Origin of the sequence: Promicromonospora sp. NPDC052451 (genome assembly GCF_044547525.1) — a bacterium.
GTDB lineage: Bacteria > Actinomycetota > Actinomycetes > Actinomycetales > Cellulomonadaceae > Promicromonospora.
On sequence record NZ_JBIUAP010000002.1, the window covers coordinates 317435 to 373378 of the forward strand.

The 55944-nt window shown below is 74.1% G+C and carries 52 protein-coding genes and 1 tRNA gene (1 of these 53 running past the window's edge); 18 read left to right on the top strand and 35 right to left on the bottom strand.

Going from position 1 to position 55944, the window contains the following annotated elements; all coding sequences use genetic code 11:
• Positions 1-348 precede the first annotated feature (348 nt).
• Positions 349-1320, top strand: coding sequence for a formate dehydrogenase accessory sulfurtransferase FdhD (fdhD, locus tag ACIG47_RS04300; RefSeq protein ID WP_397429748.1), 972 nt, complete (start codon positions 349-351; stop codon positions 1318-1320).
• A gap of 45 nt (positions 1321-1365) precedes the next feature.
• On the opposite strand, the gene ACIG47_RS04305 is transcribed toward fdhD, so the two are convergent.
• From ACIG47_RS04305 to ACIG47_RS04320, 4 genes are all read right to left on the bottom strand, one after another.
• Entirely contained in the window at positions 1366-1893 is a 528-nt protein-coding gene (locus ACIG47_RS04305; protein WP_397429749.1) for a hypothetical protein, read from the bottom strand.
• A 120-nt stretch (positions 1894-2013) separates the two neighbouring features.
• Positions 2014-2865: a helix-turn-helix domain-containing protein gene (locus tag ACIG47_RS04310; protein ID WP_397429750.1), complete on the bottom strand. Its 852-nt coding sequence runs from the start codon at positions 2863-2865 to the stop codon at positions 2014-2016.
• Between the two features lie 12 nt (positions 2866-2877).
• Entirely contained in the window at positions 2878-3264 is a 387-nt protein-coding gene (locus ACIG47_RS04315; protein ID WP_397429751.1) for a nuclear transport factor 2 family protein, read from the bottom strand.
• A 69-nt stretch (positions 3265-3333) separates the two neighbouring features.
• The gene (locus ACIG47_RS04320) at positions 3334-4170 is read right to left on the bottom strand and encodes an alpha/beta hydrolase (protein ID WP_397429752.1); all 837 of its coding nucleotides are present in this window, start codon (positions 4168-4170) and stop codon (positions 3334-3336) included.
• A 30-nt stretch (positions 4171-4200) separates the two neighbouring features.
• On the opposite strand from ACIG47_RS04320, the gene ACIG47_RS04325 reads away from it, so the two are divergent.
• Positions 4201-4689: a MarR family winged helix-turn-helix transcriptional regulator gene (locus ACIG47_RS04325; protein WP_397429753.1), complete on the top strand. Its 489-nt coding sequence runs from the start codon at positions 4201-4203 to the stop codon at positions 4687-4689.
• A 24-nt stretch (positions 4690-4713) separates the two neighbouring features.
• On the opposite strand, the gene ACIG47_RS04330 is transcribed toward ACIG47_RS04325, so the two are convergent.
• The 3 genes from ACIG47_RS04330 to ACIG47_RS04340 form a co-directional block, all read right to left on the bottom strand.
• Positions 4714-4848, bottom strand: coding sequence for a hypothetical protein (locus ACIG47_RS04330; protein ID WP_397429755.1), 135 nt, complete (start codon positions 4846-4848; stop codon positions 4714-4716).
• 2 nt (positions 4849-4850) lie between these two features.
• Positions 4851-6242 carry an OFA family MFS transporter gene (locus tag ACIG47_RS04335; RefSeq protein ID WP_397429993.1) on the bottom strand — a complete coding sequence of 464 codons (1392 nt, stop codon included), beginning with the start codon at positions 6240-6242 and terminating at the stop codon, positions 4851-4853.
• Between the two features lie 120 nt (positions 6243-6362).
• Positions 6363-7631: a serpin family protein gene (locus tag ACIG47_RS04340; RefSeq protein ID WP_397429756.1), complete on the bottom strand. Its 1269-nt coding sequence runs from the start codon at positions 7629-7631 to the stop codon at positions 6363-6365.
• A 352-nt stretch (positions 7632-7983) separates the two neighbouring features.
• Here ACIG47_RS04340 and ACIG47_RS04345 point away from each other — a divergent pair, with 352 nt between their 5' ends.
• Positions 7984-10380: a Tex family protein gene (locus ACIG47_RS04345; protein ID WP_397429757.1), complete on the top strand. Its 2397-nt coding sequence runs from the start codon at positions 7984-7986 to the stop codon at positions 10378-10380.
• Between the two features lie 195 nt (positions 10381-10575).
• Complete coding sequence (locus ACIG47_RS04350) at positions 10576-12111, top strand: dihydrolipoyl dehydrogenase family protein (RefSeq protein ID WP_397429758.1); 1536 nt, start codon at positions 10576-10578, stop codon at positions 12109-12111.
• A gap of 69 nt (positions 12112-12180) precedes the next feature.
• Here the strand turns inward: ACIG47_RS04350 and ACIG47_RS04355 are convergent, their stop codons facing one another.
• The 3 genes from ACIG47_RS04355 to ACIG47_RS04365 form a co-directional block, all read right to left on the bottom strand.
• Complete coding sequence (locus ACIG47_RS04355; RefSeq protein ID WP_397429759.1) at positions 12181-13215, bottom strand: glycine betaine ABC transporter substrate-binding protein; 1035 nt, start codon at positions 13213-13215, stop codon at positions 12181-12183.
• Between the two features lie 129 nt (positions 13216-13344).
• Entirely contained in the window at positions 13345-14028 is a 684-nt protein-coding gene (locus ACIG47_RS04360; protein ID WP_397429760.1) for an ABC transporter permease, read from the bottom strand.
• Positions 14025-14684, bottom strand: a complete 660-nt coding sequence (locus ACIG47_RS04365) for an ABC transporter permease (RefSeq protein WP_397429761.1) — start codon at positions 14682-14684, stop codon at positions 14025-14027. Before ACIG47_RS04365 ends, ACIG47_RS04360 begins: the two co-directional genes overlap by 4 nt.
• A gap of 42 nt (positions 14685-14726) precedes the next feature.
• Here ACIG47_RS04365 and ACIG47_RS04370 point away from each other — a divergent pair, with 42 nt between their 5' ends.
• Both ACIG47_RS04370 and ACIG47_RS04375 read left to right on the top strand, forming a co-directional pair.
• Entirely contained in the window at positions 14727-15764 is a 1038-nt protein-coding gene (locus tag ACIG47_RS04370) for an ABC transporter ATP-binding protein (RefSeq protein WP_397429762.1), read from the top strand.
• Positions 15765-15804: 40 nt separating this feature from the next.
• Complete coding sequence (locus ACIG47_RS04375) at positions 15805-16701, top strand: RimK family alpha-L-glutamate ligase (RefSeq protein ID WP_397429763.1); 897 nt, start codon at positions 15805-15807, stop codon at positions 16699-16701.
• Between the two features lie 262 nt (positions 16702-16963).
• Here ACIG47_RS04375 and ACIG47_RS04380 read toward each other — a convergent pair.
• From ACIG47_RS04380 to ACIG47_RS04395, 4 genes are all read right to left on the bottom strand, one after another.
• Positions 16964-17039 (bottom strand) — tRNA-His (locus ACIG47_RS04380).
• Between the two features lie 73 nt (positions 17040-17112).
• Positions 17113-17748: an oligoribonuclease gene (gene orn, locus ACIG47_RS04385; RefSeq protein WP_397409397.1), complete on the bottom strand. Its 636-nt coding sequence runs from the start codon at positions 17746-17748 to the stop codon at positions 17113-17115.
• A 575-nt stretch (positions 17749-18323) separates the two neighbouring features.
• On the bottom strand, positions 18324-18473 hold the full coding sequence (locus tag ACIG47_RS04390; RefSeq protein WP_397409399.1) for a hypothetical protein: 150 nt from the start codon (positions 18471-18473) through the stop codon (positions 18324-18326).
• Between the two features lie 288 nt (positions 18474-18761).
• Positions 18762-18941 (bottom strand): hypothetical protein, encoded by a 180-nt coding sequence (locus ACIG47_RS04395; RefSeq protein ID WP_397409401.1) that lies wholly within the window; start codon positions 18939-18941, stop codon positions 18762-18764.
• Between the two features lie 216 nt (positions 18942-19157).
• Here ACIG47_RS04395 and ACIG47_RS04400 point away from each other — a divergent pair, with 216 nt between their 5' ends.
• Both ACIG47_RS04400 and ACIG47_RS04405 read left to right on the top strand, forming a co-directional pair.
• On the top strand, positions 19158-19787 hold the full coding sequence (locus ACIG47_RS04400) for an ArsR/SmtB family transcription factor (protein WP_397429764.1): 630 nt from the start codon (positions 19158-19160) through the stop codon (positions 19785-19787).
• Positions 19784-21073: an MFS transporter gene (locus ACIG47_RS04405; protein ID WP_397429765.1), complete on the top strand. Its 1290-nt coding sequence runs from the start codon at positions 19784-19786 to the stop codon at positions 21071-21073. The genes ACIG47_RS04400 and ACIG47_RS04405 overlap by 4 nt, the downstream gene beginning before the upstream one ends.
• 49 nt (positions 21074-21122) lie before the next feature.
• Here the strand turns inward: ACIG47_RS04405 and ACIG47_RS04410 are convergent, their stop codons facing one another.
• The 11 genes from ACIG47_RS04410 to ACIG47_RS04460 all read right to left on the bottom strand — a co-directional run bounded on the left by ACIG47_RS04410 (position 21123) and on the right by ACIG47_RS04460 (position 34565).
• Positions 21123-22190 carry an FHA domain-containing protein gene (locus tag ACIG47_RS04410; RefSeq protein ID WP_397429766.1) on the bottom strand — a complete coding sequence of 356 codons (1068 nt, stop codon included), beginning with the start codon at positions 22188-22190 and terminating at the stop codon, positions 21123-21125.
• Positions 22187-23488 carry a VWA domain-containing protein gene (locus ACIG47_RS04415; protein WP_397429767.1) on the bottom strand — a complete coding sequence of 434 codons (1302 nt, stop codon included), beginning with the start codon at positions 23486-23488 and terminating at the stop codon, positions 22187-22189. Before ACIG47_RS04415 ends, ACIG47_RS04410 begins: the two co-directional genes overlap by 4 nt.
• A 26-nt stretch (positions 23489-23514) precedes the next feature.
• Positions 23515-24633: a protein phosphatase 2C domain-containing protein gene (locus ACIG47_RS04420; RefSeq protein WP_397409411.1), complete on the bottom strand. Its 1119-nt coding sequence runs from the start codon at positions 24631-24633 to the stop codon at positions 23515-23517.
• Between the two features lie 79 nt (positions 24634-24712).
• Entirely contained in the window at positions 24713-26995 is a 2283-nt protein-coding gene (locus ACIG47_RS04425) for a tetratricopeptide repeat protein (protein WP_397429768.1), read from the bottom strand.
• Positions 26992-28095 (bottom strand): hypothetical protein, encoded by a 1104-nt coding sequence (locus ACIG47_RS04430; RefSeq protein ID WP_397429769.1) that lies wholly within the window; start codon positions 28093-28095, stop codon positions 26992-26994. The genes ACIG47_RS04425 and ACIG47_RS04430 overlap by 4 nt, the downstream gene beginning before the upstream one ends.
• Entirely contained in the window at positions 28092-29126 is a 1035-nt protein-coding gene (locus ACIG47_RS04435) for a glutamate ABC transporter substrate-binding protein (RefSeq protein WP_397429770.1), read from the bottom strand. The genes ACIG47_RS04430 and ACIG47_RS04435 overlap by 4 nt, the downstream gene beginning before the upstream one ends.
• Positions 29123-30427 (bottom strand): hypothetical protein, encoded by a 1305-nt coding sequence (locus tag ACIG47_RS04440; protein WP_397429771.1) that lies wholly within the window; start codon positions 30425-30427, stop codon positions 29123-29125. Before ACIG47_RS04440 ends, ACIG47_RS04435 begins: the two co-directional genes overlap by 4 nt.
• On the bottom strand, positions 30424-31899 hold the full coding sequence (locus ACIG47_RS04445) for an AAA family ATPase (protein WP_397429772.1): 1476 nt from the start codon (positions 31897-31899) through the stop codon (positions 30424-30426). Before ACIG47_RS04445 ends, ACIG47_RS04440 begins: the two co-directional genes overlap by 4 nt.
• Positions 31896-32468 (bottom strand): hypothetical protein, encoded by a 573-nt coding sequence (locus tag ACIG47_RS04450; RefSeq protein ID WP_397429773.1) that lies wholly within the window; start codon positions 32466-32468, stop codon positions 31896-31898. Before ACIG47_RS04450 ends, ACIG47_RS04445 begins: the two co-directional genes overlap by 4 nt.
• A gap of 20 nt (positions 32469-32488) precedes the next feature.
• Entirely contained in the window at positions 32489-33706 is a 1218-nt protein-coding gene (locus tag ACIG47_RS04455; protein ID WP_397429774.1) for a toxic anion resistance protein, read from the bottom strand.
• Between the two features lie 319 nt (positions 33707-34025).
• Positions 34026-34565, bottom strand: a complete 540-nt coding sequence (locus tag ACIG47_RS04460) for a YbhB/YbcL family Raf kinase inhibitor-like protein (protein WP_397429775.1) — start codon at positions 34563-34565, stop codon at positions 34026-34028.
• A 62-nt stretch (positions 34566-34627) separates the two neighbouring features.
• Between ACIG47_RS04460 and ACIG47_RS04465 the strand changes: the two genes are divergently transcribed.
• The 5 genes from ACIG47_RS04465 to ACIG47_RS04485 all read left to right on the top strand — a co-directional run bounded on the left by ACIG47_RS04465 (position 34628) and on the right by ACIG47_RS04485 (position 40759).
• Positions 34628-35329 carry a GntR family transcriptional regulator gene (locus tag ACIG47_RS04465; RefSeq protein WP_397429776.1) on the top strand — a complete coding sequence of 234 codons (702 nt, stop codon included), beginning with the start codon at positions 34628-34630 and terminating at the stop codon, positions 35327-35329.
• Positions 35330-35422: 93 nt separating this feature from the next.
• Positions 35423-37087, top strand: coding sequence for an ABC transporter substrate-binding protein (locus ACIG47_RS04470; RefSeq protein ID WP_397429777.1), 1665 nt, complete (start codon positions 35423-35425; stop codon positions 37085-37087).
• Entirely contained in the window at positions 37084-38067 is a 984-nt protein-coding gene (locus ACIG47_RS04475) for an ABC transporter permease (RefSeq protein ID WP_397429778.1), read from the top strand. The genes ACIG47_RS04470 and ACIG47_RS04475 overlap by 4 nt, the downstream gene beginning before the upstream one ends.
• Positions 38064-38891: an ABC transporter permease gene (locus tag ACIG47_RS04480; protein ID WP_397409430.1), complete on the top strand. Its 828-nt coding sequence runs from the start codon at positions 38064-38066 to the stop codon at positions 38889-38891. The genes ACIG47_RS04475 and ACIG47_RS04480 overlap by 4 nt, the downstream gene beginning before the upstream one ends.
• A complete protein-coding gene (locus ACIG47_RS04485; protein ID WP_397429779.1) occupies positions 38888-40759 on the top strand; it encodes a dipeptide ABC transporter ATP-binding protein in 1872 nt (623 codons plus the stop codon). The genes ACIG47_RS04480 and ACIG47_RS04485 overlap by 4 nt, the downstream gene beginning before the upstream one ends.
• Positions 40760-40777: 18 nt before the next feature.
• Here ACIG47_RS04485 and ACIG47_RS04490 read toward each other — a convergent pair whose 3' ends face one another.
• Positions 40778-41161: a TIGR03618 family F420-dependent PPOX class oxidoreductase gene (locus tag ACIG47_RS04490; protein WP_397429780.1), complete on the bottom strand. Its 384-nt coding sequence runs from the start codon at positions 41159-41161 to the stop codon at positions 40778-40780.
• A gap of 94 nt (positions 41162-41255) precedes the next feature.
• A complete protein-coding gene (locus ACIG47_RS04495; RefSeq protein ID WP_397429781.1) occupies positions 41256-42089 on the bottom strand; it encodes a helix-turn-helix domain-containing protein in 834 nt (277 codons plus the stop codon).
• Positions 42090-42218: 129 nt separating this feature from the next.
• Between ACIG47_RS04495 and ACIG47_RS04500 the strand changes: the two genes are divergently transcribed.
• Positions 42219-42557 (top strand): YciI family protein, encoded by a 339-nt coding sequence (locus ACIG47_RS04500; RefSeq protein ID WP_397409434.1) that lies wholly within the window; start codon positions 42219-42221, stop codon positions 42555-42557.
• An 18-nt stretch (positions 42558-42575) separates the two neighbouring features.
• Here the strand turns inward: ACIG47_RS04500 and ACIG47_RS04505 are convergent, their stop codons facing one another.
• From ACIG47_RS04505 to hisD, 7 genes are all read right to left on the bottom strand, one after another.
• Complete coding sequence (locus ACIG47_RS04505) at positions 42576-44159, bottom strand: ATP-dependent DNA ligase (protein WP_397429782.1); 1584 nt, start codon at positions 44157-44159, stop codon at positions 42576-42578.
• Between the two features lie 85 nt (positions 44160-44244).
• Positions 44245-45342 (bottom strand): winged helix DNA-binding domain-containing protein, encoded by a 1098-nt coding sequence (locus ACIG47_RS04510; RefSeq protein ID WP_397429783.1) that lies wholly within the window; start codon positions 45340-45342, stop codon positions 44245-44247.
• A gap of 41 nt (positions 45343-45383) precedes the next feature.
• On the bottom strand, positions 45384-46286 hold the full coding sequence (locus tag ACIG47_RS04515; protein ID WP_397429784.1) for an alpha/beta fold hydrolase: 903 nt from the start codon (positions 46284-46286) through the stop codon (positions 45384-45386).
• A complete protein-coding gene (locus ACIG47_RS04520; RefSeq protein WP_397429785.1) occupies positions 46286-46966 on the bottom strand; it encodes a TetR/AcrR family transcriptional regulator in 681 nt (226 codons plus the stop codon). The genes ACIG47_RS04515 and ACIG47_RS04520 overlap by 1 nt, the downstream gene beginning before the upstream one ends.
• Before the next feature lie 66 nt (positions 46967-47032).
• Positions 47033-47887: a nitrilase-related carbon-nitrogen hydrolase gene (locus ACIG47_RS04525; RefSeq protein WP_397429786.1), complete on the bottom strand. Its 855-nt coding sequence runs from the start codon at positions 47885-47887 to the stop codon at positions 47033-47035.
• A complete protein-coding gene (locus ACIG47_RS04530; RefSeq protein WP_397429787.1) occupies positions 47884-49128 on the bottom strand; it encodes an ester cyclase in 1245 nt (414 codons plus the stop codon). The genes ACIG47_RS04525 and ACIG47_RS04530 overlap by 4 nt, the downstream gene beginning before the upstream one ends.
• On the bottom strand, positions 49125-50462 hold the full coding sequence (gene hisD, locus ACIG47_RS04535) for a histidinol dehydrogenase (protein WP_397429788.1): 1338 nt from the start codon (positions 50460-50462) through the stop codon (positions 49125-49127). Before hisD ends, ACIG47_RS04530 begins: the two co-directional genes overlap by 4 nt.
• A 73-nt stretch (positions 50463-50535) precedes the next feature.
• Here hisD and ACIG47_RS04540 point away from each other — a divergent pair, with 73 nt between their 5' ends.
• Complete coding sequence (locus ACIG47_RS04540) at positions 50536-51447, top strand: LysR family transcriptional regulator (RefSeq protein WP_397429789.1); 912 nt, start codon at positions 50536-50538, stop codon at positions 51445-51447.
• A gap of 30 nt (positions 51448-51477) precedes the next feature.
• Here the strand turns inward: ACIG47_RS04540 and ACIG47_RS04545 are convergent, their stop codons facing one another.
• Positions 51478-52518: an ester cyclase gene (locus ACIG47_RS04545; protein WP_397429790.1), complete on the bottom strand. Its 1041-nt coding sequence runs from the start codon at positions 52516-52518 to the stop codon at positions 51478-51480.
• 205 nt (positions 52519-52723) lie between these two features.
• Here ACIG47_RS04545 and ACIG47_RS04550 point away from each other — a divergent pair, with 205 nt between their 5' ends.
• The 3 genes from ACIG47_RS04550 to ACIG47_RS04560 form a co-directional block, all read left to right on the top strand.
• Positions 52724-54061 carry an ABC transporter substrate-binding protein gene (locus ACIG47_RS04550; RefSeq protein ID WP_397429791.1) on the top strand — a complete coding sequence of 446 codons (1338 nt, stop codon included), beginning with the start codon at positions 52724-52726 and terminating at the stop codon, positions 54059-54061.
• A gap of 97 nt (positions 54062-54158) precedes the next feature.
• A complete protein-coding gene (locus ACIG47_RS04555) occupies positions 54159-55022 on the top strand; it encodes a carbohydrate ABC transporter permease (RefSeq protein WP_397429792.1) in 864 nt (287 codons plus the stop codon).
• Positions 55019-55944 carry the 5' portion of a carbohydrate ABC transporter permease gene (locus ACIG47_RS04560; RefSeq protein ID WP_397429793.1) on the top strand. The gene runs 37 nt beyond the window's last position, so 926 of the gene's 963 nt are visible here — the first part of the coding sequence; the start codon lies at positions 55019-55021; the stop codon falls past the right edge of the window. The genes ACIG47_RS04555 and ACIG47_RS04560 overlap by 4 nt, the downstream gene beginning before the upstream one ends.

Genomic DNA, 55944 nt, shown 5'->3' on the forward strand with positions numbered 1-55944 from the left:
CCGCCCCCCCGCGGGGGGGGGGGCGGGCGGGGGGGGGGCGGGCCCGGGCGGGGGGGGGGGGGGCCCCGGCGCCCCCCGCGCCCCCCCCCCCCCCCCCCCCGACCGATCTCGTGGGGTTGTGGGGTGCGGGGGACCGATCTCGTGGGGTTGTGGGGTGCGGGGGACCGATCTCGTCGGGCCGTGGGGCGCAGGGGACCGATCTCGTGAGGTGCGCAGCGCAGGGGGGACCGAGCCCCGGCGGGCTGCGCGGCGCAGGGGCCGATTTTGCGGGCTGCACCGTGCAGGGGACCGAACCCGGCGGGGCGCGGTGGTGGACATATCGGGACCGGTGGATGCGAGACTGGCCGCATGGGAGTCGTCACCGACCGGCGGCGCGTGGTGCGCGTCCGCGAGGGTGTCCGTGCGGAGCGCCCGGACACGCTCGCCGTCGAGGAACCGCTGATGGTGCGGCTGGTCGCCGCGGTGGCGCGGTCGCGCGCCCCGGTCGTGCCGGCCGGGGCGGCCGGACGCCGGGCCGGGGCGGCCGGGGCGGTCGGACGCCCGGCCGGGGCGGCCGGTGCCGTGCTGCCGGTGGTGCCCGTAGGGCCGCGGCCGGTGGTGCCCGTGGGCGGGATGGCACCGGGGAGCGGGGCGGACGCCGAGACCCTGACCGTGACCATGCGGACCCCCGGTCACGACTTCGACCTGGTGGCCGGGTGGCTGGTCTCCGAGGGCGCGGTGGCCGCGCGGGAGGACATCGCGGCCATGCGGCTGTGCCCCGACGAGGACAACACGGTGGAGGTGGCGCTCGCGCGCGGCGTCGAGCCCCCGCGGCCCCGGGCCTTCGCGACGACGAGCGCGTGCGGGGTCTGCGGGTCGGACACGGTGGTGGAAGTGCTCGCGGGCCTGCGCTGGCCGGTCGCGGACGACTCCGTCACGGTGCGTCCCGAGGTGATCGCGGACCTGCCCGGCCTGCTGCGCGAGCGCCAGCGCGCCTTCGACCGGACCGGCGGGCTGCACGCCGCGGGTCTGTTCACCGCGGACGGCGAGCCGCTGTACGTGCGGGAGGACGTGGGGCGGCACAACGCCGTCGACAAGGTGGTCGGCGCGGCGCTGCGCGACGGCGCCCTGCCCGCTGCCGGGACGGTGCTCCAGGTCAGCGGGCGGGCGTCGTTCGAGCTGGTGCAGAAGGCCGCGCGGGCCGGCATCCCGGTGCTGTCGGCGATCTCGGCGCCGTCCACGCTGGCGGTGGACCTGGCCGAGGAGGCCGGTGTGACGCTGCTGGGGTTCGTGCGCGGCGACTCGATGAACGCCTACACACGGGCGGACCGGCTGCGGTGACCGGAGCCATGGCGCGGGCTCCGATCACCGGCTGACACGTCTGCCTCAGCAGTTCCGGATGAAGTACACCGGGTCCCAGCTCTCGGGGTGCCGGCGCTCGAACGCCGTCGACGGGTCGAGGACCTGCGTCGAGCCGTTCGAGCCGTAGAAGCGGGCGACGGTGCCTGTGGTCTGGTTGTTGTCCCACCCACCGTCGCCGACCCAGTTGTAGAGCGTGTAGGTGCGGCAGTTGTACAGGTGGAAGATCTTCCACTTGTTCTGGCTGGTGTCCCAGGCCCAGGCGCACATCGTGCCGTACTCGCAGCCGTACTGCTGGCCGGGGTTGGCGTAGGAGACCGTCACCGACGGGCTGATGGTCGGGACCGCCAGGGCTCCGCGGTCACCACGGGCCGAGGTCTCGGTGGGAGCGGGAGGCAGGACCAGGGTGCGGTCCTGCGCAGGGACGTTCGTGACGCGGGTGCCGTTCGTCGTGGCGTCGCCTGCGGCCTGGGCCGCCTGGGCGCCGCCGAGGGCGCACAACAGCGCCATCAGCAGCCCCGACAGCGCGGCGACTGCACGCTTCTGAGGTGTCATCGGTTCGTTCCGTCCTGCCCCGCGACGAGCGCCCGACCCCGTGCCGGACGCTGCGCGGAACACCACGAACCCTGGTACGGGTGTCTCGCGCGCGCGACGACGTTCGACGCTCGGCGAAAGTCACCCCACGGTGCCCGAAACTGCCCTCTGTGATGTATCAGACCGGATGTCCTCGGCCTCGTCCGCCGCGGACGCGGTGTACACGACGACGCGCAGGTCGCCCGGGCCGAGGGTCAGCACGTCCAGGTCGAGATCGAGGTGGCCGTGGACCGGGCTCGGCACCCGGAGCCGGTCCGCGTGACCGCCCGGGCTGGGTGGAGCGTCCCAGAGCCGGACGAACTCAGGGCTTCGGTCGCGCAGGTCGGCGATCATCGACGACAGCTCGGCGTCGGCCGGGTAGCGGCGTGCCGCGTCACGCAGCTCGGCCACGACCGTGGCACGGAAGCCGGCCAGCTTCTCGGGCACCCGGAACACCGACGGGCCGGTCTCCGTGAAGGCGCGCCAGACCACGTTCCGGTCGCGCCCAGGGGTGTCCGGCACCGTGCAGACGTCCGAGTGCCAGAGCTCGTTCGCGGCCAGCACCGTCCAGGTCGCGTCGCAGACGCAGACCGCCACCTCGGTCAGCCGGTCCAGCATCCGGCGCGCCGTCTCCGTGATCTCGCGCGGCACCCGGCCGTCCGCCTCGGGGGTGGCGGCGAACCCCGCCAGCGCACGCAGCCGGGTGTGCTCCGCCGGCGTGAGCCGCAGTGCCCGGGCGAGCGCGTCGACCACACCCGGCGAGGGCCGACGCCGGCCCTGCTCCAGCCGCTTCACGTGCTCCTCGGAGACACCGACGAGGCCCGCGAGCTCGTCGCGGCGCAGGCCGGGCACGCGCCGGACGGCGGGCAACGACGCCGACATCCCGACCTCGTCCGGGGTGACCCGGCGTCGCAGGCCCCGGAGGGCGGTTCCGAAGTCGTCGTCCGTGCGCACGGCCCGATTCTGTCAGTCGCGGGCGAGCCGTGGTCCCCCCGCGACCGGGGCGTCGGCCGCGTCGACCGGCTCCATGTAGAAGCGCGACCGGCGGATCAGGCCGTCACGCACCGTGACGACGATGACGCCGCGCAGGTCCTGCCCGGCAGCCCGGGTGTAGTGCCACTCGCCCCACACCTCGTCGCCCACCTCGACCGCGTTCGTCATCGCGATCACGATGTCCGGCGAGGTCGTGAAGATCATCTGCCAGTTCCGGCGCACCTGCTCCGGCCCCTGGAAGTCCCGGCCCGGGTGGGCCGGCCACTCGCTCACGAAGTCCGGGCCGAAACAGGCGGTCACCGCGTCGAGGTCGCGGCTGTTCAGGGCGCCGATCAGGCGCTGCACCACGGGGTTGCTCATGCCGGACACGCTAGCCACGTGGTCGCGGCCCTACCTGGTCCAAGATGTACCACGCGCGGCCCGCGCCGCTCAGGCCCGGCCCGAGTGGCGGGCCAGGAACGCCGCCGCGACGTCCATGGCGCGCTCCGCCGTCGGGTCGGTGGCGTGGTGGTGCTGGAACACGTGCGCGCTGTCCGGGTACACCTCCAACGTCACCTCGACGTCCGCGGCCGCGGCCCGGGCGGCGAGCTGTGTGCTGTCGTCGAGCAGCACCTCGGCGGAGCCCACCTGGAGCAGGAGCGGCGGCAGACCGCGCAGGTCGGCGAGCACCGGGCTGGCCAGGGGGTTGCGGGCGGCGTCGGCGTCGGGCAGGTAGGTGGCCGCGTACCCGCGGATGTCGGCGGCGTCGAAGACCGGGTCGACGCTCTCCTTGCCGGTCAGGCTGGCGCCGGACAGCGTCAGGTCGAACCACCCGGAGAAGGTGGCGACCGCGGCAGGCAGCGGGAGCCCGGCGTCGCGAGCGGCCAGCACCGTGGCCAGGGCGAGGCCGCCGCCCGCCGAGTCGCCCGCCAGGACGACACGCGCCGGGTCGGCGCCGGCCAGCAGGGCCCGGTAGGCCGCCAGGCCGTCGTCGACGGCGGCGGGGAACGGGTGCTCGGGGGCGAGGCGGTAGTCGACCGACACGGCGCGCAGCCCCGCCCGGGAGGCGAGCGCGGCGGCCAGCGGGACCCCCGTGCGCGCGTCGCCGACGACGTAGCCGCCGCCGTGCAGGTTGAGCAGTACGCCGGCGTCGTCGCCGGGCGTCAGGACGTCCAGCGCCGGGACGGTGCCGAGCGTGGTCTCGGTGACCCGGGTGCCGTCCGGCAGCGGCATCCGGCCGAACGACGTGTAGAAGGTGCGGAGCTCGGCGAGCGACGTCTGGTCCATGGTGTCCCCTCGTGCCTCAGAATAGATTCCATGGAAGCCAAACAAGATTCCACGGAATCTATTCCGCGAGGCGCCGGGCTCGACGGCACGCAGCTGCTCGACGACCTCGTGCGGGTCGAGGTCCGGCTCTACACCCTGCTCGACGCGCGGCTGCGGGCCGCCCACGGCCACGGGCTCGGCCGGCTGGACCTGCTCCGCGCCGTCGACTCGGTGCCGCACTGCCGGGTCTCCGACGTGGTGCGGCGGCTCGGGATCACCGTGGGCGCGGCGAGCAAGGGCGTCGACCGGCAGGTCCGGGACGGCCTGGTGCGCCGGCACGCCAACCCCGCGGACGGCCGCTCCTCGTTCCTCGAGCTCACCCCCGCCGGGCGGCAGGTGCTCGACGAGGCGCTGCCCACGCTCGACCGCGAGGCCGCGCAGGTGCTGCGGGGCACCGGCGTGCCCGACGGCGACCTCGCACACCTCGCGCACCTCCTCGCGGCGGTGCGCGGCGGCCTGGAGGCCGAGAGCGTGCGGTGAGCGGGACGGCGTCGGGCGCCGGGGTCAGGACGTGAAGAGGGGGACGACGCCCTTGATCGTCTCGAACAGGCCGTACGCCAGCGGCACGGTCACCACCAGCCACGTGACGACCAGCCGCGGCACCTGGTTCCCGACCTTCTGCGGAGGCTGCTCCGGCATGATCACACCTTCCCCTCGGCGAGCGCGCCGGCCGGGCCGGCGGGCTCGTGGAACCGCGCCGCGACGGGCTGCACCAGCGCGTTGGCCACGAACCCGACGGCCAGCACGCCCACCATGGTGAACAGTGCGGGCCGGTAGTCGGCGGCGACCAGCTCGCCCGGCGTGCCCTGCGCGTCGAGGAAACCGTTGATGATGAGCGGCCCGGCGATGCCCGCCGCGGACCACGCGGTCAGTAGCCGGCCGTGGATGGCACCCACCTGGAACGTGCCGAACAGATCGCGCAGGTAGGCGGGCGCGGTGGCGAAGCCGCCGCCGTAGAACGAGATGATGACCGCTGCCACCAGCACGAAGATCACCGTGGAGAGGTTGCCCACGGTGGCCAGCAGCACGTAGAGGATCATGCCGACGCCCAGGTACATGACGTAGGTCGGCTTGCGGCCGATGAAGTCCGACGTCGACGACCAGACGAACCGGCCGGCCATGTTGAACAGCGACAGGAACGCCACGAAGCCCGCCGCCGTCGCCGGGGCGACCGTGGAGGTGGCGCCGTCGCGGAAGAAGTCCTGGATCATCGGCGCGGCCTGCTCCAGGATGCCGATGCCCGCCGTCACGTTGCAGAACAGCACCGTCCACAGGAACCAGAACTGCGGGGTCCTGATCGCGTTCGCCGCCGAGACGTTCGCCGTCGACACCATGGGCCTGGCCGCCACGGCGCTCGCGTCGAAACCCGCGGGCGTCCAGCCCGGCGCGGGGACCCGGACCGTGAACACGCCGAGCATCATCACTAGGAAGTACGCGATGCCCAGCGTCACGAACAGCGAGGTGACGGCGCCACCGGAGGCCACGGACGTCGGGTCGGAGGGGTCGTAGCCGCTGTCGTAGACCGCCATGAGCTGCCGGGACAACGGAGAGGCCACCAGCGCGCCGCCGCCGAACCCCATGATCGCCATGCCCGTGGCCAGGCCCGGCCGGTCGGGGAACCACTTGATCAGCGTCGACACGGGCGAGATGTAGCCGATGCCCAGCCCGATGCCGCCGATCACGCCGTACCCGAGGTAGACCAGCCAGAGCTGCGACGTGGCGATGCCGAGCGCGCCGACGAGGAACCCCGAGGCCCAGAAGCACGCCGACGTGAACATCGCCGCCCGCGGCCCGACCCGTTCCACCCAGGTACCCATCACCGCCGCCGAGAGCCCGAGCATGACGATGGCGATCGAGAAGATGACGCCGACCGCCGTCAGGCTCGTGTCGAAGTGGGCGACCAGCGCGTTCTTGTACACGCTGGTGGCATAGGCCTGGCCGATGCACAGGTGGATGGCGAGCGCCGCCGGCGGGATGAGCCACCGGCTGTAACCGGGCCTGGCCACCGTGTGCTCGCGGTCGAGGAACGACAGCGCCACGGAGCACCTCCTCGTGCTGGGGTACCGCGGGAATGCGGTTTCACCCGTTGGGTGGTGCGCACGCTACTGGCGGCGGGTGCCCGGGTCAATGGTCCGGGCCGTGGCCGGTCGGGGTCAGTGCTGCGGGCTGCGCACGGCCGCCAGGAACAGGGGCAGGCCGGTCTCCGTGTGGGCGATCCGGAGCAGGTAGGGCCGGTCGACCAGCATCCGCACGGCCTCCTCGGGCATCGCGCCGCTCGTCTCGACGCCCAGCTCGGTGACCGCGGCGGCGACCGTGCCCTCCTCGTCCAGGCGCAGGTACGCCTGCTGCATGGCCTGGCTCAGCCGCAGCGGCTCCGCGGTGGTGATCCCGGACAGGTCCGGCTCGCCGAACAGCCCGCCGAGGCCCGCCTCCTCCAGCGCGGGCGCCAGGTCCAGGACCGGCGGGCGGAGCTCCAGCGTGGGCATCGTGAGCTCGACGGACCGTGGCGACCCGCCGTCGAGCGCCCGGGTGAGGGCGTCCAGGGCGTCGGGCGTGATCTGTGCGGGGTCGGCCCCGGCGGGCGGCAGCAGCACGTCCGCGTGGAACGCCTCGGTGTAGGGCAGCCGCACGGCCGCCCAGCCGTCGCGTTCCGCGTAGGCCCAGGCCTCGGTGCCGTGCAGCATGCTGGTCGGTCGCGTCCCCGCCGGCCCCGTGAAGTCCACGTCGCGGGTCAGGTCCTCCTGGAACGGCGTCTCCCAGCGGGCCGCGAGCAGGACGGCGTTCTGCAGCACGAGCCGCAGCGCCGCGTCGGGCTCGATCGCCGACCTCTTGATCAGGCCACCGGTGTGCTCCCGCACCCACGCGTCCAGCACCGCCTTGCCGGCACCGCTGCCCAGGTCCGTGCGCTGGACACCCGCGTCGAAGGACGTCGCCAGCGCGTCCAGGTAGTCCTGCTCCACGGCCAGCCCGTCGTCGAGCACCGCCTGGTTCGCCAGGTGCAGCAGCGGCCGGTCGGGCAGCTCGTCGTCCTGCACGACGGCAGGGTCGCCGTCGTACCGGGTGAGCGCGCCCGCCAGGGCGTTGTAGGCGGCGGTGCGGTCCTCGCCTGCCGCACCCAGCGCCGCGTCGAGCGATGCCGTGGTCCGGCCGCGCGCGCCCTCGGCCAGCAGCGCCAGCGCGTACGACAGCGACGCCGGGGAGACCAGCGCGTTCTCCTCTGGCTCCTGGGTCGCGCGCAGGGCGAGCAGGCCCAGGTGCTCGGTGGCGGTCACGGCGTCGGCGCTCGCGGGCGCGTCGGCCAGGGCGACGACGGTGCGCGCGGCGTCGGAGCGCACGAGTCCCTCGTCGGCGGCGGGGCCGCACGCGGTCAGGGCGAGGACGGCGGCCAGGCCCGCCGCCGCGGCGCGGGCTGGGCGGTGCACGGCGGGACGGTGCGGGGCCGGGCGGTGCGGGGCTGGGCGGTGCGGGGCTGGGCGGTGCGCGGCGGGCTGACGCGTGGCGAGGTGGTGCGTAGATGGGCGGACAGGGCTGCTGGTCCTGGGGCGACGCTGCACTGCTTCCTCCTGGGGCCGGGGACCGGGCACGCGCACGGCCTCGCCCCGGTTATGTCCCGGCCGGCCCGGCGCTTGCGCCGCTCACGGGTCGGACGCACAGGTCAGCCAGGTGATCCGTGGGTCGGACACGGGCGGACGGATGCGACAGATGTCAGTGGTCCCGGGCACAATCTGTGCGGACCACCCGGCGTGTGCGACGCGACAAGTGAGGTAGGAAACGTTGGCAAGTATCAACCGGCGGATCGCCGAGGAGCTGGGCGTGCGGGAAGGGCAGGTGTCCGCCGCGGTCGACCTGCTCGACGGCGGCGCGACGGTGCCGTTCATCGCCCGCTACCGCAAGGAGGTCACGGGCACGCTCGACGACGCGCAGCTGCGCACGCTGGAGGAGCGGCTGCGGTACCTGCGCGAGCTGGAGGAGCGGCGGGCGGCGATCCTGGCCTCGGTCGAGGAGCAGGGCAAGCTCACGGACGAGCTGCGGGCGCAGATCATGTCGGCGGAGACCAAGTCGCGGCTGGAGGACATCTACCTCCCGTACAAGCCGAAGCGGCGTACCAAGGCGCAGATCGCGCGCGAGGCCGGCCTGGAGCCGCTCGCCGACGCCCTGCTCGGTGACCCGTCGCTGGACCCGCAGGAGGCCGCCGGGCCCTACGTCGACGCCGACAAGGGCGTGGCCGACGCCGCTGCGGCGCTCGACGGGGCCCGGGCGATCCTCGTGGAGCGCATGGGCGAGGACGCCGACCTGATCGGCACGCTGCGCGAGCGGCTGTGGCAGCGCGGGCGCATGCTCTCGGCCGTCCGCGACGGCGCGCAGGACAAGGGCGCCAAGTTCTCCGACTACTTCGAGTTCTCCGAGGCGCTGTCGAGCCTGCCCTCGCACCGCGTGCTCGCCCTGTTCCGGGGCGAGAAGGAGGACGTGCTGGACCTGACCATCGAGCCGGAGGAGGGCATCGAGCCCGGCGTGCCGACGTCGTACGAGGCGACCATCGCGCACCAGTTCGGCATCGCGAACCAGGGCCGTCCGGCCGACCGCTGGCTGACCGACACCGTTCGGTGGGCCTGGCGCACCAAGATCCTCGTGCACCTCGGTATCGACGTGCGACTGCGGCTGCGCTCGGAGGCGGAGGACGAGGCGGTGCGCGTCTTCGCCGCCAACCTGCGCGACCTGCTGCTGGCCGCGCCGGCCGGCACGCGCGCCACGATGGGCCTCGACCCGGGGCTGCGCACGGGCGTCAAGGTCGCCGTCGTGGACGCGACCGGCAAGGTCGTGGAGCACGCGACGATCTACCCGCACGCACCCGCCAACCGGTGGGACGAGTCGCTGGCCGTGCTCGCCCGGCTGGCCACGAAGCACTCGGTCGACCTGGTGGCGATCGGCAACGGGACGGCGTCGCGCGAGACGGAGCGCCTGGCCGCCGACCTGATGAAGAAGGCGCCGGAGCTCGGCCTGACCAAGGCCGTCGTGTCGGAGGCGGGTGCGTCCGTGTACTCGGCGTCGGCGTATGCGAGCTCCGAGCTGCCGGACCTGGACGTGTCGATCCGCGGTGCCGTGTCCATCGCGCGCCGCCTGCAGGACCCGCTCGCGGAGCTCGTGAAGATCGACCCCAAGTCGATCGGCGTGGGCCAGTACCAGCACGACATCACCGAGACCAAGCTGTCGCGGTCGCTGGACGCCGTGGTCGAGGACTGCGTGAACGGCGTGGGCGTGGACCTCAACACGGCGTCGGTGCCGCTGCTGTCGAGGGTCTCGGGCATCACCTCGACGCTCGCGGAGAACATCGTCTCCTACCGGGACGCCAACGGCCCGTACGCGTCGCGGGCGGCGCTGAAGAACGTGCCGCGCCTGGGTCCCAAGGCGTTCGAGCAGTGCGCGGGCTTCCTCAAGGTCACCGGCGGCGACGAGCCGCTGGACGCGTCGTCGGTGCACCCCGAGGCGTACCCGCTGGCGCGGCGCATCGTGACGGCGTCGGGCGCGGACGTCCGGGCCCTCATCGGCAACGGCGCCGCCCTGCGGACGCTGAAGCCCACCCAGTTCGTGGACGAGACCTTCGGTCTGCCCACCGTGACCGACATCTTCGCCGAGCTGGAGAAGCCGGGCCGCGACCCGCGCCCGGCCTTCACCACGGCGTCCTTCGCCGACGGCGTCGAGACGCTGGGGGACCTGGTGCCGGGCATGGTGCTGGAGGGACAGGTCACCAACGTGGCGGCGTTCGGCGCGTTCGTAGACGTCGGGGTGCACCAGGACGGTCTGGTGCACGTCTCGGCGATGTCCAAGAACTTCGTCAGCGATCCGCGCGAGGTCGTGAAGTCCGGCGACATCGTCAAGGTGAAGGTCATGGACGTGGACCTGCAGCGCAAGCGCATCTCGCTCTCGCTGCGGCTGGACGACGAGGTCGGCGGCGGGTCGGGCACCGGGCGTTCCGGCGGGGCCGGCGGTCAGGGTGACGGCCGGCGCGGGGGCCGCCCGGGTGGCGAGGGCCGCGGCCGGGACGGTCAGGGCCGGGGCCGGGAGGGTCAGGGTCAGCGTGGCCAGGGTCAGCGCGGCCAGGGTGGCCGCGGCCGCCCCGCCCCCGCCGACACCGCGATGGCGGACGCCCTGCGCCGCGCGGGCCTGGCCTGACCCACCCACCTGCCGGCGGTCGGGTGCCGAACGTAGGGTTGGTCGCGGTGTGCGGCTCCATGAGCCGACCAGCCCTACGTTCGACGGCCGGGCCCGGCGCGGGCTGGGGTGGGGTGGTCTGTCGCGCGGACATCTGACGGATCCGTAAGGTCCTCGCGCCTGGCGTCCGGACCGGCGGCAGGACACCATGGCGCCATGAGTGTTTCTGAGGAGTCGTTCGACGTCGTCGTGATCGGCGGCGGGCCGGTGGGCGAGAACGCGGCCGACCGCGCCTCGCGCACGGGCCTGTCCGTCGCGCTGGTCGAGTCCGAGCTGGTGGGCGGCGAGTGCTCGTACTGGGCCTGCATGCCGTCCAAGGTGCTGCTGCGCGCGGGCGCCGTCCGCGCGCTCGCCCGGGACACGCCGGGTCTGAAGGATCCGGGTCCGCTGGACGCTGCGGCGGTCTTCGCCCGCCGCGACGAGATCACCAGCCACTGGGACGACGCCGGGCAGGTCTCGTGGGTCGAGAGCGCCGGCCTGACGCTGGTGCGTGGGCACGGCCGGCTGGCCGGCGAGCGGCTCGTCGAGGTGACGGCGCCCAAGGACAGCCCCGCCGCGGGCTTCGGGGAGGCCACCGACATCGGCGACGCGCCGGTCACCCGGCTCCTGCGGGCGCGGCACGCGGTGATCGTCGCGACGGGCAGCGTGCCCGTGCTGCCGGACGTGCCGGGCCTCGCCGAGGCCTCGCCCTGGTCGAGCCGTGAGGCGACGGCGGCCGACTCCGTGCCGGAGTCGCTCGTCGTGGTCGGCGGCGGTGTGGTGGGCGTCGAGATGGCGAACGCGTACGCGGACCTCGGTGCGCGGGTGACGCTGCTGGCCCGGGGCGGCCTGCTGTCGAACGCCGAGCCGTTCGCCGGCGAGATGGTCGCGGACGCGCTGCGGGCGGCGGGCGTCGACGTCCGGCTGGGTGTCGAGCCCAGCGCGGTGCGGCGTCCGGACGCGGACGGCCCGGTGACCGTCACCCTGTCCGACGGTGGCGAGGTCACGGCGGCCGAGATCCTCGTGGCCACGGGCCGGGTCCCGCGCACGGTGGACCTGAGCCTGGACACGATCGGCCTGGACGACTCGGCGCTGGGTCGCGGCGGCGCGCTCGTCGTCGACGAGTCGATGCAGGTCACCGCGGTGCCCGAGAGCTGGTTGTACGCCTGCGGCGACGTGACGGGCCGCGCGCCGACCACGCACCAGGGCAAGTACCAGGCGCGGGTCGTCGGCGACGTGGTGGCCGCGCGCTTCGGCACGGAGGCGGGTGACCGTGCCCCGACCAGCGGCGTGCCGGCCCCCGGTGTGGGGCAGGAGGCCGAGCCCTGGTCGCGGTACGCCGCGACCGCTGACCGGGCGGCGCGGGTCCAGGTGGTCTTCACGCAGCCGCAGGTCGGCTGGGTGGGCCCGACGGAGCGGGAGGCGCGGTCGGCGGGGATCCCCGTCGAGGCCGTGTCGTACGACCTGGCCTGGGTGGCGGGCGCCAGCGTGGAGTCACCCGGGTACGCGGGCCGGGCCCAGGTGCTGGTCGACACGCAGCGCCGGGTCCTGGTCGGCGCCACCTTCGTGGGGCCCGACGCCGGCGAGATGCTGCACGCGGCGACCATCGCCGTCGTCGGCGAGGTGCCGCTGGACCGCCTCTGGCACGCGGTCCCGGCCTACCCCACGGTCAGCGAGGTCTGGCTCCGCTTCCTGGAGTCCTACGGCCTGTAGCACGCGGTGAGTGCTGGATCTTCGCCCGTCTGACACACGGAAGAGGGCGAAGATCCAGCACTCAACGGGTCACGCGTTCGGGGTGAGGGAGCCGTCCGAGCTGAACACCAGGCCGAGGGTGATCTCGCCCTGCTGGAGCGCCGTCTTGGTCAGCGGACCGCCCGCGTCGAGCGCGGTGAACTCCGCGAACTCCAGGCCGTAGGTCTCCTCCAGGCCCGGCTGGCAGAACGGACGCTCGGTGCACTCCGGCGGGCCGCCGAGCACCAGGCCGCCGCAGGTCTCGGCGAGCTCGCTGAGCGTGCTGACGCCGTGCTCGTCGGCGAAGGCCTTGGTCACGGCGAACGCGTTCTGGTCCTGCGCGGGGGAGGGCTCGCCGAACGTGAGGCCCACCTCCTCGCCCAGGCCGGTGAGTCCCTCGACCGTCGCGTCGAGGTCGCTGCTGGCGACCGGCTCGGCGTCGGCGCCGTTGACGTTCTTGTTGATGAACTCGGTCAGCGTGCCCACGTACTCGGGGATCACCTGGACCTGCTTGCCGTCCTCCAGCGCCGGGAGGTAGGCCTCGCGGTTGCCGATGGTGGTCACCTCGGCCTCGTACCCGGCGGCGTTCAGCACCGTCGCGTAGATGGTGCCGAGCGTGGCGCTCTCCGCGAAGTCGGCGGCGCCGACCACGATCTTGCCGGAGCCGCTCTGCTCGGGGCTGTCCAGCCCGGCGTCGGCGACGAACTCCTCGGCGACCTCCTTGGAGGTGCGCCGGTCCACGTCGACGGCCTTGTTCAGGCCGATGAGGGTGTCGGTGTCGAGCGCTGCGGACACCGAGTCGAGCAGCGGCACCAGGGCGTCGTCGCCCTCGATCGCGGCCGCGTTGACCGCCGGGATGATGTTGTCGACGGTCTGGAGCTGCTGGTCGTCCTCCAGCACCACCAGCTCGTCGCCCGGGACAGCCTCGCAGGCGGCGAGGCTGCTGCCACCGTCCGTCGGGCTGCTGCCACCCCCGCCCCCGGCGGAGCCCGGTTCGCCGCAGGCGGTCAGGAACGCGAGGGAGACGACGGCTGCCGCGGCGCCGAGGGCGCGGGGCACGGACAGAGATCTACGGGCGAGCTTCATCGAAAGTCTCCGAGTGTGTGTGGCGTACAACTGTTCTACGGCTTCGATCGGTCCCATTCGACCCCGCCCGGCGGTCGATGGCAAGGGATAAACCCGCTCGTGAGAATGTCGTTACATCCTCGGTCCCGGTCAGGACGCCCCGGCGCGCAGCGGTGCGGGCGTGGCCAGCCGCTGCCCGACGGCGAGCACCCCGTCGATCAGCAGGCACAGCACCGCCACGAGCACGCCGCCGGCGAGCACCTCGCCGTACCGCTGGGTGCCCATGCCGAACGAGATGATCTTGCCCAGCCCGCCACCGCCGGCGAGTGCCGCGAGCGGGATGGTCGCGACCACCTGCACGATGGTGGTGCGCAGCCCGGCGGCCACGAGCGTGGTGGCCAGCGGCAGCTCGACCTGCGTCAGGATGCGGCCGCCGCTCATGCCCATGCCGCGTGCGGCGTCCCGGGCGTCGGGGTCCGCGCCGCGCACGCCCTCGTAGGTGTTGACCAGCAGCACCGGGACGGCGAAGAACGCGGCGGCGATCACGGTCGCGGTGTTGCCGAACAGGCCCGTGGAGGCGAGCAGGAGGATGATGCCGAGGGTCGGCAGCGCGCGGGAGGCGTTGGTGAGCCAGACGACGAGGCCCGCCCCGCGGCCGCTGTGCCCCAGCCAGGCACCGAGGGGGATCGAGAACGCGGCGGCGATCGCCACGGCGACGACGGTCATCAGCAGGTGCTCGCCGGCCAGGTCGAGGATGCCGCCGGGCTCGGTCCAGGTCAGGGGGTCGTTGAGCCAGACGAGGGCCTCGCCGACGACACCGGTGGGGGCGCTCATGCGGTCCTCCTGCGCAGCCACGGGGTCAGGGCCCGCCCGGCCGCCCACAGGGCGAGGTCGAGCACGAGGGCGAGCAGGATGGTCGCGAGCGTCGCGGTCATGATCTCGGCGCGGTAGAAGTTGTTCCGGAAGCCCTGGAACATGATCTGCCCCAGCCCGCCGTACCCGACGACGACGCCGACCGTCACGAGCGCCACGGACGACACCGTCGCGAGTCGCAGGCCGGCGATGATGCTGGGCAGTGCGCTGGGCATCGCCACCTGCACGAGCAGCCGCCCGGGTCCGTAGCCGAGGCCGCGGGCGGCGTCGACCACCGCGGGGTCCACGGTGGAGAGCCCGGCCACGGTGTTGCGCAGGATGACGAGCAGCGCGTAGACGACGAGCCCGATCAGCACGGGTGTGCGCCCGATGCCGAGCAGTGGCGCGAGGATGCCGAACAGCGCCAGCGAGGGGATGGTGTACAGGACGGCCGCGGTGCCGAGCACGGGCCCGGCCAGCCACCGGGTCCGGTAGACCAGCGCACCGAGCGGGATGGCGATGGCCGCGGAGATCACGACCGCCTCGATCGTCACGCCGGCGTGCTCGACGGTGCGCTGCCAGAGCGCCGGCGCGTTGTCGACCACGTACGACCAGGAGAACCACGGGTTACCGGGCATGGCTAAGACCGTACCGTGCGAATCACCCGGTAGGTTCGAGGCATGGCTGCCCGCACAGTGATCGAGCTCGACACCGTCCGCAAGGCGTACGCGGACGGCACCGTCGCCGTCGAAGGACTGAGCCTGGCCGTGCGCGAGCACGAGGTGCTCGCCCTGGTCGGTCCCTCCGGCTGCGGCAAGTCGACCACGTTGCGCATGGTGAACCGTCTGGTGGAGCCGACGTCGGGCCGCATCCTGCTCGACGGCGAGGACGTCACCGACGCCGACCCGGTGCAGCTGCGCCGCCGCATCGGCTACGTGATCCAGAACGTCGGGCTGTTCCCGCACCGCACCGTCGAGGCGAACATCGCCACCGTGCCCGGGCTGCTGGGCTGGGACCGTCGCCGGACGCGGGCCCGGGTCTCGGAGCTGCTGGACCTCGTGGGGCTGCCCGCCGCGACCTATGCCAGGCGGTACCCGCACGAGCTCTCGGGCGGCGAGCGGCAGCGCATCGGGGTCGCGCGTGCGCTCGCGACCGACCCGCCCGTGCTGCTCATGGACGAGCCGTTCGGCGCCGTCGACCCCGAGTTCCGGCGGCACCTCCAGACGGAGTTCCAGCGGATCCAGCGGGAGACGGGCACGACGGTGATCCTCGTCACGCACGACATCGACGAGGCGGCGCGCCTCGGCGACCGCATCGCCGTCCTGTCCCGGGGCGGCCACCTGGAACAGGTCGCGAGCCCGCTCGCGGTGCTGGCGCACCCGGCCTCGGACCGCGTGCGGGACTTCATCGGGGACGGCTCGGCGTCGCGCATGCTGGCGCTGGCCCGCGTGCAGACCGCCGATCTGGAGGACGCGGACCGGATCGTGCAGCCCGCGCCCGACCCCGTGCGGCTGGGCGCCCGGCTGACCGACGCCTTCGAGGCCGTCGCGGCACTGCCGGGTTCGGCGATGGGGCGGGTGCCGGTCGTGGGGGAGTCGGGCGACGTCGTCGGCTCGCTGACCGCCGACGGGATCCTCGGCGCGCTGCGCCGTGCCGCGGACGCCGCGGCGTCGGACCCGGGTGTGCACGACGCCGCTGTGGCCGACGCCGCTTCCTGAGCCCGGGACCTGACGGGCGGCCCGGCGATAGTCTCGGGGCGTGACGAACGCACGCGTAGCCCTCGCGACCTGCTCCCAGCTTCCTGACCTCGACAAGGACGACGTCCCGCTCATCGCCGCACTGGGCGCGCGCGGCGTCACGGCCGAACCCGCCGTGTGGGACGACCCGGCCGTCGACTGGCAGGCGTACGACCTCGTGCTCGTCCGCTCCACGTGGGACTACTCGCCGCGCCACGACGAGTTCGTGGCCTGGGCGCGGTCCCTGCCGAAGGTGGCCAACTCCGCCGCCGTGATCGAGTGGAACACCGACAAGCGGTACCTGCGCGACCTGGAGGCCGCCGGGGTGCCCGTCATCCCCACGATCTGGCTCGACCCCGCGCGGCACCTGTCCAAGCGCGCGGTGCACACCCGCATGCCGGCGTTCGGCGACTTCGTGGTCAAGCCCGTGGTCAGCGCCGGGGCCCAGAACACCGGCCGCTACCAGCCGGTGTCGGCCCAGTCGCGCGGCAAGGCCATCGCGCACGCCACCCGGCTGCTCGACGACGGCCGCTGGGTCATGATCCAGCCCTACGTCACCTCGGTCGACACGACGGGCGAGACCTGCCTCGTGTTCGTTGACGGCGAGCTCACGCACGCCGTCCGCAAGAACGCCCTGCTCACGGGGCCCGCCGAGGACTCCGGCGAGCTGTACGCACAGGAGGAGATGGCGGCGTTCGAGGCCACGCCGGCCCAGATCGAGGTGGCCCGCCGGGCGCTCGACGTCGCCCGGCAGGCCACGGGCGCCGAGCTCACCTATGCCCGGGTCGACCTTGTCTCGGGGGAGGACGACCTGCTCATGGTCATCGAGCTGGAGCTCACCGAGCCGTCGCTGTGGATGAAGTACGGCACGGGTGTCGAGGACAGGCTCGCGGACGCGGTGGTCCGGCTCCTGGGGTGAGCGGCTCCGGGTAGTGAGTCACCGCCCGGTCCTGGGTGAACCTGCCCCGCGGAGATGGGTTGCGCTGAGTAGACAACGTCTACACGGAGCAACCCGCCTGCGCGGGGCACCTTGCGTGGGGCCGGGTCGGCAGCGTCCGCGGGGCCACGTGCCGGGGTGAGGTGCGCAGTGCGGCCGGGCGTCCCGGGGCAGAAGAAGGCGCCCCCGGGGCAGAAGAAAAGCGGCAGGTCCGGAGCATTTCTGCTCCGGACCTGCCGTCTCATGGGGTGAGCGACGGGACTTGAACCCGCGGCCCTCGCGACCACAACGCGATGCTCTACCAGCTGAGCTACGCCCACCATGTGCGCCGGTCCTGGACCGGGCGACCGTCGAAAAGCATACATGGTCGGGAGCCACGGACCGAACTCAAAACTACGGGGCGAGCTGCTTCGTGACGGAGGTCTCTGCGACGCGGGCCGCGGCGGCGCGTGCGGTGGCCGTGTCCGGACCCGGCTGGGCCGGGAACAGGACCTCGCGGTAGTAGCGCAGCTCGTCGATCGACTCGAGGATGTCGGCCAGCGCGCGGTGCCCGCCGTCCTTCTTGGGGGAGGCGAAGTACACGCGCGGGTACCAGCGCCGGGAGAGCTCCTTGATCGACGAGACGTCGATGATCCGGTAGTGGAGGTACTCCACGAGCTCCGGCATGTGCAGGTCGAGGAACGACTTGTCCGTGCCCACCGAGTTGCCGGCCAGCGGCGCTTTGCCGGGCTCGGGCACCCACTGGCGGATGTAGGCCAGGATCTGCTCCTGCGCCTCCTGGAGCGTGAGCCCGCCGTCGAGCTCGTCGAGCAGGCCCGACGTCGTGTGCATGGTGCGCACGAAGTCGCCCATCTGGGCCAGGGCCTCGGCCGGGGGCTTGACCAGGACGTCGACACCGGTGCCGAGAACGTTGAGCTCGGAGTCCGTGACGATCGCCGCGACCTCGACGAGCGCGTCGACCCGGAGGTCCAGGCCCGTCATCTCGCAGTCGATCCAGACGATGCGCTCGTTGGGGTTGGGAAGGCTCACGCCCCCCACCTTATTCGCTCCCGTGGAACGGCGGTGCCGCCGGCTGCGATGCGCCGCCAGGTGATCGGGTGCTCCGGTGCTCCGGTGCTCCGGTGCTCCGGTGCTCCGGTGCTCCGGGGTCGGCGTCGGCAGCATGCATCGAGGTGGGGGGGGTTGGGGGGGGGGGGGGGGGGGGGGGGGGGGGGGGGGGCGCCCCCGCCCCCCCCCCCCGCCCCCCCCCCCGCCGCCCCCCCCCCCCCCGCCCCCCCCACCCCCCCCGCCACCCCCCCCCCCCCCCCCCGCCCCCCCCGGGGGGGGGGCCCCCCCCCCGCGGGGGGGGGCGGGGGGGGGGGGGCCCCCGCGCCCCCCCCCCCCCCCCCCCCCCCCAACCGCCCGACCTCGTCACGCACTGCCGACCTCAGCACTGCCGACCTCAGCACTGCCGACCTCAGCACTGCCGGCCTCAGCACTGCCGCCGGAGCGGGCGGCGCGGGTCAGGACGCAGGATGGCCCTCCCGCGGGGCCGGAGTGGCCGGCCGAGGAAGGGCCAGGTGCGTCGACGGCGCCCGGGCTGCGGGCGGTGTCGAGGTCGGGGGTCAGATCAGGCGGAAGCGCTTGTGACGCTTGCTGGTGCGGCGCTCGGGGCGCTCGCGCAGGGCGCGCTCCTGCGCGCCGGCGATCTCCGCGCGGCGGGCGACCTCGGCAACCTGTGCACGGCCGATGTAGTAGGCGGAATGGGCATCCATGACTGCGGTCCTTCCAGGGGTGGGGAGAGGTGACGGGCACAGCGGGCGTGCTCCGGCCGGGTCGCGGCCGATGCTCCTCATTGTTTCCGTCGTGTTACATCATCCCTGATGGCGGAAATACCGCGCAACCCGGACAGTGGTGATCTGCGGCACCTTTGCGCAGGTCAGCGGCCCTCGGCGTCGTCCCGGGCGCAAAGAACGAAGCAGAGCGTGTGTCGGACACACGCTCTGCTTCGGGGATGTCGCCGGCGCCGGACGTCGGAGGTGCTCCGACGGGCGCCCTGCGGATCATGCGGACCGCACGCGCAGGGCGGCTGCCGGTGCGCGGGTGTCGATCCGGTGTGCGGCACGGGCCTGGGCCCTGCGTCGCTTCTGCTCCTCACGGAGCCTGCGGTTGCGCCGATGCTCCTCGGCGTCCTGGAGGCGCTCCCGGTGAAGGGTCTGCGCCAGGTCGTACTCGGTGTGCACGTGAGTGCCTTTCGTGACGCTGGATGCCGGTGTCCCGGCATGAGGTCTGGCCGGACCTCGTCCACCGCCCGGCACGGACCGGACGGACGCCACCGCGGTGTGCCCTGAGCCTCCCAGGGGCGGCGGCCGGGGTGCACGTCTTTTTCCAGGTCGTCCCGCTGTGATCATGCTAAAGATCTCTTGCGCAAGAAGACTTTAGCGTTCTAGTCTCCCTGCATGCCGGAGCAGAAGCCGCCCGAGGTCACCGGGTTCACGAGGCCCACGTCGCCCGACGACGTCGTCATCTCGCAGACCGACGCCATCAAGGCCATGACGCATCCCCTGCGGCTCCGGCTCCTGGGGCTGTTCCACCCCGGGGTCGAGCTCACAGCCACGCAGTGCGCCGAGCAGACCGGGGAGTCGGTGGCGAGCTGCTCGTTCCACCTGCGCCAGCTCGAGAAGTACGGGCACGTCGAACGGGCGGAGCCGCACGGCAAGGAGCGGCCGTGGCGTGCGGTGGTCCGCGGGTACAGCGTGCGCCCCGACCTCGCGGACCCGGAGTCGTGGCCGGCGGCCCAGGCGTTCGGCAGCATGTTCGTCGCCGAGCAGTTCGCGGCCCTGCAGCGCTGGCTCGCCGACGCCGGGCGCGACGACCCGGCGTGGGTGTACGCGACCACCCAGACCCATCAGGAGTTCTGGGTGACCCGGGACGAGCTCGACGACCTCTCCCGGCGGCTGGAGGAGCTCACGGAACCGTTCCGGGGACGCGCGGAGGACCCGAGCCGGCGTCCGCAGGGCGCACGGCGGGCGCACCTGTTCGGCGCCGTCTGGTCCGAGATCCCGGACCCGGAGGACGAGGACGCATGACCACCGCACCGGATGACGGGGTGGTCCCGGCTGCCGTCGCCCCCGTGCCGCGGGAGGATCCCGCGCGGCACCTGCGGACGCCGCTCTTCCGCACCCTCGTGGTGGGCTGGACGCTCGCCAACGTGGCCGACTCGCTGCTCACGCTCCTCATGGCGGTCTGGGTCGCGGACCTGACCGGGAGCGCGGCGCTGGGCGGCCTGACGTTCGCCCTGCTGGGCGTGCCCGCGCTCGCCTCGCCGTTCCTGGGGCACCTCGCCGACCGGGTGTCACGGCGGCGGATGCTCGTGCTCGCCTATGCGGCCGGTGCGCTCGGCCTGGTGCCGCTGTTCTGGGTGACGCGGCCCGAGCAGGTGTGGGTGGTCTTCGGGTCCACGCTGGTGTACTCCGGGGTGGCGTACGTGACGGGCGCCTGCCAGTCCGGCCTCCTCAAGGACCTCTTGCCCGACGAGGCGCTGGGCCACGCCAACGGTCGCCTGTCCATGATCGACCAGGTGCTGCGCGTGGCCCTGCCGGTGCTCGGCGCCGCGGTCTACGCCCTGGTCGGCGTGGTGCCGCTGGTCGCGGCGGCGATCGCGGGCTTCGTGGGAGCGGCGGTCGTGTTCCTGCTCGTCCGGGTCGCCGAGTCCCGGTACGACGGCGATCCGGGCGAGACCTACCTCGCATCGGTCACGGCCGGGTTCCGCCACCTGTTCGGTACCCAGCCGCTCGGTGGGATGACCTGGAACGCGGTGGTCGTCTTCGCGTCCGTCGGCCTCGTGAACGCCGTCGTCTTCGCCGTGCTCGACGGGCTGGGGCTGCCCGCCGCCTGGCTCGGCCCGCTCACTGTGCTGCAGGGGGTGGCCGGGTTCGTCGCCGGGGCGGTCACGCCCCGGCTGATGCTGCGGTTCGGGCGGCCCCGGGTCTACGCCCTGGGCATCCTCGCGTCGGGGGTGGCGCTGGTGCCGCTCATGTTCGGCTGGGTGGTGCCCGCGGTCGCGGGCCAGGCGCTGCTCGGGTTCGGTGTGACGGCGGCCGTCATCGCGTGGGTCACCGAGCGTCAGGTCCGCACGCCCGACCGGCTGCAGGGCCGGGTGGCGGCGGCCGGGCACCTGCTCAACAACCTGCCGGGCACGGTCGTGACGGCGCTCGGCGCCGGGCTGCTCGCGGTCGTCGACTACCGGCTGCTGGTGCTGGCCAACGTCGTCGTGGTGATCGTCGCGGGGTTGGCGGCGCTGCGGCTCCGGGACCCCGCTCCTGCGCCGGACCCGGGGGCTGCGCCGGACCCGTCCACCGACCCCGTGGCCTGACGGCCCGGGGTGCGGTGGGCGGGCGGGGCGCCGGCTCGGTGGGTCGGCGTCAAACCTCGCCGGGGAGTGCCTTGCGGATCACCAGGCGGGTCCAGGCGCCGATGTACACGCGGTCGCCCTCCTCGATCTCCTGGCGCACGCCCTGCGTCAGCGGGGTGTCCGGCAGGGGCTCGCCCGCCGCGGCGACGAACGTGCCGTTCGACGAGCCGAGGTCCTCGACCCACCACCGTTGCCCGTCCGTGGTGAGCTGGCAGTGCCGCCGGGAGACGCCGGGGTCGCTGCCGCAGTCGACGTCCGGCCGGATGTTGCGCGACTGCGACGGCCGGCCCACCAGGAGGCTGCGCTGCCGCAGGGTGACCAGGCCGGGCAGCCCCGCCGACGGCAGCGGATCCTCGGGGCGCTCGTGCGCGTACCAGTCAGGGTCGACCCAGATCTCCGCGACCCAGGCCGTGTCGCCCGGCACGGGCGGAGCGGTGAGCCCACCCGGGCTGCCCGACGGCGCGGCCGTCCCGGCCGGCGGCGTGGCCCCCGGTCGCCCGGCCTGCGTGTCCGGCGCACCCGCCGCCTGCCCGGCCGGCGTACCTCCCGACGGCGCACCCGCGGCCCCAGCGCCTGGAGGCCCGTCGTGGCCCGGCCCGGGCGCCCCGGCCGACCCGGCTCCCGCGGACGGCGCCCCGGCCGACCCGGCTCCCGCCGACGGCGCCCCCGCCGACCCGGTCGCTCCGGCCCCCGTCACCCCAGCGCCCGGAGGCCCCCCGTGGCCCGGAGCCGCCGCCCCGGCCGACCCGGCTCCCGCCACCCCGGTCGACAGCGCCCCCGCCGCCCCGCCAGGAGCCGACGCGCTCGACCCGCCGAGATCCAGCCCCGACACCGGCGGAGGCGGCGGTGCGGTGGTGCCGGTCGTGAAGTCGTACCCGCAGTTCTCGCAGAACAGGGAGCCCGCGGGGGAGACCTCGCCGCAGTTCGGGCAGGTCACGGGGTCGCCCTCGGCGGGCGCCGAGGGCGCAGGGGCCGGCGCGCCGGAGGAGGCCGTGCCCGGGGCGGGGATCGGCGTGCCGCACACGTCGCAGTAGTCCGTGGCCTGGCTGACGTGGCCCTCCGGGCAGGTCGCGGTCATGCGCGCCGGACCCGGGTCGTCTTGGTGGACGCGGTGTCGAGTGCCATCTCGTCGAGCTTCGCGGTGTTCTGCCTGAGCCGCACGGTGCCCTCCTCCTCGTTCTCCACGTCCACGATCTTGCGCAGGCGGGAGGTGGCCTCGTCGTTGCCCGTCTCGGCGGCGAGCTGCACGGCGCGGCCGAGCTTGACGGTCGCGGTGGCCTCGTCGCCCGCGGCCTTGGCCGCCAGGCCCTCCTGGATGGCCGAGGCGAGCTCTGCCTGGCCGGTGTAGTGCGCCACCTCGGGGCTGATCCGGGCGGTCAGCGTGGAGTCGTCCGACCACTTGGCCTTGACCAGGCCGGAGGCCACCACCTCGTCGTCGACCGCCACCTGGACGCGGGCCGCGAGCTGTTCCGAGCCCACGGGCTTGGCCGGCACCCGGACCGCCACGTGGTACTCCCGGGTCTCGTCGGCCCATGCACCCGTCGGGTACGCGCTGGTCAGCGGGTTCACCTCGGTGCGGCGGCCGCCGAGGTCGTCCACCTCGGGGGCCACCTGCCGGACGAACAGGACCTGCGACCCCTGCGGCGCCCACACGCGCAGGTCCACGGCGGCGACGCCGCGGGCCATCGACTTGCGGACGAGGGCCGCGAAGTCGTCCGCGATGTCCTCCGGCCGCGCGATGAGGTCCACGGTGCCGAGCAGCGCCGTCGAGATCTTGCGCAGCTCCTCGACCACCCACCGGTCCCCGACGCCGCGGGCGTCGCACTGGAAGTGCCCGGTGACGTTCGCGATCACCTGGTCCAGGTGCATGGACGGCTCGGACTCGTTCTTGCCGTCGGTCAGCAGGATCAGGTGCTTCTGGGCCACGGGCGCGGTGGCGAACAGCTCGTCGGCCAGCCGCAGCCAGGTCGAGATCGCGGTGCCGCCGCTGGCCGACATGGTCGCGATGGCGCGCTTGGCCTCGGCCCGCGCGCCCGGCTCCATGGCCACCATGGGCACCCGCGCGTTCGGGTACGGGAAGACGCGGGTGGCGACGTGCGAGCCGCCGATGATCGCGAACAGCGTGCCGTCCGGGATCTGGTCCACGGCCACGGCGGCCGCGTGCTTCGCGGCCTCCATGTTGCGGCCCTGCATCGACCCGGAGGTGTCGACGGCGACGATCTCGGCGACGCCGCCCGGTGCCGCTCCCGGCATGCCGCCCGTGGCACCGGCGGTGGCCCCCGCGCCGGTGCAGGTCACGGACACCACGGCGTGCACGTCGGTGGCGCCGTCGGACAGGAACTCGTTCTGGAAGACCTCGGCGGAGAACTGGGCCACGGTGGCTCCTCTCGGGTAACGGCAGGCTATCGCTGCCCGGTGACAGTGGGGGAGACGCGGGCGAGCGCCGCGGTGATGTTGTCGCGCCCGCCCTGCGCGTTGGCCCAGCGGACCAGGGCGGCGGCCGTGGACCGGGGGTCGTCGGAGGTGGCGTACCGTCGCACCAGCTCGCCCATCTCGTGCGCGCCGGAGCAGTAGTTCCACAGCCCGTCCGAGCACACCAGGAGCCAGCCGGGCCCGGCCGGCACGGTGGCCGCGCAGCGGGCGTCGGTGTCCGGCGCGTCGGGGCCGAGCCACCGGGTGATGGCGTGCGCCTGGGGCGACGTCTCGGCCTGGCCGCGCGGCACGCCGGCCGCGATCATCTCCTGCGCCCAGGAGTCGTCCACGCTGAGCTGCTCCGCCGGGCCGGCGTCGGGCAGCCAGTACACCCGGGAGTCGCCCAGCCACCCGGCCACGATCAGGTCGCCGTCCACGACGGCGGCCACGAAGGTGCATGATGGCGGGTCGTCCGCCACGTCCTTCCCCTTGGTCGCGGCGAGCTGCTCGGCGGCGCCGCGGACGGCCTGCCCGGCGGCGCGCGACGCGGCCACCATGGCGTCGGTCCAGCCGGTGATGCGCCGGCTCGTCGCCCCCTGCACCGTGCTCGGCCCCTGCGGCCCGTACGCCACGAGCACGTCCCGGGCGGCGCGGCTGGCGGCGAGCGAGGCGACGTCGGAGTCGGGCGCGCTGGAGACGCCGTCGCAGACCACGAGGGCCGCGAAGGAACCTCCGGCAGCCAGCGCCATCGCGTCCTCGTTGCGGGAGTGGCGCACCCCGCGGTCGCAGACGCCGGCCACCCAGCCGGCGGGACGCTCCTCGAAGTGGTCGCGTTCGGACTGCCCGGGTGCGCCGCAGTCCGCGCAGTACCCGTCCGGGGCGATGGTGCCGCCGCAGGCGGCGCACGAGCGGTGCGCGGACGCCTCACCGGTGGCCGGGTCGAGATCCAGCACGGTGGGCGCCAGCTCCAGGGTGACCTCCGAGGGCGCCGCGGGGTCCGGGCCGGGAGCACCCAGCGGGGTGCCGCAGTTCTCGCAGAACCGGGCGCCGTGCGCCGCGTTCTCCCCGCAGCGGGGGCATCGGACGATGCTGCTCTCGTCGGCACTCATGTGTGGGTAGTTCTCCTTGCGTTCGTCAGGGCGCACACCCCGCGACTGTCTCTCGGTGGCCACCGGCCCGGCGGACCGGTCAGCGCAACGTCCACCGCCGTACGGAGTTTGCCCGGTCGACGAGCGCCACGCGCTCCGAGCGGTCGTCCGTCAGGCGGGCCAGGTCGCGCAGGGCGAGCTCCAGCCGGTCCCGCAGCGCCGGCTCGGTGGCCTCGGCGCCGGCGACGTGCACGCCCGGGTCGGGTCCACCGCGGGTGACCAGGCCGAGCGCGCCGGCCAGCGCGTCGACGGTGACCTCCGCCTTCGGCCGGTCCGGCACGTGCGCGCCGTCCAGCCCCGCCACGGCGTCGGAGAGGTCGGTCAGGGAACGCCGGGCGGAGACCAGCAGGCGAGCCCGCTGCAGGCGGGCGTCGGGGAAGGAGCCGCGCGTGGGGCCGACCAGGTCGAGGGCGCCCAGGGCGCCGTCGAGCGCCCCGGCACCGGACCGGACGCGGGCGAGGCCGAACGCCGCGGCGCCGGTGTAGTTCGAGTCCGCGCGGGCGATGGTCGTGTAGAGCTGCTCGGCGACGCCGGGCTCGCCGGAGACCTCGCAGGCGGTGGCGAGCGCGAGCTTCGGCGCGGGCTCGCCGGGCACCTGCCCGTACACGGCGTTGAACGACGCGCGGGCCGAGGCCGGGTCGCCCGCCGAGAGGTGGCCGAGCCCTTCCATCCAGGCCGCCCGCCACTCCCACGGGTCCTCCTGGAGGATCTGCGCCACGGTGGCCCGCAGGCGGGCGCCGTCGCCGGTCTCGATGGCGGCGCGCGCCAGGGCGAGGCGCACCTCCACGGTGGCCTCGGGCGCGCCGCCCAGGGCGACGATGCGCTCGGCGGGGTCGGCCACGTTCACGCCGGCCAGCCAGGACGCCATGGGGTCGCCGGAGTCGACCTTCAGCAGCGGGAGCTGGTGCCAGCCCAGGGCGGCGTCGGCGCCGTCGAGCGGCGGCACGCCGAACAGGAGGGACTCGGCCGACGTCGTGGCCGTGTACCCCGGGCCCTTGTCGGTCGCGACGACCTCGCGGAGCACCCCGAGGAGCTGCACCCGGGCCTCGTCGACCGTGGCGAACCGGTCGGCCGGCGCGGGCGCGCAGGCCTTGGCGAGCCACCGGTAGAACGAGTCGTACCGCTGGAACACGGGCGTCTCGGCCACCGGCGGGAAGGACGCCTGGTACACCGTGGTGTTGCCGCGGAAGTCGAGCACGAGGGACGCGAGCGTGCGGCCGAGCGTGAAGATGTCCGACGCGACGGACGGGCCGATCTCCGGCACCTCCGGCGCCTGGTAGCCGACGGTGCCGTAGATGGCGGACGTCATGTCGTCGGCCCGGCGGACGCCGCCCATGTCGATCAGCTTGACGCCGTCGCCCTGGGCGATGATGTTGTCCGGCTTGAAGTCGCAGTACAGCAGGTCGTGGTCGTGCAGATAGCTGAAGGCGGGCAGCACCTCGAGGATGTAGGCGATGGCCTGGTCCACGGGCAGCGGCCGGGCCTGCCCGCCGCTCTGGTCGCGGCGCTCCTTGAGCACGTCCTTGAGCGACTTGCCGCCCACGAACTCCATGACGGTGTAGCCGAGGCCCTCGTGCAGCACGAAGTTGAAGATCTCGACGATCAGCGGGTGCTCCACCTCGGCGAGGAACTGGCGCTCCGCGACCGCGGCCTCGTAGGCCTCCTTGTCGCCCGAGTTGAGCAGGCCCTTGAGCACCACCCAGCGGCCGCTGACGTTCCGGTCGCGCGCCAGGTAGATCCAGCCGAGGCCGCCGTGGGCGAGGCAGCCGACCACCTCGTACTGGCCGCCCACCAGGTCACCGGCCTTGAGCGCGGGCGCGAAGTCGTACCGCGCGCCGCAGTGCCCGCAGAACCCGGCGATGCGGCCGGGCACGCCCTCCCGCGAGCGGCCCACCGGCTGCCCGCACGTGGGGCAGTACCGCTTGCTCTCCGCGAGCTCCGGCGTGGCCATGACGGCCTGCAGCGGGTCGGCCACCGGGGTGTGCGGCACGGTGGTCAGGCCCGCGCCGAGGCGGTGGCCGCGCAGCCGCGTCGACCCCGTGCCGACCCGCCGGGTCTGGTAGGAGCCGGGCGCCACGCGCGCCGAACCGAGCGCGGTGGACGCGAGGCGGGACGAGCTGGTGCGGCCGGTGGCCGGCTGCGCCATCTCCCCGGGCGGGCCGCTCGTTGCCGGCGGCGCGGCGGCGGACGCGCCCCAGGACGCCGCGACCGCGGCGAGCGCGCCCCCGGTGGGGTTGCCGCCGGCGGGCGCCCCGCACACGTCGCAGTAGCCGTCCTGGATGGTGCCGGGGCAGCCCGGCTCCGCGCAGGCCTGTGTGGTCATCGGTGTCCCTCCGGGAGATCGCGCACGAGCGTCTCGAGCTGCTCGGTGAAGTGCCGGGCCAGGGTCAGGTCGCAGGGCGTCGCGTCCAGCGCCTCGCGCACCTCGTCCTCGCCGGCCTTGACGGTGGACGACGCCGCCCGCCCGTTGCCCTGGGCCTTCGTCATCAGGTTCTTGACGCGGTAGCGCAGCTCGGCACGCTCCCGCAGGGGTGCCGTGTAGGCGTCCTCGGCACGCTCCATGGCCCGCTCGACGGCGCCGAGCCGCTGGACGTAGGTCGTCAGCCGGTCGGGCTCGTCCGGGACGTCCCCGAGCCGGGTGACGTCCGGGACCGCGAGCCGGGGCGGGTCGACGATCTCGCGGCGGCAGCGCTCCGCGACCTGGTGCAGCACGGGTGCCCGCTCGGCCAGGGCGCTGCGCAGCGCCACGGCGCGCTCCCGGTCCCGCGCCAGCGACCGGCTCCGGGCCGTCGCCACGATGAGGTCGCGCTCGGCGCGTGCGACGTCGTCCTCCAGCGCGCCGAGCGGGCCCGTGACGTCCCCGCCGCGCGCGGCGTCGGCCTTGAGGCGGGCCAGCCGGTCGCGGAGGCGGGCGACGGCGGCGTCGTCCTCCGTGTCGGCGGTCCCGCGTGCCGCGTCCTCCGCGCGGACGATGCCTGCGGCCAGCGCCCGGAACCGTGCCGTGACGTCGGCGGCGTGCGGGTCGAAGGACAGGCGGGTGGCGAGCTGGTCGGCCTGCGCGTCGCACAGGCGCGCGGCGTCGACCAGGGAGAGCAGCGACGTGGCGGGGTCGCCGCCCAGGCGCCCCCAGATGAGCTGCGACATGCGCTCGCGCGCCACGGCGTCGGCCCGGCCCGAGTCCCAGACGGCGACCAGCTCGTCGGTGCGCGTGCGGACGGCCTGCCAGAGCGTCAGCGCGAGGACGACGTCGGCCGTGACGCCGTCGGTCCCCGACTGCCGGGCCGTCGTGTCGAGCCGGTCCAGGTCGGCACGGCGCGTGTCGAGCCACGACCGGAGGTCCGTCAGGTAGGTCAGGAGCGCGGCGGGTTCCGCGGCCACGCCGAGGGCGCCGGGCGGCGCGGGAGCACGCTGGGTCCGGCTCACGGCGTCCGTCCGTACACCGGCTGCGGCGCGGCCGGGGCGGGGCCCAGGGCGTCGCCGAGCCAGCGGTCGTAGGACTTCGCCCACTGCCCGCCGGAGACCATGTCCTCCAGCACGCCGTTGACGAACCGCACCATGTCCGGCTGGTCGGCGGGGATGCCCACGCCGTACGGCTCGTCGCTCACCGCGTCGCCGACCACCTTGGCGTACGGGTCCTGCGCGGCGAAGCCGGCCAGGACCGTGTCGTCGCCCGTGATGGCGTCCACGGCACCCTGCTGGAACAGCACCAGGCAGGTCGTGTGGGTCGCGGCGGGCACCGCCTTGACGCCCTCCCAGGCCTGCAGGCGCTCCAGCGTGGTGGTGCCGTCGGGCGCGCAGACACGCTGCCCGTCGAGGTCGTCGACCCCGGTGACCTGCGAGGTGGACGGCACCAGCAGCTTCTGGCCCGCGTGGTAGTACTCGGCGGAGAACGCGATGTTCTCCCAGCGCTCGCAGTTGATGGTGAACGCGCGCACCACGATGTCGACCTCGTGCTCGGCCAGGACGGTCTCGCGGTCGCCCGACGTGATCACGCGGAACCGGACCTTGCCGGGGTCGCCCAGGATCGCCGCGGCCACCTGGCGGGCCACGTCGATGTCGAAGCCCTCGATCGTGCCCGAGAACGGGTTGCGCGACCCCATGAGCAGCGTGTCGGCCGAGACGCCGACGACGAGCGTGCCGCGCTCCCGGATGGCCGCCATGGTCGAGCCGGGCGTCACCTGCGGGCTGCCGCCCGGTGTCGCCGACGCCACGGCGGGCAGCCCGTCGGCGCACTCCGCCGGCGCGGCCGTGGTGTCCGACGCCGCCGGACCCTGCGCCTGCGGTGCTGATTCCTGGGCCGAGCCCTGCACCGACTCCTGCGTCGTCGCGCCGACCCCCGCGGCGCCCGTGAGCAGGTGCGTGGCCGGCTCGGGGGCGCAGGCCGCCGTCGTGCCGACGAGGGCCAGCGCGACCAGGGCGGTCAGGAGCGGTCGGCGGGCGGCGCGGGTTCTCATCGGTACTCCTTCAGACGGACGTTCATCCCGGTGGCCGCGGCGACGGCGCCCGCGACCCCGAGCACGAGGGCGACCCAGGCCGCGACCTGCGCGGTGGTCGCCGCGGAGCCGAGCCGGTCGACGGCTGCCGTGCTCGTCGCCTCGACGTCGGCGTGCGCCGCGTCGGTGAACGCCGTGAAGGCGGCACCCGCCGAGTCGTCGGCCGTGGAGGTCGCGGCGGCGACGGCGCCGTCCCAGTCGTTGCCGTCGTCCAGCGCGCGGATCTCGGCGTGCCGGGTGTCCCACTCCTCCAGGAGGGCCAGCGGGTCGGACCCGGTGTCCGTGGCCTCGGCCGCGCTGGTCAGCAGGTTCTTCGCCTCGGCCAGCGACTCCTGGTAGGACTCCTCGAAGTCCGCGCCGGAGCCCCGCTTGATCAGCGTGAACGACTCCATCGACTTGGCGTCGGTGGCCAGCGCGAGGGCCTGCGACGTCGCGACGGTCGCCGCGTACGGTCCGCCGGCGACGGAGCGGGCCACGCCGTTGCCGCCCAGCACGGCGGCCGCCGCCACGATCCCGCCCACCAGGAGGGCGACGCTCGCCGCGGCCAGGCCGGTGTTCAGCACGCGGTGCGTGCGCCGGGCCAGCCAGAGCTGCACGGCGGCCAGTGCCACCAGGGCGAGCAGCACGAACAGCAGCAGCGCCTGGGCCAGCGAGACCGATCCCATGTCGTCGTCGACCCGCTCGGACGTCGAGACGGCCACGCCGTCCAGCGTGGGCAGCACCTCGTCGCGCAGCGCGGCCGAGGCCTGGTCCAGGTACGCCGCACCGACGGGGAAGCCCTGGCGGTTGTTCGCCCGGGCCGACTCGACGAGGCCCGCGTACCGCTGCACCGAGTCGGACACCGTGGCGAGGTCCGCGGCCTCGCCCTCGCCGCGGGCCGTGGCGGCCAGCGCCGGGACGGCCTCGGCGGCCTCGGACAGGCTGGCCTCGTACCGGGCACGCGCCTCGGCCGGCTCCAGCCCGCCCACCAGGAACGCGTTCGTCGCGGTCGCGTCCGCGGACACGAGGTCGTTGCGCAGCTCCTGGGTGCCGACGAGCTGGGCGGCGTCGCGCTGCGCGTCGTGCAGGGCGGCCGACTGGCCGGTGCCCGCGAGGAACCCGGTGACCGCGAGCAGCAGGCAGGCGGCGACGGCGATGGTCGTGGCCAGCGCGAGCCGGCCCGGCGTGGTCGCCAGGCTCGCGGCGAAGCGGCCGCGGGGGCTGCCTGCCGGGGCGTCCGCCGGGCGGTGGTCCGGGGCGGGGCTCGCCGGCTGCGCGGTCACGGGGTGGCCTCTGCGGCAGTTCCGGGGTCTGTCCCGATGTCCACGACATCCTCCAGGTCTTCCGGGACCAGCGTGCGGAGCTGGTCCAGCGTCGGTCGGTCAACGTCTCGCAGGCGCCAGGCGTGCCGGGCGATCGCGGAGTCCAGCACGTTGCGGGCCCAGCGCCCGTTGCCGAACCCCTCGCCGCGCACCTGCTCGGCCGCGAGCCGGTCGAACCGCTCCAGCGTGGCCGGTCGCGGCTCGAAGTCGGATCCCCGGGCCATGCTCTCGAAGATCTGCCGGAGCTCGGCGCCGGAGTAGTCGTCGAACGTGATGGTCCGGGAGAACCGGCTCTCCAGGCCCGGGTTGGTGGCCACGAACCGGGCCATCGGGCCCGGGTAGCCCGCCACGATCACCACGAGGTCGTCGCGGTGGTCCTCCATGTCCTTGACCAGGGTGTCGACCGCCTCGCGGCCGTACTGGTCCTCGGCCAGGGCGTAGGCCTCGTCGATGAACAGCACGCCGCCCAGGGCGCGCTGCACCACCGCCGTCGTCTTCTCGGCCGTCTGGCCCAGGTAGCCCGCCACCAGCTCGGACCGGTCCACCTCCACCAGGTGGCCCTTGTCCAGCAGCCCGAGCGTGCGGTAGATCCCGGCCACCAGCCGGCCCACCGTCGTCTTGCCCGTGCCCGGGTTGCCCACGAACACCAGGTGCCGGGTCAGCGTGGGGGAGGTGAGCCCGGCCTCGGCGCGCAGGCGCTCGATGCGCAGCAGCTCGGTCTGGCGGTGGATCTCGTCCTTGACGCGGTCCAGGCCGATGAGCTCGTCGAGCTCGGCGAGGAGCTCCTCCAGGGTCCTGGCGGGAGGTTCCGGGGATGCGTCCGGGGCCGGTCCGGGGGTGGTGGCCTCGGCCGGGGCGGCCGGGGCGGCCGGGGCGGCCGGGGCGGCCGGGCCCGTGGCGGCGTGGCCGGAGCCTGCCGACGGGTCGTGCGCCGGCCGGCGGGAGCCGGTGGGCTGCACGGGGCCGGCCGGCTGCCCGGTGGGCAGGGCTCCGGAGGGCAGGGCTCCGGGCGGAACGGCGCCCCGGTCGCGGCCCGACGCGGCACCGCGGTGCACCGCCTTGGTGCCCTCCGCGGCGGCGATCGCGCTGATGCTGGGGTCGCCCAGGGCTGCCGCGGCGTCGACGACGGCGGCCAGCGCCTCCGCGTACGGCAGGGCGTGCGGCGAACCGCCGGCGACGAGGCCGGCGAGCAGGTCGGTGGGGGCGGAGCGCCAGCGACGGGCGCTCACGGCGGCGTCGAAGAACGGTTGCAGGCCGCCTGCGGCCGGGCGCGCGGTCGCCGTCAGCCAGTCGGCCGGGGCGCCGGGGGACGACTCGGCGACGGCGGCGGCCAGGCGCTCGCCCTCGGCGCGCGCGGCGGGGCCGCCCAGACCAGCCGCCGAGCCCGCCGCGGCGAGGGCGTCGAGGGCTGCGCCGAGGGCGGTGGCGGTCACGGGGCCTCCAGGGGAGCGGGCCCCGCCGTCGGGCCGCCGGACGAAGCCGGTCCGGGCGGGGCGCCCGGGACGGCACCGGGCAGCGTGAGGCCCGACGAGGTGCCGAACTTCTCCTCCAGGAAGCGACCGTGCGCGACGAGGGCGACGGCGTCCGCGCGGGACACGGCGTCGGAGATCTTCTCGATCGTGGCGCCCAAGAGATCGAGCTGGTCGCACAGGATCATGAGCGACGTCTTGCCGCGGTCCACGACGCGGCGGTCGGCGAAGTCCCGCGGCAGGCGCAGGTAGGCGTCGACGGCCTCGGGCAGGTAGCTCGTCGCGGTCGCGACCACGGTGTGCGCCTGCTGCGAGCCCGCGCCGAGCCGGTCCAGGCGGGGCACCATCTCGTGCACCGTCTCGGCGACCCGCTGCACCCGGGCGGTCACGGCGGCCGGCGCGTTCCCGGAGGCGCGAGCGAGCACGGCGTCGACCGACGTCACGATCTGCTCGCTCGTGGGCGGGGCCGGGATCGCGAGGGGCTCTTCCTCGGCGGTGCGGCCCCCGCCGAAGATCCGCTGCCACCAGCCCATACCTGCCTCCGAGCGTGCCGTCACAGGGTGTTGAGGTCGAGAGAGCCGCTCGCCACGCCGTCGGTGTTGGTGCGGCGCGCCCGCTCGACGTACTCGGACGCCTTGGCCGTCTCGGTCTGCAGCACGCCGATCGTCTGGGACATCGAGTCGAGCGCCCGGGTCTTGAAGTCGCTGATGGAGTCCATCGTGGCGTAGATGTTCGCGAACGCGGCCTGGAGCTGCTCGATGCCGACGGTCGAGCTGGCGGCCTGCTCCTGGATGGTCGCCGACTGGTCGGCGAGCATCTTGGACGTCGAGGCGATCATGTTCGACGTCGTCGTGTTCAAGGCGCCGATCTGGTCCAGCACGAGCTTCTGGTTGGCCAGCGCCTGCGCCACGATGACGGCCGTGCGCAGCGCGGAGACCGTCGTGGTGGTGGCGCGGTCCACGCCCTTGGTGAGCTCGATGTTGTTCTTGATGATGATGTCGATCGCGAGATAGCCCTGGATCGACACCGCGAGCTGGGTGAGCAGGTCCTGGTGCTTCTGGCGCACGTAGAACAGCACGTCCTCGGACAGCGCCTTGGCGCGCTCGGGCTCGGCGACCTGCAGCTCGGCGATCTTCGCGGAGAGCTGCGCGTCAAGGCGCTCGGCCACGTAGATGTACTGGTTGAGCCGCGTCATGGTGTCCCAGAGGTTCTGCTTCTCCAGGTTGAGGGCGGCGTTGTCCTTGCGGAGCTCGTCCTGGCCGTTGTAGAGGGCCTGGATGATGGCGTTGAGCTGGCCCTGGGCGGACTCGTAGCGGCGGAAGTAGTCCTGCAGCCTGTCGCCGAACGGGATGATGCCGAGGATCTTGCGCCCGACGCTCGCCTCCGACGGGTCCAGGTCCTCGACGGTGCGGCGCAGCTCCAGCAGGGTCTGGCCCACCTTGGAGCCGTCGGCGAGGCCGCCCTCCTTGAGCGCCCGGACGGGCGTGGCCAGCAGGCGGTTGCTGGAGTCGGCAGCCTGGCGGATGTCCTGGTCGCCCATGGTGCGCACGTCGTCGGCCTTGGCGGCGAACTCGGGGCTGCGGGTGTCGGTGCCCAGCAGACCGTCCAGGTAGGTGGTCACCTTCGCGTCGAGCGCGGGGGCCACCGCGGGGTCCACCTTGGGTGCCATCGCGGGCGCCTGCGTCGCGGCGACGGGCTGGACCGGGTCGGGCGCGCTGAGCACGAGGGGCTCCGCGGGGGCGGGTGGTTGAAGCGGCGTCGGCTCGGTCATCGGTACTCCTCGCGATAGGGCGTCCCGAACCCGGCGAGTATATGCGTGGAGCCGCCCTCTCCGGCAGGAAAACGCCTGGGTGCGGGGTGAGAACGAGGGGGCGTCACGGAGAGTTCCCGGTGCCGGGGATCCGCGCAGTACCGGGGCTCTCGCGGTCCTGGGCGGAGCCGCGCGGGCGCTCGCGGGATGGGACCTACCCGGCCGAGGGGGTAACGCTGAGCCAGCAAAGTTAGCTCATCGTTACCCCCTCGGCCGGGCATGGTGTCTCCCGGGGCCGGCTCAGGTCAGCACGCGCTCAGCTCAGCACGCGCCCGGGCCCTCAGGCGCTCGCCGTCTCGGCGGTGGCGACCAGGGTGGCCCGGCCCAGGATGTGCGACGCCATGGTGAAGCCGAGGAAGGCGGGGGTCGCGTCGGCCGGCACCCCCAGGTCCTCGGTGTCGAGGGCGTGCACCGTGATGAAGTACCGGTGCTCGCCGTGGCCGGCGGGCGGCGCGGCACCGATGAAGCGGGGCGCGCGGGCGTCGTTGGGCAGCTGGACCGCGCACTCGGGCAGGCCTGCGCCGGTGTCGTCGCCGGCACCCTCCGGCAGCTCCGTCACGGTGGCGGGGATGCCCGTCACCGCCCAGTGCCAGAAGCCGGAGCCCGTCGGCGCGTCCGGGTCGTACACGGTCACCGCATAGCTCCTGGTGCCGGCGGGTGCGCCGGTCCAGGTGAGCTGGGGCGACAGGTCCTGGCCGCCGGACATGCCGAAGAGGCCGGAGAGCTGCGGCGCCGGCAGCTCCCCGCCGTCCTGCACCGTCGTGCTGGTGAGGGTGAACGAGGCCGCCTCGGGCAGCCTGGCAAAGGGGTCGTTGCTCATGGGTGCTCCTCACAAAGATCGATCACCCGAATAATGATCGATTATTTTGCTACGCTAACCCCATGGAAGCCGAGAACGCAATCGAACCCGTGCACCGTTCGCCGTCGGAGCGCCTGTACGGCGCGGTCCGCGCGCGGATCCTGCGCGGGGACTTTGCGCCCGGCGCGGCGCTCAAGCCGCGGGAGCTCGCGGACGCCGAGGGGGTGAGCCTCGCCGTGGCCCGCGAGGCGCTGCTGCGCCTCGTCGGCGAGGGCATGGCGGTCCGGCTGCACAACCGCGGGTTCGCGGTGCCGCCGATGGACGCCGACCGGTGGCAGCAGATCGCGGAGGCCCGGACCGTGACGGAGCCGGCGATGCTCCGGATGTCGATCGCCCGGGGCGACGTCGAGTGGGAGGTCCGGGTCCGCGCGGCGCACTACCGGTTGAGCCGCACCCCGGTGCGGGCCGGGAACGACCAGTACTACTCGGACGACTGGGCCGAGGCGCACCGGCAGTTCCACCGCAGCCTGCTGGAGGGCTGTGGCAACGAGGTGCTGCTCGACACCTTCGACCGCACGTGGGTCGCCAGCGAGCTCAGCCGCCGGTGGTCGGGCGCGGTCCGGCTCCGCGACGCGGTCGGCCAGCACGCCGCGCTGGAGGCCGCGGTGCTCGCCCGCGACGCCGACCGTGCCGCGGAGCTGCTCACCCGGCACCTGTCCCAGACGGCGGAGAACCTGCTCGTCGACCACGACGTCCACCACGACGATGTGGCGCGCCTCACCTGAGGTCCTTCGGCGGAATAGCGCCACCGGCACCGGGGGTTTGGGAGCATGAACGCAGTCGTTCGGACAACCTCCAGACAGGATGTACTCGAAGCCATGCCCTCGCGCCGGTTCTCCCGTCCGCGTGCCGCCGTCGTCGTGACGGCGGCCGTCGCTCTCCTGCTCGCCGCCTGCTCGTCCGGGGGAGGGTCGACCGGCGAAACCACGGGCGAGCCCGTGGCAGGAGGAACCCTGACCTACGCCTCCGGCGACGCCGAGCCGTCGTGCCTCGACCCGCACGTGGGCGGCAACTACCCGCAGGCCCTGATCGCCACCCAGTACCTGGAGTCGCTCGTCTCGCTGGACGAGGACGGCGAGGTCATCCCCTGGCTCGCCACGGAGTGGAGCGAGAGCGACGACGGCATGGCGTGGGAGTTCCGGCTGCGTGACGACGTGACCTTCACGGACGGCACCCCGTTCGACGCCGAGGCCGTCGCCGCGAACATCGCGCACGTGCAGGACCCGGCCACGGCGTCGTCGACCGGCTACCTCGCGCTCGCCAAGATCGAGGAGGTCGTGCCCGTCGAGGAGCACCTGGTCCGCCTGGAGCTGAGCGCGCCCGACAGCGCGCTGCTGGAGTCGCTGTCGCAGGTGTGGGTGGCCATGGAGTCGCCCAAGGCCCTGGAGCGCAGCCAGGAGGAGAACTGCGCCGCGCCCGTGGGCACCGGCCCGTTCGTCGTCGACCAGTGGGAGCGGCAGGAGTCGGTGACGCTGGTACGCAACGACGACTACGTGTCGCCGCCCGCCGACGTCGAGGTGCCCGAGGGCACCGGCCTGCCGTACCTGGACTCGATCGTGTGGCGGTTCATCCCCGACTCCGCGAGCCGGTACGCCGCGCTCCAGTCGGGCGAGGTGCAGGTCATCGACAACGCACAGCCCGACACCATCGTCTCGGCGGCCGACGACCCGGCGATCGAGGAGCTGGACGCCCCGCGCCCCGGTGCGTCCAACCGCATCGAGCTCAACTCCGGCAAGGCCCCGTTCGACGACGAGCGTGTGCGGGAGGCGTTCATCCGGTCGGTCGACGTCGAGGCGGGCGTCGAGAGCCTGTTCTTCGGCACCGCGCAGCGGTCGTACTCGCCGCTGTCCAGCGTGGAGCCGCTCGGCCTGAGCCTGCCCGACCTGTTCGCCGTCGACACCGACGCGGCGGCCGACCTCCTGGACGACGCCGGCTGGAGCGAGCGCGACGCCGACGGCTACCGCGTCAAGGACGGCGAGCGCCTCACGCTCGACTTCCCGGTGAGCACCAACCAGTCGATCCCGGCCGAGCAGTCCCTGTTCGAGCAGATCCAGGCCGACGCGAAGACGGCGGGCTTCGAGGTCAAGCTGCACCCGCTGGACCTGTCGAGCTGGTACGGCGCCCTGGCCGAGAACGACTACGACCTGGTGAGCGCCCCGTACACCAAGGTGGGGCCGGACGTGCTGCGCATCCTGTACCACTCCGACTCGATCACGCCGGCGCCGAGCGGCTACTTCGCCAACCTCGCGCAGGTGGACGACCCGGGGCTGGACGACCTGCTCACCCGTGCCGCGGCCACGAGCCGCGACGACGAGCGGGCCAGCCTCTACGAGCAGGCGCAGCGGACCATCCTCGACGGGTACTACATCCTGCCGCTGTACGACCAGCAGAACCACTTCCTGTACTCGTCGTCCGTGCACGGTCTGCGTGCGATGCCCACCGTGTCGACGCCGACCTTCGCCGGGGCCTGGCTGGCGTCTTGACGCTCCCCGTCCCCACCACCGGGGCTCGCAGGCGGCCGGTGCCGGGCACCCGGCGCTGGCTGCTGCTGCGCGCGGGCGGGGTCGTGTTCGTGCTCTGGGCGGCGGCGACCATCACGTTCTTCGCGCTGCGGCTGGTGCCCGGGGATCCCGCCGAGGCCATCCTCGGCGGCCCCGGGTCCCAGGCCGGGCCGGAGGCCCTGGAGCGGGTGCGCCGGGAGTACGGCCTCGACCAGCCGCTCGCGGTGCAGTACCTCACCTACCTCGGGCGGCTGCTGGCCGGTGACCTCGGCCAGTCGTACTCGCTGCACAAGCCCGTGGTGACGGCGATCGGCGAGCAGCTCGGCGCCACCCTGACGCTCGCGCTGTGCTCGCTGGTGCTGGCCTGGGTGCTCGCGTGCGGGCTGGCGGCCTGGAGCGTGCGGGGCGGCCGGGTCGCGTGGGCGATCGGGTCGGGCCTGGAACTCGTCGCGGCGGCCGTGCCGCACTTCTGGCTCGCGACGGTGCTGATCCTGTTCTTCAGCACCACGCTGGGCATCCTGCCGCCGGTCAGCGTGCCGGGGCCGCTCGGCGTCGTGCTGCCCGCGCTGACCATGGCGATCCCGCTCGCCGGTTTCCTGGGCCAGGTGATGCGTGAGTCGCTGCTGACCGCCATGGAGTCGCCGTTCGTGACGACGGCCAGGGCCCGCGGGGAGAGCGAGGCGCGGATCTTCTGGCGGCACACGCTGCGGCACGCGGCGATCCCCGCCGTCGGGCTGTCCGGGTGGGCGTTCGGGTCCCTGATCAGCGGGGCGGTGGTGGTCGAGTCCGTGTTCGCGCGGCAGGGCCTGGGCCGCAGCCTGCTGTCGGCGGTCCAGCTCCGCGACGTGACGCTGGTGACCGGGATCGTGCTCGTGGTGGCGCTCGCGTACACGGTGATGACGCTGGTCACCGACCTCGCCGACCGGGTGATCGATCCGCGCACGCGGGTGGTGGCGCAGTGAGTGCGCCGGGGCGCGGCGTCTTCCGGCCGACCGTCGCCGAGGCGTCGGCCGCGCTGGTGCTGGTGCTGCTGCTCGTCGCCGCCCTCTGGCCCGGCCTGCTGGCGCCGGGCGACCCGCTCGCCGTCTCCCGCACCGAGGCGTTCCAGCCGCCGTCGCTCACGCACCTGTTCGGCACGGACGAGTCCGGGCGCGACATCTACACCCGCGTGGTCCACGGCGCCGCCGAGTCGCTGCGGATCGGGGTGCTGGCCACGGCGATCGGCATCGGCCTCGCGACCGTGCTCGGCCTCGTCGCGGGCCTCGGGCCGCGCTGGCTCGACTTCGGCACCACCCGGGTGGTCGAGGTGCTGTTCGCGTTCCCCGGACTGCTGCTCGCGCTGCTGTTCATCGTGGTCACGGGACCGGGCGTGCTGAGCTCGACCATCGCCGTCGGCCTGGCCACGGCGCCCGGCTACGCGCGGATCATCAGGTCCCAGGTGCGGCGGACGGCGTCCGCCGAGTTCGTCGAGGCCGCCCGGGTGCTGGGCCGGGGCCGGCTCTGGATCGTCGCCCGGCACATCCTGCCGAACGTGACCGCGGCACTGTTCGTGCTCGCGACGCTCGGGCTCGGGCAGGCCGTCATCTGGGTGTCCTCGCTGAGCTACCTCGGCCTCGGCGCGGTGCCGCCCGCCGCCGAGTGGGGCGCGATGCTGGCGGCCGGGCGCACGTACATCGCCAACTTCTGGTGGATGACGTTCTTCCCCGGGCTCGCGATCGTCGCCAGCGCGGCGGCGGCGACCGTGCTGGGCCGGGGCATCCAGAAGCGGAACAGGAGCGCGGGATGAGCGGGACGGTGCCGGGCGGGGCCGGGTCGAACGGGGTCGGGTCGGGTCAGGTCGGGCCGGGTCAGGTTGGGGCCGGTCAGGTCGGGCCGGGCGGGGCGGCGTCGAGCCACGCAGCCCCGGTGCTGCGCATCCGTGACCTGGCGGTCACCTTCCCCGCCGGGCGGGGCGGCGGCGCTCCGCGGCGCGTCGTCGACGGCATCAGCTTCGACGTCGCGGCGGGCGAGTGCGTGGCCGTCGTCGGCGAGTCGGGTTCGGGCAAGAGCGTGACGGCGCGGAGCGTCGTCGGTCTCGCGGGTGACGGTGCGCGGGTGACCGCCGCGGAGCTGAGCGTCGCGGGCCAGGACGTGCGCTCGGCGTCCGCGCGGGCTCTGCGGCGCCTGCGCGGTGGCACCGTGGGGCTCATCGCGCAGGACGCGCTCGTCTCGCTCGACCCGCTGCGCCCCGTCGGCCGCGAGATCGGTGACACGCTCGCCCTGCACACCCGGCTCGACGCCGCCGCACGGCGGGCACGCACCGTCGAGCTGCTGCGCCGCGTCGGGCTGGACGACCCCGAGCTGCGCGCCCGCCAGCGCCCCGGGCAGCTCTCCGGCGGTCAGCGGCAGCGCGCCCTCATCGCCGCGGGCATCGCGGGCGAGCCCGCCCTGGTCATCGCGGACGAACCCACCACCGCGCTCGACCAGCCCGTCCAGGCCGGCGTGCTGCGCCTCCTGGGCCGGCTGCGCGACGAGGGCACCGCCGTGCTGCTCATCAGCCACGACCTGTCCGTCGTCCGGGGCATCGCCGACCGGGTGCTGGTGATGACCGACGGCACCGTGGTCGAGGAGGGCACACCCGCGGAGGTGTTCGAGCACCCCCGGCACCCGTACACCCGCGCGCTGGTCGCGGCGGTCCCGACCGACCGCCCCCGCGGCACGCGCCTCTCGGCGCCGGCTGCCGCTACCGCGCGGGACCGCCGACCCGCGCCTGGTGCCGGGGCCGATGCCGCGGCAGCTGAACGCGGGGTTGGTGGCGGTACGGCTGCCCAGAACGCAACCAACCCCGCGCTCGACGGCGCGCGGGTCGGTGGGTCGGCCGGCGTTGAGGCGGTCGGGGAGGGGGACGGCGCGGGGGCCGGGCTCATGGAGGCGCGGGGAGTGTCGCGGGTGTTCCACGTCGGCGGGCGGGAGATCGTGGCCGCCGACGACGTCTCGCTCACCCTGCGGGCCGGCCGCACCCTCGGGCTGGTGGGCGAGTCGGGCTCCGGCAAGTCGACCACCGCGCGCATCCTGCTCGGCCTGGAGCAGCCCGACGCCGGAGACGTCACTCTGCTCGGCGAACCCTGGAGCCCGCTCCCCGAGGCACGACGGCGGCCCCGTCGTCCGCTCGTCGGCGCGGTCTTCCAGGACGCCCTGAGCTCCTTCGACCCGCGCTGGACCGTCGGCACCGTGCTCGCCGACGCCGTGACCCGCGGCCGGTCGCTCCGGCCCGGCCCCGTGCAGGCCGAGCTCGCGGGCCTCCTGGACACCGTGGGCCTCGGCCCGGACATGGCCGCGCGCCGTCCCCTGCACCTGTCGGGCGGACAGCGCCAGCGCGTGTCCATCGCGCGGGCGCTCGCGGCGGACCCGCGCGTGCTGATCCTCGACGAACCGGTGTCCGCGCTCGACGTCTCCGTGCAGGCCCAGGTGCTCGACCTGCTGGACCGGCTCCAGCGCGAGCGCGGACTGGCCTACCTGCTCATCACGCACGACCTCGGCGTGGCGCTGCACATGAGCGACGAGCTCGCCGTCATGCAGCAGGGGCGGATCGTCGAGTCGGGCCCGGCGGCGTCCGTGCTCGACGCGCCGCGCCACCCGTACGCGCGGCGCCTGCGGGACGCCGTCCGGCTGTAGCGGTCGTCCGGACGCGGTTCAGCCGATGCCGACGTTCTGCCGCTCGGGTTCGATCACGGCGACGATCCGCTCGTGCTCGCGCGAGTAGGGCTGGCCGGTGTACTTGCGGGCCAGGCGGTCGACGATCGCCCAGCCCGCCTCGCCGTCCAGCCACTCGACCACCCGGCCGCGGACGACGACGGGTTCGAACGGGTTGTCCACGGGTGCGATGGACAGGGCCACGCGGGGGTCGCGGCGCAGGTTGCGTGCCTTGCGCATGGTCGGGCCGGTGAAGAAGACGATCCGGTCGCCGTGGGTCCCGACGAAGACCGGAGCGGCGTGGGGTGAGCCGTCCGGCAGGACCGTGGCGACATGGGCGATCGAGGTGCCGTCGAGGACGCGGCGGACATCGGGTTCCAGCATCGGGGTTCCTTTCAGGGAGCTGTCCGACGAGGGAGCTGTCGGAACGCCGAGGCTACGGACCCGGTGGGGGCGAGTCTTGAACAGAACGCGCAGGTCAGGCGCGCAGAGGCAGGCGGCGGCGCAAGGCCAGGAAAGGCCCGTAGGACGCGGCGTGCTCGTGGCCGCAGGCGCACCGGTCGATGTCGCCGCCGAGCAGCCGCCGCGGCGTGACGCCCGTCAGCCGCAGGCACTCCCGGCTCAGGTGCGCCTGGTCGGCGTAGCCCGTGTCGACCGCCAGACCCGCCGCGCCGTCCGTGCCACGCCGGCCCGTGGCCGCCACGCCGGCCTGGGCCAGTGCGAGGAATCCTTGGAAGCGCAGGGTTCGCTGGAGCACCTTGGGGCCCACACCGACCGTGTGCAGGCACCGGCGGCGGAGCTGGCTCGCCGAGAGCGCCAGATGGTCGGCCAGGGCGTCGATGGTGACCGGCTGCCACGGCATCAGGGCGGCGACGGCCGCGCCCACCAGGGGATCGGGCCGGCCGGAGCGCCGGACGTCCCGCAGGACGTGGGCCTCCAGGACCCCCAGCGCCTGGCCGGGGGTCCGGGCCGCGGCGACCTGGTCCACGAGCGGGTTGGTCGAGCTGCCCCATAGGTGCGCCAGGTCGAGTCGCTGGTCCACCAGATCGTCGAGTCCCGTGGGTAGACGCGGCGGGGCACCGGGCCGGAACCGCAGGCCGACGACGGTGGTGCGCGGCGGCACGAGCTCGATCTGCGGGCCGGTCAGCGGCCCGACGAGCTCCGGTGAGCCCCCGACCCGGAGATGGATCTCGACGCCGCCGGTGGGCAGGTTCCGCTGGAGGTACGGCGTCGCGCCCGTGCGCAGGATCCACGCGGTCCGCACCACACCGGCGAGCCCGGGGACCGGTGGTCGTTCGACGTAGGACTCCACGGGGTCATCCTCCTCGGAGGGTCCGCGCTCCGCCAGGCTCTGCCGGCACGTCCACCGCTCATTTCCGTGCGCTCGGACGGTCGGAGAGCACGGGGTGGCCGCACGGGCCGCCGGACAAGGAGGACTGGCATGCCGCGTTACCTGATCTCGTTCGACGACGGAGCGATGACGTTCCCCGAGGAGGACCTGCCGGCCGTGGCCGAGGCCTCGCACGCGGTGGTGCGGGCGGCCAAGGACGCCGGCGTGTGGATCTTCGGCGCGGGGCTGGAGCGCCAGCAGGCGAGCATCGTGGCCACCGACGGCACGGTGTCCGACGGCCCCTTCCCGGAGACGAAGGCAGTGATCGGCGGGTTCTCGGTCATCGAGGTGCCCACGCGTGCGGAGGCGCTGGAGTGGGCCGCCCGCATCGCCGAGGGCTGCCGGTGCGCCCAGGAGGTCCGGGAGCTCATGTACGACCCGGAGTCCTGACGGCCTGGCCCTGAGGTGTCAGCCGGCGAGCGAGCGCACCGTCTCGATCGTGTCCGCCTCCGCCGCGGACTTGTCGTCGCGGTAGCGCAGCACCCGTGCGAAGCGCAGGGCGAGGCCGCCGGGGTAGCGGGTCGAGCGCTGCAGGCCGTCGAACGCGATCTCGACGACCTGCTCCGGCCGGACCGTGACCACCCACCCGTCGTCGGAGACCTCCAGCTCCCGGAAGCGCTCCGTCTGCCACCTCAGGGTCTCGTCGGTCATGCCCTTGAACGTCTTGCCCAGCATCACGAACCCACCCTCCGGGTTCCGCGCCCCCAGGTGGATGTTGGACAGCCAGCGCTGCCGGCGCCCCGACCCGCGCTCGACCGCCAGCACCACGAGGTCGAGGGTCTGGCGGGGCTTGACCTTGACCCAGCCCGCGCCCCGGCGCCCGGCGGCGTAGGGGGCGTCGAGGGTCTTGACCACCACGCCCTCCTGCCCCTCGCGGAGTGCACCCGCGAAGAACTCGCCGGCCGCCTCCACGTCGGAGGTCACCAGGCGACGCACGGTGTGCGGGGCGGCGACGTCGTCGAGCACCGCCAGGCGCTCGCGCAGCGGGGCGTCCACCAGGTCGCGCCCGCCCGAGTGCAGCACGTCGAAGAAGAACGGCGTGAGCTCCAGCCGGGACGCCAGGTCGGCCTCCGCGGTCTCGTGGGTCGCGGAGCGGGCCGCCGTCTCCTGGAACGGGCGCGGCACGCCGTCCGCGCCGACGGCGAGCGCCTCGCCGTCGAGCACCAGGCGGTCGGACGGCAGGGCGCGGACCACGCTGACGATCTCGGGGACGCGTTCGGTGATGTCGTCCAGCGAACGGGTCACCACGAGCACGTCGTCGCCGTGCTTGTGCGCCTGGATGCGGATGCCGTCGAGCTTGACGTCCACGCACAGCTCGGCGGCTCCCGGGGACGCCCCGAGCTTCTCGAAGGCCGCGGCGATGTCCGGTGCCGACTGGGCGAGCATGGGCCGCACCGGCCGCCCGACCTCCAGCGTGAAGGACGCCAGCGCGGCGCCGGCGTCGTCGGCGAGCAGGGCGGCGCTCGCGACCGGTCCGGTGGCGCCGCGCATCATGACGGCGCGGCGCACGGCGTCGGCCGGGACCCCGGCGGCCTCGGCGACGGCGTCGACCACCACCGAGTCGAGTGCGCCCTGTCGCAGCTCGCCCGCGACCAGGCCGCGCAGGAACGACTGCTCGCGCTCGGTCGCGGCGCCGAAGAGTGCCGTGGCCGCGGTCGCGCGCGCCTGGGCGGAGCCGGGTCCCTCCAGCTCGGCCATCTCGGCGAACGCCGCGTCGACGGCGCGCACCGTGAGGGTCGCGTCGGCCGACGGCGGCGGGAGGGCGCGCAGCGCGGCCCAGCCCAGGCCGGTGCGGCGCTGGCGCAGGGAGCCCGCGAGGTAGGCGACGACGATCTCGACGTCGGCGGCGACGTCAGCCGCATCCGGTCCGGGTGCGGCCTCCGCGCCGGCCGCCGTACGGCGCAGCAGGTCGGCGATGGCCGCACGCTTGGCCAGGCGGGAGCGGGTGGCGGCGACGGCGTCCGACGTGGCGGCGACCTCGGCGAGCAGCATGCTCCATCGTGACGCACCTCGAACCGGCCCGCCCTGGGACCGGGTCACCGTGCCGCTCCCGGCCCGCGCCGGACGGCACCGGGCCTCAGCCGTGCGGCCATGCCGCCACCGCCTTCTCGATGGCCCGGCGGCTCCGCGCCGGGACGCCGGGTACGAGCTCGACGGGCTCCTCGTCCCGCTTCGGTGCGCGTCGCCAGGTGCCCACCAGACGCCCGTCCAGCAGGACCGCCGGGCGGAAGATCCCGTTGGTGAACGGGACGACGGTGCGCATGGCCTCGGCGTCGGCGACCAGCTCGCGGTCCTGGTAGCCCAGCACGATCTCGTCGAACCCGGGCACCAGCACGACACCCGGCCCCGCGGGGAGGTCGTCCGTCGTGCCGAGCGCGTCCCGGCCGGCGAGCATGGCCCGGCCGTCCACCGTGACCTCGACGAGTGCGTCCGGCTGTTCCTCGCGGAGAGCTGCCACCGCGGCGCGCACCGGCACCTTGGGCAGGCCGAGCCACCACGCGAGGTCCTCGGGGGTGGCCGGTCCGCGGCTGGTGACGTAGGACTGCGCGATGCGTCGCAGGGCGGTCTCGGGCTCCTCCGGGGTGGTGGGCGGGGGAGTTGCGACCATGAGCTGCTGCGCGCCGGCGAACGGGCCCCAGTGCAGCACGCCCTGCAGCGCCAGCGCGACGATCAGGTGGTAGCCGCGCTGGCCCTCGACGGGCACGCCGGCCGCTCGACAGAGGTCGAGCAGGGCGGCGCGCGAGACTCCCGGCCCCGGGGCGGAGAGCGCCTCGCGGGCCACCGATCCCGCGCGCGCCACGACGGCGTCGTCCAGGCCCTCGGCGGCCTGGGTGCGCGCGCCCGCCCGGGCCATGCGTTCGGCCGTCAGCGAGACGAGGGCGGCCAGGTCGCCGGGCGTCGTGGCGAAGAGGGTGCCGCGCTGGGTCCAGCCACGCACGAGCTCGCCCGCGTCGAACCTCGCGCGCACGTCCTCGACCGTGGTGCCGGGCGCCGACCGGACGGCGATCGCCCGCAGCACGGCCGGCAGGTCCTGGCCCTGGAGGGCGACCATCCGGCGCACGACGTCGACCGGTGAGCGGTTCGCGCCGTCGTCCCCGCCCGGGGTGAGACCCTGCGCGCGCAGGCGCAGCCGGCGCGCGGCCGGGGCGGGGATCGTGAGCGGTCCGGAGGTCATGCGGGAAGGCTACGGGCAGCCTCTGACACCGGCCGGGCGCACTACCGGCCCGGGACGGCGGACGGGTGGGAGCCCGGGGCCGCCGTCAGGAACTCGCGGACCAGCCGGGTGAGCTCCTCGGGCTGGTCGTAGGGCACGATGTGCCCGGCGTCCGCGACCGTGACCAGGTGTGAGCCGGGTGCCGCCGCGGCCGCCGCGGACAGCTCGGCGGCCCCGACGAGCGGGTCCTGGTCGCCCCGGACCCAGAGGGTCGGGACGGTCAGCCGGTGCAGGTCGGGCAGGAGGTCGAGCCGCATCGAGAACGGGCCGTAGGCGCGGACCTGCCAGTCGTCCAGGGCGGGTTCCCCGTGCCGGTCCTTCGCCCGGGCCTCCTCAATGGCCAGGTGGACGATGCTCTCGAGGTCACGGGTGTCCTCGCCGGCCGTGAGGCTCGTGACCATGGACCTGCGGACCACCTCGGGACGTCGGGCGAGGTACCGGGTGGTCAGGCGCAGTGCTCCCGGCGTGCGCAGGAACAGCCAGGTGAGGAGCTGGGCGCGGCGGCGGGCACCGATCCCGCCCGGGCCGACGGCGACCAGGGAGCTGACCCGCTCCGGCCGGTCGAGGGCGTATCCCGCGGCGACGCCGCCGCCCATCGACAGCCCCACGACCGCGACCCGGGGGAGGTCGAGCTCGTCGAGCAGGTCGTCGAGGAAGCGGCGGAAGAACGCGTCGTCGAGCACCCCGCGCCACGGGCGGCTGCCGCCGTGCCGGGGCAGGTCCACGAGATGTACGCGGTGGTCGGCCGCCAGCGCGGGGGCGACGTCCCGCCACACACCGCGTGCGGTGTCCAGCATGGCGCCGTGCAGCAGGAGCACGGGTGGTCCCACGTCGCCCGCCCGGTACAGCCGGACGGGGCCGCCGGAGACGGTCAGGTCGGTGGGCGAGGCGAAGAGGTCGGTCATCAGGGCTCCTTCAGCAGGTCGAGCTGGGTGTCGAGGTGCGCGAGCAGGTCGAGCTGGGCCGCGCGGGCGGCCTCCGGTTCGACCGGACCGTCGGTGGCCAGGCCCCGCCCGACCAGGCCGGCGAACAGCTCGACCGTGGCCGACAGGTCCTCGGCCCGGGTGGCTCCGAGCACGCCGGGCGCGTGGGCCAGGCCCAGGGTGAACACGCCGAGCACCCGGACGACCGTGCCGGCCGGGACCGCCGGGTCGAGCACGCCCGCGCGCTGGAGGGCGGCGACGTAGTCGGCGAGCCAGTCCATCCGCTGCGTGTAGCGGTCGTCGGCGACGTCGCGGACGTGCCGGCCCAGCACCGCCTCGTCGCCCAGGTAGAGGGCGCGCATCAACGGGTCGCCCAGGAGCGCGTCCACCGCGAACCGGTACACCGCGGGCAGGTCCACGAGGCCGGGCGCGTCGAGCACCCGGTCGTGCACCTCGGCCGTGAGGGCCCGGGTCGAGCGGGTCAGGACCGCCGAGAGGATCGCCGCCTTGTCGGGGAACTCCAGGTAGACGGCGCCCTTGCCGATGCCCGCGCGGGCGGCCACGTCCGCGACGGTGACGTCGGCCCATCCGGTGGCCAGGATCAGGTCGCGCGCAGCCGTGAGGATGCGTCCGCGCCGGTCGGGAACGCGGGGACGGGGCATGGGCACCTCGTAGTGACTGTACGTCGGGTTCTGGTCACTACGACGGTACCACTCCGCTCGTGCCGCCTAGCGGGCCGCTGCTCCACGGGTCAGGGACCGGTACAGCTCGGGCCTGCGGTCGCCGAGCAGGTCGTTGCGCGCCCCGATGCGCTTGTCCCGGGACCGGTCCGGGTCGACGACGGCGGTCACCAGCTCCGCCGTCTGCCCGTGCGCGAGGATCCACCCGTCTGCTCCGATGACGGCGCTGCCGCCCGTCCACTCGACGCCGCGCTCGGTCCCGACCCGGTCGGCGATCACGACGGGCAGCCGCGAGGCCCGGGCGGCGGCCATCGCCAGCACGGTCTCCGGCGGGTGCTCGCCCGCGGGCCGGGGCACCAGCGGCCAGTTCACGGGCAATGCCAGGAGGTCGGCCCCGGCCAGCGCCAGTCCGCGCGGAACCTCGGGGAACTCGGCGTCGTAGCAGACGGCCACCCCGATCCGGCCGACGGGTGTGTCCACCACGGGCGGCGGCCGGTCCCCGGGTGCGAAGAAGTCCGCCTCGTCGCCCCACAGGTGCGTCTTGCGGTAGACGGCGAGCACCCCGCCGTGCCCGACGACGGCCGCGCTGGAGTACAGCAGGTCCGCTGCCCGCTCGGCGAAGCCGACCACCAGCACGCCGTCGGGCGGGAGCGCCGCGGCCAGCGCGCGTAGGCGCGGGTCGTCGGCGGTGATCGCGCTGTCCCGGCACTCGTCGCGCGAGGCGAAGACGTAGCCGCTCGTGGCCAGCTCCGGCAGCACGACCACCCGGGCGCCGTCCGCCACCGCCGCGCGCGTGACGTCCGCGATCCGCGCGAGGTTCCCGCCGACGTCGCCCAGCCGGACGTCCACGGGGCCGGTGGCGACGACCACCGGCCCCGCGGACCGCGGCAGACCGACCGTCACAGGCGGACGGGCGCCGCGGGTCCGGCCAGCACCTGCGCGAGCACGTCGAACTCGTTGAACAGGGACCAGTCCTCGACGATGCGGCCGCCCTGGACGTAGAACTGCGAGATGCCCCAGAGGAACACCCGACGGCCGGTCGGGGCGCCGTACAGCCCGAGACCGCGGTGCGTCCCGGCCGCCGACCAGCGCACGGACACGCTGTAGCCCTCCTGGTCGTTGCCCATCCAGTAGACCTCGTCGACCGTCAGCCCCAGGTCGGGGAAGGTCGCGAGCAGGTTGCGCGCCATGCCCTTGACCACGCTCCGGCCGCGGCCCTCCCGGTTGGAGGTTCCGTGCCAGCGCACGTTCTGCGCGTAGGCGCGGTCGACGGCGCTGAAGTCGCGCCGGTTGTAGAGGTCGTGGAACAGCGCCCGCACGGAGTGCTCGACGTCGAACGAGTCGCCCTCGGGCAGCTCGTAGCGGCGCGGGTGCCGGCCGGCCAGCAGCCGGTCGATCTCGCTCTGCTGGTGGTCGTCCAGCGTGAGCGGGTACGACGCCGCGTACTCGCGCGCGGCCTGCGGCACGTCGATGCCGAGCTGGAGCAGGCGGGCCGCCGTGTTGTAGAGCACCCACTCCTCGTAGAAGAGGTTCTCCCGCGAGACGCAGTTCGCGATCACCCAGATCCGTACCGGCTTGTGCGTCGGCGTCGGCGCGTACCGCCACGGTCCCGTCTGGTGGCCCACGTTGATGGCGCGGTGCGAGGTCACGAAGCCCTGGTCCTCGTCGCCCGCCCAGATCACGTCGTCGGCGTAGTGGCGGGAGTCCGGGAACGCGTTCAGCGTGGCGATCGTGCCTTCGACCACGCCCTCGACCCCGAACTTCCAGCCCCGGTCGTCGTGCAGGCGCACTCCCGGTGCGTACGTGTCGTAGATGTAGCCGACGTCCTGGTCCTCCCAGATCCGGTCGGTCACGCGCACGCAGTAGTCGACGATGTCGGTGTACTGCTCCTCGTAGCCACGCATCGGCTGGCGCCGTCCGTCCTGCGGCTTGGGCTGCCCCGTGCCCGGCGTGATGGCGATGCTGAAGTCGCGCGGCATCGTCCGCGGCGGCGGTACGGCGGAGCCGCCGGGCGCTGTCGGGCCGGGTGCCGCGCTGCTCCAGACCGGCGCCGACTCCTGGACGAAGGTCGGCACCGGATCGGGCAGGCGCTCCCCGGCGGGGCGGGCGTACTGGTCGTCCGGGGCGTCGTCGGTCAGGGTCATGCGCTCGCCTCCACGGTGTTCTCGAGCCGGTCGAGTCTCATTGTCGCCGTCGCGCTGTGCGCGGCCATGCCCTCCGAGTCGGAGATCACCTGGACCGCGTGCGCCAGGGCCGGCGTCGCCTCCTTCGCGATCCGCTGGTACGTGAGCGGCTTGACGAACCGCGACGCCGACAGCCCGGCGCTGTGCTTGGCCCCGCCGGCCGTCGGGAGCACGTGGTTGGTCCCCGCCATGCCCTTGTCGGAGTAGGCCACCGTGCTCCACGGGCCGATGAACACCGAGCCGTAGTTGCGCAGCCGCGCGTGGTACCAGTCGTCGTCCGCCGTGATGAGCTCCAGGTGCTCCGGGGCGAGGTCGTCCATCAGTGCGACAGCCGTCTCCCGGCTGTCCGCGACCGTGATGCTGCCGTAGTCGCGCCACGCCGGGCCGGCGATCGCGCTGGTCGCGAGCGTCCGCAGCTGGCGCTCCACGGCGCTCTCGACCGCCGCCGCGAGCTCCGGGGAGGTGGTGACGAGCGCGGCCGGGGAGTTCGGTCCGTGCTCGGCCTGGCCCAGCAGGTCGGCCGCCACGATCTCGGGGTCCGCGCTCTCGTCCGCGATGACCGCGACCTCGCTCGGCCCCGCGAGCAGGTCGATCGCCGTCCGCCCGAAGAGCTGACGCTTCGCCTCGGCGACGAACGCGTTCCCGGCGCCCACCAGCATGTCCACGGGCAGCTCACCCAGCAGGCCGAACGCCATCGCCGCCAGCGCCTGGACCCCGCCGACCACGAAGAACCGGTCCACGCCGCTGACGTACGCCGTGTACAGCACGGCCTGGTTGGCGCCGCCGTCCGGCTGCGGCGGGCTGCAGGCGACGACCGTGTCCACGCCCGCCGCCTTCGCCACGCCGACCGTCATGAACGCGCTCGCCGTGAGCGGGAACCGGCCGGCAGGCAGGTACGCGCCCACCCGGGAGACCGGCACGTACTTCACGCCGGTGACCAGGCCCGGGACCGGCTCCGTCTCGAAGTCGACCAGCCGGTCACGCTGGGCGCGGGCGAAGGCCTGCGTGCGCTCGGCCCCCAGGTCGATCGCGTCGCGCAGGTCGGCCGGGATCCGGTCGGCGCTCGCGGCGATCGCCGCGGCGTCGAGCTCGAAGTCACCGCCCTCCCAGCGGTCCAGGGTCCGGGCGTACTCGCGCACGGCGTCCAGCCCGCGCCGCTCGATGTCGAGCAGCATGCGGGTGACCGTCTCCGCGATGGCCGGGTCCTGCTGGGCCGCCGGAGCCGCGACGCCGGGGGCCTTGGTGATCGTGTAGCGGTGCTCGAGCGAGGCGAGCACGGCGTCGGTGTAGAGCATGGGCGTGAATCTACGAACGGCGCCGCGTCAAGGACAACGGCCAGGTTTCTTGTGCGACCTATAGGTTGACCTTGTGGATTCTGCGTTCTCCCTCGCCCAGCTGCGTGCCTTCGCCGTCGCGGCCGACACGGGCTCGTTCACCGCCGCGGCCCAGGAGCTGAAGATCAGCCAGCCCGCGGCGTCGGAGCTGGTGCGCCGGGTGGAGGCCGCCTACCGCCTGCCGCTGTTCGTGCGGGCCGGGCGGCGGCTGCGCCTGACGCCCGCCGGCGACGAGCTGCTCGTCTGGGCGCGCCACATCCTGGCCGCCGTCGACGGCGCCGACCAGGCCCTGCGTGAGCTCCGGGGCCTGGAGCGCGGACGGGCGTCGTTCGGCGTGCTCAAGAACGCGTCGTACTACCTGCTCTCCGACCTCGCCGAGCGGTTCCACCGCGAGCACCCGGGAGTCCAGGTGCGGCTGGTGGGGCAGAACTCCGCCGAGGTGGCCGACGCCGTACGCAGCGGCGAGCTCGAGGCCGGCCTGGCCGTGCTGCCCGTGTCGCTGGAGGGCATCTCGGCGACCCGCCTGCTCGACGACGAGGTGGTGTGGGTCAGCGCCGACCCCGCCCGCACCGCCCGCCCGGTGACCATGCAGGACGTGGCGCGCATCCCGCTCGTGCTGTACGACGCGCACTACGCCTGGCGCGACCCGACGCGGAGCCAGCTCGCGGACCGCGCGGCCGACGCCGGCGTCGACCTCGACGTCGTCATCGAGGTCGAGACCGTCGAGGCCGCGCTGGAGCTGGTGGCCCGGGGCGTGGGCGACACGATGGTCTCGCGCGCGGTGGCGGCGTCGGACACGATGCCCCCGGGGCTGGGCACCGTGGGGTTCGCGCAGCCGATGTACGACACCATCGCGCTGCTGACCCGGGACGACACGGTGCTGTCCCCGGGGACGCGGCGGCTCGTGGACATGGCGACGGAGATGATGTTCCACCGCCGGGCCTGACGACGAGCGCGGCCGGGACGACGGTGCGCGCTACTCGGCCGCTGCCCGGTGCTCGGCGGCCGCCCGGACCCGCCGTCGGCCCGCCTCGATCTGGGCGAGCACCGCGAGCTCGTCGAAGACGCGGTACTCCCGTCGTACCCGGCCGCCCTCCAGCTCGTACTGCGAGACGCCCATCACCTCGACCGCCTCGCCGCCCGCCGGCCCGTACAGCGGCATGCCGCCGTAGGTGCCGGCGAGCCGCCACAGCACCGAGGCGCGCGTGCCGCGGTCGGGGGAGGTGTGCACGGCGATGTCGCGCACCTCGACGCGCGCGTCGGGGAACGGCGCGAGGAACCCGAGCAGGTCGGCCCGTACGCCGTCCTGCCGCGTGACCGTGCGGTTGCGGGAGGTGTGCAGGATCGTGTCGCGCGAGTAGAAGTCGGCGACGAGGTCGAACCGGCGGCGCTCGATCATGTCCCGCCAGAGCGCCAGCACGTGCGTCGCCTCGGCGGCGTGGCCGGCCGGCCGCCGCCCGCTGTCGCCCTCGGACGTCGGGTCGTCCGGCGCCGGGCGGCCGAAGAGCCCTGCCTCGCCGAGGCTGGTGAGGTCGGCGGGCTGTGCCGCGGCGATCGCGGCGGGATCGTGGCCGAGCCCCTCCGCGACGGCCCACTCGTCGCGCACCACCCACTCCTCGGTGACCATCGCGTCCTGCACCAGGCAGACGGGCAGGTTCCGGGAGACGGCGGGGACGCCGCGGGGCGGGCCGTAGCTCCACGGACCGTCCTGTCCGCCGGTGTGCAGCACGCGGTGGTGGCTCACGAACGACGACGGGCCGCGCTCCTCCCAGATCACGTCCTCGCCCACGCCGATGCGGTGCACGAACGCCGCCTTCTTGGCCAGCGAGCCACGCACCACGGGCTCCACGCCCACGCCGACGCCGGTGGCCGTGCGCACCACGATGTCGGGGGCGTACATGCCGGGGATGTCGCCGATCGCACCGTCGGCCCAGATGCGGTCCGTCCAGTCGAGGATGTACTCCTCGACCGTCGGGTAGGGGGCGTAGGCGCGCGGGTCAAGGCTCTCGGTGGGCACAACGGTCTCCTCGTCTCGGGGTGGTGGCTGAACCGATGTATACGGTTGCACGAGGGCGTATCGCAACCGGTCGTTGATTTCACACGCCAGAAACAAGGTTGTTGCACACGGTTGTGCGGAACTGGGTATACGTATAACTTGCACCATCACCGCGAGACCTGTTCCACCAGCACCCCCCGCATCTCGACCTCGAAGGAGCTTCTCCATGGCCCTCTCCCATGGCAGGACCCGCCGCCGCGCCCGCATCGCGAGCGTCGGCGCCCTGGCAGCCACGGCGCTCGCCCTCGCGGGCTGCGGCGCCGGCGCCGACATCGGCGGCGCTGGCATCGCCTGCGACATCGACCAGCCCGACAGCCCCACCACCGTCAACGTGCTCTCGTACACGAGCCCGTCGTCCGACCCGTTCGCCGACGCGATCGTCAACGGGTGCACCGGGGAGAACCTCACCGTGGAGGCTCCGGAGACCGACTTCGCCGGCCAGGACCAGCGGGCCGTGCAGTCCATGTCCAGCTCCCGGCCCAGCTACGACATCGTCGAGGTCTACGGGACGGTCTACCCGCTGTACTCGGACCGCGGCTGGATCACGCCGCTCGACGACTACGTGGCCGACCAGGGCGAGGAGCTGGCGCTCGACGACATCGACCCGGCGCTCCTGGAGTCGCTGTCCTACGACGGGCAGCAGATGGCGCTGCCCACCTTCTGGGGCACCGTCGTCTTCGTCTACCGCGCGGACATCTTCGAGGACCTCGGGCTCGAGGTGCCGACCACCTTCGAGGAGATGTTCGACGCAGCGGAGACGATCACGCAGGAGACGGGGATGGAGCACCCGCTCGCGCTGCCGATCGCCTCGGCCGGTGACGTCTCCAGCGTCTACAACCAGATCCTGGGCTCGCTCGGCGGCCAGTGGTTCGACGGCGACCAGCCGGTGCCTACGCTCGACTCGCCCGAGTCGGTCGAGGCGCTCGACACGCTGCGCACCACCTACGAGAACATGAGCCCGCAGTCCACGTCGTGGGCGTCGCCGGAGGTGATCTCGCAGCTCCAGACCGGCCAGGCCGCGATGTCCTTCCTGTTCGCCGGCCGCGTCTCGGCGCTGCTCGACGAGGAGCAGACGGAGTACGCCGGCTCGTTCGGGTTCGACGTGCCCCCGGCCGTGAAGGAGGGCGGCACGCCGGCGACGAGCCTGTCAGTCGACGGCCTCGCGATCGCCGAGAACTCCGAGGTGGACAAGGACCTGCTGTTCGACCTGATCGGCGTCGCCACCGGCCCCGAGGCGGCCGCGGAGGCCGCGGGCGCGACCATCCCCGCCCGGACCACCGAGGCGCAGGCGGCGGACCTGCCGTTCGAGCCGGCCGCCCGTGCGGTGCTGGAGGGCGAGCGGCCCAACGCGCTGCCGCTGGTCCCGTGGATGTCCGACGTGTTCGCGGTCGCCGCGCCCGTGCTGAACAAGGTGGTCAGCGGCGACCTGAGCAGCGAGGAGGGCGCCGCCCAGCTGCAGCAGGCCGCCGAGAAGGCGATCGACGACGCGGGCTACGGCTCCTGACCAGCCCCACCAGCCCGGCCGGTGCGACCGGCCGGGCCGGCGGGGCGGGCCCGCGACGGCCCGCCCCGCCCCACCACCGACCTCGAAAGGAGCGGCTGTGCGACTGAGACAGTTCGCCCTCTTCTCCGGCCCCGCCATCGTGCTGATGGCCGGCCTGCTCATCGTCCCGCTGGTCATGACCGTCGTCTGGAGCTTCCAGAACGTGCCGATCGGTCAGCCCGGCACGTTCAACGGCCTCGACAACTACCGCGAGCTCTTCTCCAGCCCCCGGTTCGGCGACGCCGCGCTGTTCACCGTGGTCTTCACGCTGGTCCTCACCACGGTGAAGGTGATCGTGGGCTACGGCATCGCGCTGCTGCTGAACCGGGTCCGGCGCGGCCGCATGGTGATCCTCGCGCTGCTCATGGCCACGTACGTGGTGCCGACCGTCGTGGGCGCCATGAACTTCTCGTGGCTGTTCAACGACATCTTCGGCGGCGTCGTCAACCAGATCCTCGGTGTCTTCGGCGTGGGTGTGAACTGGCTGACCGAGACCGGTCCCGCCCGGCTCCTGGTGGGCCTGCACGCGCTGTGGCACGAGACGCCGTTCGTGATCCTCGTGCTGCTGGCCGGCCTGCAGACCCTGCCGCAGGAGCCGCTCGAGGCCGCGCAGATCGACGGGGCCAACTGGTGGCAGAAGCAGCGCTACATGATCATCCCGCTGCTGCGCCCGCTGTTCTCCTTCGTCATCCTCATCACGATCATGGACAGCCTCAAGATCTTCGACTCGATCCAGATCATCACACCCGCGTCCACCAGCATCGGCACCGAGTCGCTGATGACGTTCGTGTACCAGGTGGCGCTCTCGGAGTCCTACCGGCTGGGTGTCGCCAGCGCGGTCAACGTGCTCACCATCCTCATCACGATCGTCCTGCTCGTGCCGTTCCTGCGTCAGACCTGGAAGGAGTCCCGAGCAGCATGACCAGCACCGAGATCAACGCAGAGACCAGCCCGGCGACCGGCCCGGCAGCTTCCACGGCGTCCGGCCCGGCCGGGCGCGCCGTCAGCACCGCCCACCTCGTGGCGGCCCGGCGGGCCGCCCGCAAGAAGCACGACCAGCGCGAACGCCTGATCTCGGCCGGGGCGACCTCGGCGCTCGTCGTCATCGTCGTGGTAGCGCTCAGCCCGTTCCTGTGGGCGCTCCTGACCTCCGTCAAGCCGTTCCGCGCCGCCTTCACCAACCCGCCGACCTGGGTCTTCACCCCGGAGCTCAGCTCGTTCTCCGACCTGTGGCGCGGCACGATCTTCGCGTTCGTGCTCGGCAACACCCTGCTCATCGCCGTCGTGACGGTGCTCGTCGCCCTGGCGATCGGCGCCCCCGCCGCGTACGCCTTTGCCCGGTACTCGGGCATCGTCGGACCGGTCCTGCTGCTCCTGGCGGTGGTGCTGCGCACCATCCCGCGGTTCGCCGTGGTGCTGCCGTTCTACGAGATCTCCCAGGCGCTGGGCATCTTCGACACCCGCTTCGCCCTCATCGCCGCGCTGGTGGCGCTGAACATGCCGTTCACGCTGCTGCTCCTCATCGGGTTCTTCCGGGACATCCCGGTCGAGCTCGACGAGGCCGCGATGATCGACGGGTGCAGCCGGTTCACGGCCTTCACGCGCGTTATCCTGCCCGTCATGGGTCCGGGCCTGGTCACCGCCGGTGTCTTCACCTTTCTCATCGCGTTCCAGGAGTACCTCGTGGCGCTGACGCTCACCCGTACGGACGCGATCACCATCCCGGTGTTCCTCGCGGCGCAGAAGGGCGCGGACGACGTGTCGACCTACCAGACGCTCGCCGCCGCGAGCGTGCTGCTGGTGATCCCCGTGATCCTCATCGCCGTCTTCGCCCGCAAGTACCT

Excerpts from the sequence above, each read along its gene's own strand:
- fdhD (WP_397429748.1), top strand. The coding sequence starts at position 349 with ATGGGAGTCGTCACCGACCGGCGGCGCGTGGTGCGCGTCCGCGAGGGT.
- ACIG47_RS04305 (WP_397429749.1), bottom strand. The coding sequence starts at position 1,893 with ATGACACCTCAGAAGCGTGCAGTCGCCGCGCTGTCGGGGCTGCTGATG.
- ACIG47_RS04315 (WP_397429751.1), bottom strand. The coding sequence starts at position 3,264 with ATGAGCAACCCCGTGGTGCAGCGCCTGATCGGCGCCCTGAACAGCCGC.
- ACIG47_RS04320 (WP_397429752.1), bottom strand. The coding sequence starts at position 4,170 with ATGGACCAGACGTCGCTCGCCGAGCTCCGCACCTTCTACACGTCGTTC.
- ACIG47_RS04325 (WP_397429753.1), top strand. The coding sequence starts at position 4,201 with ATGGAAGCCAAACAAGATTCCACGGAATCTATTCCGCGAGGCGCCGGG.
- ACIG47_RS04330 (WP_397429755.1), bottom strand. The coding sequence starts at position 4,848 with ATGCCGGAGCAGCCTCCGCAGAAGGTCGGGAACCAGGTGCCGCGGCTG.
- ACIG47_RS04350 (WP_397429758.1), top strand. The coding sequence starts at position 10,576 with ATGAGTGTTTCTGAGGAGTCGTTCGACGTCGTCGTGATCGGCGGCGGG.
- ACIG47_RS04355 (WP_397429759.1), bottom strand. The coding sequence starts at position 13,215 with ATGAAGCTCGCCCGTAGATCTCTGTCCGTGCCCCGCGCCCTCGGCGCC.
- ACIG47_RS04360 (WP_397429760.1), bottom strand. The coding sequence starts at position 14,028 with ATGAGCGCCCCCACCGGTGTCGTCGGCGAGGCCCTCGTCTGGCTCAAC.
- ACIG47_RS04365 (WP_397429761.1), bottom strand. The coding sequence starts at position 14,684 with ATGCCCGGTAACCCGTGGTTCTCCTGGTCGTACGTGGTCGACAACGCG.
- ACIG47_RS04370 (WP_397429762.1), top strand. The coding sequence starts at position 14,727 with ATGGCTGCCCGCACAGTGATCGAGCTCGACACCGTCCGCAAGGCGTAC.
- ACIG47_RS04390 (WP_397409399.1), bottom strand. The coding sequence starts at position 18,473 with ATGGATGCCCATTCCGCCTACTACATCGGCCGTGCACAGGTTGCCGAG.
- ACIG47_RS04400 (WP_397429764.1), top strand. The coding sequence starts at position 19,158 with ATGCCGGAGCAGAAGCCGCCCGAGGTCACCGGGTTCACGAGGCCCACG.
- ACIG47_RS04405 (WP_397429765.1), top strand. The coding sequence starts at position 19,784 with ATGACCACCGCACCGGATGACGGGGTGGTCCCGGCTGCCGTCGCCCCC.
- ACIG47_RS04410 (WP_397429766.1), bottom strand. The coding sequence starts at position 22,190 with ATGACCGCGACCTGCCCGGAGGGCCACGTCAGCCAGGCCACGGACTAC.
- ACIG47_RS04420 (WP_397409411.1), bottom strand. The coding sequence starts at position 24,633 with ATGAGTGCCGACGAGAGCAGCATCGTCCGATGCCCCCGCTGCGGGGAG.
- ACIG47_RS04425 (WP_397429768.1), bottom strand. The coding sequence starts at position 26,995 with ATGACCACACAGGCCTGCGCGGAGCCGGGCTGCCCCGGCACCATCCAG.
- ACIG47_RS04435 (WP_397429770.1), bottom strand. The coding sequence starts at position 29,126 with ATGAGAACCCGCGCCGCCCGCCGACCGCTCCTGACCGCCCTGGTCGCG.
- ACIG47_RS04450 (WP_397429773.1), bottom strand. The coding sequence starts at position 32,468 with ATGGGCTGGTGGCAGCGGATCTTCGGCGGGGGCCGCACCGCCGAGGAA.
- ACIG47_RS04455 (WP_397429774.1), bottom strand. The coding sequence starts at position 33,706 with ATGACCGAGCCGACGCCGCTTCAACCACCCGCCCCCGCGGAGCCCCTC.
- ACIG47_RS04460 (WP_397429775.1), bottom strand. The coding sequence starts at position 34,565 with ATGAGCAACGACCCCTTTGCCAGGCTGCCCGAGGCGGCCTCGTTCACC.
- ACIG47_RS04465 (WP_397429776.1), top strand. The coding sequence starts at position 34,628 with ATGGAAGCCGAGAACGCAATCGAACCCGTGCACCGTTCGCCGTCGGAG.
- ACIG47_RS04470 (WP_397429777.1), top strand. The coding sequence starts at position 35,423 with ATGCCCTCGCGCCGGTTCTCCCGTCCGCGTGCCGCCGTCGTCGTGACG.
- ACIG47_RS04485 (WP_397429779.1), top strand. The coding sequence starts at position 38,888 with ATGAGCGGGACGGTGCCGGGCGGGGCCGGGTCGAACGGGGTCGGGTCG.
- ACIG47_RS04490 (WP_397429780.1), bottom strand. The coding sequence starts at position 41,161 with ATGCTGGAACCCGATGTCCGCCGCGTCCTCGACGGCACCTCGATCGCC.
- ACIG47_RS04500 (WP_397409434.1), top strand. The coding sequence starts at position 42,219 with ATGCCGCGTTACCTGATCTCGTTCGACGACGGAGCGATGACGTTCCCC.
- ACIG47_RS04505 (WP_397429782.1), bottom strand. The coding sequence starts at position 44,159 with ATGCTGCTCGCCGAGGTCGCCGCCACGTCGGACGCCGTCGCCGCCACC.
- ACIG47_RS04510 (WP_397429783.1), bottom strand. The coding sequence starts at position 45,342 with ATGACCTCCGGACCGCTCACGATCCCCGCCCCGGCCGCGCGCCGGCTG.
- ACIG47_RS04515 (WP_397429784.1), bottom strand. The coding sequence starts at position 46,286 with ATGACCGACCTCTTCGCCTCGCCCACCGACCTGACCGTCTCCGGCGGC.
- ACIG47_RS04520 (WP_397429785.1), bottom strand. The coding sequence starts at position 46,966 with ATGCCCCGTCCCCGCGTTCCCGACCGGCGCGGACGCATCCTCACGGCT.
- ACIG47_RS04530 (WP_397429787.1), bottom strand. The coding sequence starts at position 49,128 with ATGACCCTGACCGACGACGCCCCGGACGACCAGTACGCCCGCCCCGCC.
- hisD (WP_397429788.1), bottom strand. The coding sequence starts at position 50,462 with ATGCTCTACACCGACGCCGTGCTCGCCTCGCTCGAGCACCGCTACACG.
- ACIG47_RS04550 (WP_397429791.1), top strand. The coding sequence starts at position 52,724 with ATGGCCCTCTCCCATGGCAGGACCCGCCGCCGCGCCCGCATCGCGAGC.